The following is a 57,671-nucleotide window of genomic DNA, read 5'->3' on the forward strand; positions in this document are numbered from 1 at the left end:
CGTGCACAACTTCATAGCAGCATAGCAATAATGCAAAAGCAAATCTATTTTAAAACACAAAAAAGAGGATGTCTCAATTTTGGACACCCTCTTTTTTTTGACAAAAAAAGAGCAACTGCCTGACAGTTGCTCTTCCTCTTCAGAATTTTATTGATCTAATACTATCTCTCTGCCTTAAGTTTTTCAGCCATTGCAACTCCTAATTGCCAGCAGGCTTCGTACTTGTCTTCTTTTAATGCGTGCTTTTCTTCCACAGCCTCAGCTACTTCTTCCCACTTCAGGGTTTCGCCAATCTCGCGCAATTTCTTAACCGATGCGCCAGCCCACGTAAATGAACCTAAGACACCAAAATAGTGGTTAGTAACACCCATATGCTCCAGTTTCAGTGCCAGAGCTTCCATATTTGGATGCAATTCATTGCTATAAGTAGGACTTCCCAGGATTAAACCTTTGAACTTAAAGATGTCTGAAATAATGTATGAAGGATGTGTTTTGCTTACATCGTAAACACGCACGTTTTTAATGCCGCTTTCAGTAATAGCCCGGGCAGTTACTTCAGCCATTTCTTCGGTATTACCATACATGGATGCATAGGCCACAACAACACCTTCTTCGCCTTCATACTTGCTCCATTTATCGTACATGTCAATCATGCGGCCAATGTTTTCTCTGTAGATTGGACCGTGCGATGGTGCTACCATTTTAATATCAAGACCACCCAGTTTTTGCAAGGCTTTTTGAACAGGATTACCATATTTGCCTACGATATTTGAGTAGTAGCGACGCATCTCATCGATGTAATGCTCAAAGTCCAGCTCATCGTCAAAAATGCCGCCATCCAATGTGCCAAAGCTACCGAAGGCATCAGATGAGAAAAGAATCTTGTTGGTTTCTTCAAAACAAACCATCGACTCGGGCCAGTGTACCATTGGTACGGTATAAAAGGTTAGTTTACGTTTGCCAAGGTCAATTGTGTCGCCTTCTTTCACTAACTCAAAGTTACCTGTGATACCATAGTAGCCTTCAATCATTGGAACTGTTTTTTTGTTTCCAACAATTTTCATTTCAGGATATAGTTCCGTCAGAATTCGAATGGCTCCGGAGTGATCTGGTTCCATATGGTTAACCACAAGGTAATCCACTGGGCGCCCATTGAGTATCGCTCTTACTTTAGCAATCCACTTTTCAAAATGACCTGCTTCAACAGTGTCAACAATAGCCACTTTTTCGTCTGCTATAACATATGAGTTATAGGAAACACCACGATCGAGCGGCCACATATTTTCAAATAAGTTGGTGCGGCGATCGTTGACTCCCACATAAAAAATATCTTCCGAAAGATTTACCGGTCTGTACATTTCTTGTCTGGTTTATATTGTATGTAATTTATTTCGGTATTTGAATGCGCAAAAATAGGAAAAAGTTAGCGAGTAGAAAGAATAAAAATCATCTTATATCCTGACTAATAATTGATGAGTGCAAAAAAGCCGGAACTGGTGTACCGGCTTTTTTTGATGCTTTAGTTTAAATTATGAGCGACGAATCAATAACCACACATCGTCATATTTATCGTATTTGCTGCGTATGGCGCTGATGCGTTCGCGTGCAGGCATCTCGTCATTATACGCCGAAACTGATACTCTGTACAAGCCATTTTCATTCTCGAGCAATACGGGTAAGAATCCTTCTCCTGATAGCTGTTTTTTATAGTTTTGTGCATTTTCTAATACCCTGAATGAACCAATAATGACGTAGTATTTAAATACTTCAGTTTCCGGCTCATCAACCACTTTTACTTTTTCTTCTTTAACCACAATTTTGTCAGTCTTAGGAGCAGGCTCTTCTTTTACTACAGGAGTGGTTTCTTCCTGCACATAAGGGCTGTCGCTATCATCAAAGCTGGATGAACCATTATTAAGCGATGCGCATGATACAACTACAATTGAAAGTACGGTTAGTGTTAAGAATTTAAATTGCTGCATATGTTTATAGTTTATTGTTATTATCTGTTAGCAAAGCTAATGGCTTCATAAAACTGTTTTCTTTTACGAAAATAGTTCCAATTTTCTTCTGTAGCTACTTCCTGCAGATAATCTTCAAAAATGTTGCTAAAAATATTGGCAAATGTAAAGTGTTCAGACTTTAAATAATCCTGTGAATGTATAGCTTTTATGCGATCGATATATTTTCCGATGATTTTTGTCTTATTAAGGTCGTTCTTGTATTCGCCATTCAAGATCCCTTTTTCGAGATTATCACTTAAGCGTTTTTCAATGAAATCAATAATTTGGTTCTGATAAGAATGATATAATTCAGGATTCATTTTTGCAATGAATACATATTTAGCTGGCGATAGCTGACCAAAGCGTTCATATATTTCCTGGCCGCTGATAACCATGCTATCAATGGCACTTTCCGATTCATATTTTTCAAAATCGAGAACTTCTGATATTACAAGATTTTTAAAATCAAGAATTTGCTTAATCAGGCTGTCGGGTGTTGGTGCCCATCGTGTAATATCAGTAAGTTGATAACCCAATGCTTTACATATTTCTGCCAGGTTTATTTTATCGCTCTGATGCGAGTGTAAATAATCGCGTAGTTGAATAATAAGCAACCGTTGATCCTGTTTCATCGCGCAAGATTTTAACATATTTACAATGCACTATCAAATTAGGTATTTTTGCCAGAAAAAATCAAATTAAGCATCAGTGGTTTTCCTGCAAATCAACAGATTTGAACATTTAGGTTATCGGTAAATTCGCTGTGCATTAAGGGCCCGTTGAAACTTCGCCGCATTGATATTGTGTTGTTTCAGTGTTTTAGCAAAGTTATGATAGCCTGAGAAATCTTCTTTGGCGCACATATACAAGTATTGGTGCTGAGTGTAATTCAAAACGGCTTCAATACCTGACACAGAAGGGATACGTATTGGGCCGGGTGGTAAACCAGCATACAAATATGTGTTGTAGGGTGAATCTGTTTTTAAATCTTTTGTAAGCACACGCTGTATAGTGAAATCACCAATGGCATATTTAATGGTAGGATCAGCCTGGAGCCTGATATTTTTTTTCAATCGGTTAATGTATAGGCCAGCGACCTTTGGCTTTTCATCTTGTTTAATCGTTTCTTCATCAACAATTGCTGCCAGTGTGCTCACTTCCAGTGGTGTTAATCCTGCTGATTCCGCTTTACTTCGTCTGCTTGCCGTCCAGAACTTGTTATACTCATTATGCATTCTGTCAATGAACTTCTCGGGTGATGTGTTCCACCAGAATTCGTAGGTGTTGGGAATAAAAAGTGCCGGACTTGTTGCCTTGTTAAATCCCAGGTCATTAAAAACTTTTTCATCTGTCAGAGCCTGTAGGAATGTAGCGCTATCGGCTTCGAGATATTGGCTGATTCTACCGGCCAGTTCGGGCATGGTTCTGATGTTATTAAACGTAACTTTAACTGCAGACTGGTTGCCCGAGCGCAAGGTATTCACCAAATCATTATTCGACCAGTTATTCACCAACTTGTATCTGCCTGGCTTAATAATGGTGTAGTTCTTTTTTTGAGCCACCCATTTAAAGGCGTCAAGATCTTTTAGGTAGCCACCATCTTCCAGGGCAACTGTTACATCTTCAAAATCGGCACCGGTAGGAATGTAGAAAAATTCATGCCCGCCTTTAATGGTTACGTTGGGTTCAAAAATCTTATTGTAGAATGAGCGTCCAATAAACACAGCAGCAATGATGACAATAAGCAGCATGTAAAATAGACGCAATAATAACTTATTTGGACGAGCTTTTTTGCTTTGTTGTTTAATAGTCATAATGGTAGCTTAAAGTTTTATATATCAGCCATCAAATAATGTTGACTTCGGGCTCAATTGATATCCCGAATTTATTGTTAACATCTTGCATAATTGTATGGGCCAGTTCTAGCATATCTTTACCACTGGCACCTCCTTTATTAACGAGCACAAGGGCTTGTTTGTTATGAACAGCTGCTTTGCCTAAGGCTTTACCTTTCCAGCCTGCTTGTTCAATAAGCCAACCGGCAGGTATTTTAATGAGATCGTGCGTTACCGGGTACGATGGAACTGAACTGTGCTGTTCGTGCAAAGTGGCAAACTGTTCTTTACTAATTACCGGATTCTTAAAAAATGAACCGGCATTACCCAGTTCTTCCGGTTCGGGCAGTTTGCTTTTGCGAATATCAATAATGGCTGTTCGCACATTCGGCAATGTTATTTTTCCCATTTTTTCAACCTGTTCTTTTATGGGACCATAACTTAGATTGTAGCTTTCAGTTTTATTTAGTTTAAACACCACTGATGTTATAACTGTTTTATTTTTAAGTTCACCTTTGAAGATACTCTGTCTGTAGGCAAACTGGCAAGCTTCTGCACTTAGGGAAAAAGCCTGATTATTTTCGATGAAAATGCCGTTAACCTGTTCGATGCAGTCTTTCACTTCAGCACCATAGGCTCCAATATTTTGAACTGGAGAGGCGCCCACATTACCGGGAATGTAGGAAAGATTCTCAAGTCCAAACCAGTTATTGTTGACACAATGTTCCACTAGTTCGTCCCATACTACACCAGCTTGCACATCCAACCATATGTGTTCATCGTTTTCTTTGACGCTACATATTTCTTTCATAGCAGGATGAATGACGATGCCATTAAAGTTATTGCTAAACAAGATGTTGCTGCCACCACCTAAAATCAGATAAGGCTGAGGATATTGCTTGATGTAGGATAATGCACCTTGCAGTTGGTCGATTGTGTTGCAGGATATGAAGCCTTTGCAGGACACATCAAACCCAAAGGTGTTGTACGACTTGAGGTTAAAGTTTTTTTGTGTCTGAATCATATGTTTCCAGTTGAACTGGCAAAGATAAAAGAATATGCCATAAGGAATCGCCCGGGTATTTGAAATAACGAAAAAAGGGAAAGCGACTGCCTTCCCTTATTAACTTGGTCATTCTATGTCTACATACTTACATATTCATTTTCGTCCACCATCTCTTCAAACTCAACATAGGCTTGCTTTTTATTCGTGTCAGTCTTTTCGGATGGGGGCTGGTTGTTTTCAAAGGATTTGTATTCTGTCTGTCCGGTTTCTTTTACCTTAAAAAACTTCACCATACTATCCAGTTCAGCAGCCTGACTTGATAGTTCTTCGGAGCTTCCTGCCATTTCTTCAGCTGAAGTAGCATTCTGCTGTGTTACCATGCTGAATTGGTGTATGGCTGCATTCACCTGATTGACACCCTGCTCTTGTTCCAGACTGGCACTTGCAATTTCCTGCACCAGATTTGAGGTGTTGTTAATATCAGGTATTATTTCTTTCAAAAGGTTATTTGAGCTTTCCGAAATTTGAGCACCCGTTTTAGCCAGTTCAACAATCGCACTGGCAGCTTCTTTACTTTTTTCGGCCAGCTTCCTTATTTCGTTGGCTACAACTGTAAATCCTTTACCGCTTTCACCTGCTCTGGCGGCTTCCACTGCTGCATTAAGGGCTAAAATATTTGTTTGCTGGGCAATTTCAACAATCACTTTTATTTTAGAGTTGATATTCGCCGAGGCCTCCACGCTGTTAGCCGATGCGCTGGCCACATTATTAATAGAGTTGGCTGTTCGCTGCGATACTCGCATAGCTTCATGGGCATGCTCCGAATTTTGTTGGATATTGGCAGTCATCTCTTCCATTGATGAAGAAATTTCCTCGGCCGATGCGGCCTGTTCATTTACGCCGCTGGATATTTGCTGAGCTCCGGCCGTAAGTTGTTGACTGGCCACCGCCAAATTATCCGAGCCGGTTTTTATATTTGAGATGATATTATTTAGTTGAGTTGCCATGTTTAGCAGTGCGCTGGCCAATTGGCCGATTTCATCCTTTTGATTAATGTCAACATTAGCAGTTAGGTCACCATCGGCTACTTCATTGGCAAATTGAAGTGATTTTTTAATGGGTTTAACCAGATTATCGGTAATGAAGAAAGCCAATATTGTAGCCAATACAACCGCTATGATAATAAAAATAATAACAATGGTTTGTGTACCCTGAGCTTTGTCAAGCATCACTTTGTCGGTAAGAATATGCTTTTTTGATTCATCTATTGCCTTATTAAATAATTGTCCCATGGTTTCCAGATGTGTCATGGTCTCGTGCTGATAGATATAATTGGCTTTGTCCATTCCTTCCAGGTGTTGAGCGCTCCAATTACCTAGCTCCACCAGCTCTGCAAGTACATTTTCGGTATTCTTTTTAATGGTAGAATTAAAGTAAATACGAGCTGCTTCGTTATCACCCTTTCGTTGCATTGATTCAGCCACATAAACACTTGTGTGCAGTTTCTCGTGCTTTTCAACAATCTGATCGATGAATGTTTGTATGTCAGGGTTTTGTTCCACTAACTTTTGTAAATCTTCGGAGTTCAGCCATTTGCCAAAGTTGCATTGTGCCGGATCTTTATTGACATTAATTACTTTGCTGTTGAAGATAAAAATTGCATCCTTCACCTTGTTCATCCAATTTATGTGGTCTAGTTCGGCTTGCTTTAACTGCAATGACAAGTGCCAATCGATCTGTTTGAATTCTTCCTGTAATTTAATAGCGGAGGCATGCAGGTGTTTGTGAGGCTCTTCAAACTCATCAAATACAGGCGCTAATTCGGGTGCCAGTTCTTGTGCCTTTTCTCTGCCTTCACCATAATACCATTGACCAAAGGCACACAGATGATGATCTGTTTGTACACTTAATTCTGTTACCTCGTTGTCCGTTAGTAAACGGTTCACTTCTTTAGCCCAAATCAGATGGTCAACGTACTTACCTTCTAAATCGCTTCTTAGTTTGTTGCCATCGATTGTTTCCGATGCATTATCAACAATGCCATTAATGCCAAAAATAGCCCATAATCCGGTGGCTAGCAATAATGAAATAATAACACTGAAAGCAAGAAAAAACTTTCTACTCAGTTTTAAGTCAATCCATTTCATAGATGTAGTTTTTCGTTCTGCTTCCTGACTCTCACATTCCCGCAGCTATAATACGGAAATATACGTAGTATGGCCATTTTTTTTGACGAAAAGAAAATAATCTAATGCAAATACAGATATTAGAATAGATATCTTTTCAACAGGAGGAGTAAGTGGGGTATAAACAATAGAATTGTAATCTTTCACATCTTTTTTGTTTTGTTTAATAATTCTGGTATGCCTCTTGAAGAGATGCTAATAAACAGAATAGCATGTTGCCAGATGATGTGTGGGAATTAATCTCCAATTCCTACAAATATGAACGAAGAAGGTGTCGGAAGCAGTTTGAAGAAGTCTGCAGCAGATCATCTTACCGTATGATTGACTATCGCAATGCCGATGTTTTGAAAGGCTTTATTGGCTTTTGGGATTTTGGCAAATGGGTGGTAATTGAGCATTTAGCTGTAAGTAATAATCAGGTTTTTCATGAAACCATGTCGATGTTGCTTAAGCAACTAATTGAACAAGTGGATAAGAATGTGATTATTGTAGCTGAAGTTGATATTCTTTTGGCTCCAGAACATTACTTGTTGAAAAGTGAATATGTCAATGCCGGGTTTGTTGAGAATCCATATGTTTATATTCAACCGTCATATCATAGAGGTTGTGCTTCATACCCGCAGCGAATTATGAGTTTTCCACATAGTATTTCCTATGAGCAGTTTAAGGATTTAAGGAGTCTGTTGTATCGCTTTATTTATGGTAAAAACTGATTAATGTGGGCCTGCTAAAAGCTGTTTGAGCTAATATCCATCATATCTGATGCTTTTGTTTTATGGCATTTATTTACTTTTGCAGTAAATATGATTTTATGACAAAAGTACGTGCGTGGGTGAGTGCCTTTAGGTTACGCACATTGCCTCTGGCTCTCTCGACAATAATCATGGGCGGTTTTCTGGCCCAATTTTATGGTATGTTTAAGTGGTCTGTATTTTTATTGGCCATCATTACCACCTTGTTTCTTCAGGTACTCTCCAACTTAGCCAACGATTATGGCGACACAGTTAATGGTGCCGATCATAAAGGTCGACAAGGGCCTCAGCGCATGGTGCAATCTGGTTTAATTAGCCAGAAAAGTATGCGCAGAGCTATTGCGATTTGTGCATCGCTGGCATTGGTTTCGGGTATATTACTCATTTACTTCTCTTTTTCGCAGGCTGCAAGCATTAGTGGATTAGTGTTCTTTTTATTGGGAGTGGCTTCTATTGTTGCGGCTCTAAAATATACCATGGGTAAAAATCCTTATGGCTACCAAGGGCATGGTGACTTATTTGTGTTGCTATTTTTTGGCCTGGTGGGTGTTGGCGGTTCATTTTATTTACACGGACAAATGCTTCATTGGGATGTTTTGTATCCTGCACTTGCCGTTGGTTTTTTAAGTACAGGTGTTTTAAATCTCAATAATATGAGAGACAGGCAGAGTGATAAGGAGGCAGGTAAAAACACTTTGGTGGTTAAAAAGGGTATAGTATGGGCTAAACGCTATCATTATTTATTGGTTATTGGTGCATTGTTGCTGTCTACTGTATTTGTTGTTACTAATGGGTATCAAATGTCGATGTTTATGTTTCTGCTAAGCACACCACTTTTCATAAGACACCTTTGGGTGGTTAACAAAGCGGCGGAAGCTGATGATTTTGATCCTGAGCTTAAAAAGCTGGCTATTTCTTCATTAGTGTATGTGCTGTTGTTCGGCACCGGTTTAATTCTTACATAGTAGTATGCTAACAGCCACTTATAAAAAACAGGAATTAGTTTTTAAGGAAGCAGGCGGAACATCCCGCGGGGTATTAGAGACCAAGCCCAGTTGGTTTATAAAAATTGAGAATAATCAGGGGATATTCGGAATAGGAGAATGTTCGATTATTCCGGGTTTAAGTATGGATGACAGCTTAGAGCTTGATGTAATTATTGCAGATGTTTGTACAAACATAAACGATTATGTCCAGGATTATCATCAGCACCTAAAAGATGTGCCTGCATTACGTTTTGCTATTGAAACAGCATTGAAAGGATTGCAGGTGAAACACCCTTACGAATTGTATCCAAGTCAGTTTACGAGTGGTAATGAACCGATTGTTATTAACGGGCTTATATGGATGGGAGAGGCAGAGACGATGCTGAAGCGTATTGAGGAAAAGCTGAAGCAAGGCTTTTCTTGTCTGAAACTTAAGGTGGGTGCCATCGATTTTAACGAAGAACTTCGTCTGCTGAGGCATATAAGAAATCGTTACAGTGAAAAAGACCTGGAGCTTAGGCTGGATGCCAATGGTGCCTTTTCACCCGTTGAAGCTTTGTCCAAATTGGAGGCATTGTCGTCCTTTAAAATACATTCCATTGAGCAGCCAATTGAGGCTGGGCAGTATGAGGATATGTTTCAATTGTGCCGAAAAACCACTATTCCTATTGCACTTGATGAGGAGTTGATTGGTGTAAATGATATGTCGGCAAAGGCCGAGTTGTTAAGGTTAATAATGCCTCAATACATTATATTAAAGCCCAGCTTGTTGGGGGGTGTTATGGCTTCAGATGAATGGATTAGCATAGCCGATGAGCTTAATATTGGCTGGTGGGCCACCTCAGCTCTTGAAGCCAATATTGGTCTTAATGCCATAGCGCAATGGGTAGCCACGAAAAACAGCTCTCTTCGTCAGGGATTAGGAACTGGGCAGGTTTTTACCAATAACCTGCGGTCACCACTTTATCTTAAAGGACAGGAGTTGTATTATAATCCTCATGGAAACTGGGAAAATCCTTTTGAAGCTAATGATGGATAGTATGGATTCATACAAACAATACGATGCACTGTTAGTTGACGGTATACAATACTGTGGGATTGCATCTGTACTGACTTGGGTTCAAAAACTGGAAGCAACAAATGAATCTGAGAACCTTCTGATAGCGACATTTATTAGGGATTGGTTTGATGATAAGGATGATATAACATTGCAAACATCGGGGAGTACTGGTCAGCCAAAAACCATTAAGGTGCATAAACAAGCCATGGTAGCATCAGCTTGTCGTACTATAAGGTTTTTTAATCTTCAAAAGGGCGATAGAGCCTTATTGTGTTTATCAGCGAAATACATTGCTGGAAAAATGATGTTAGTAAGAGCTTTGGTTGGAGGTTTGGATATAGTGATAACTAATGTCAATTCTAATCCTTTGCAACAGATTAATCAGGTAATTGATTTTGCTGCTATGGTGCCAATGCAGCTACACAATGTCCTGTCCGATACTCCAGAAAAGTTAAAGAATATCAAACAACTAATTATTGGCGGAGGTAGTGTTAATCCATTGTTATTGGGTCAATTGGCGGGATTGACTACAGAAGTGTGGGAAACCTATGGCATGACTGAGACAGTATCACATATTGCCTTGCGTAGCTTGTCTAATGCTGATGAAATATTTAAGCTGTTACCCGGATTGGTAATTGATGTTGATAGTCGTGGTTGTTTGAAGGTTCTGTCATCTGATATCAATACTGAAACACTATTAACCAACGATATGGTTATGCTGGAGTCCTCTACTCAATTCCGCTTGCTGGGACGATGGGATAATGTGATTAATACTGGCGGTGTTAAAGTGATGCCCGAGCTGATTGAAGCCAAACTTAAATCAGTAATTAAGGAGGATTTTATAATCTCCTGGAAGCCTGATGATATTCTGGGGCAGAAGATTGTGCTGGTGCTGGAGGCCGATTCAGTAATTGATATGGAGGGTGTTGATATGTCAATGTTGTCTAAATATGAGCAGCCTAAGGAGGTTATGGCTGTAAGTTGTTTTCCCAAAACAGAAACGGGAAAGATACATCGGCTTAAATTACGCGAACTGTTGGGCTAAAAGTCGTTTGTCCATCCCCAAAATATTATATTTGCTTACTTATTATTATCGAACACATCAAAGGAATGAAAATATATATTGTTTTTGCTCTGGCGGGATTATTCTTGCTTACCTCTTGCTACAACCAGCGACCAGATATTAGTTATTCTACGTTTAGCGAGATTGATAATCCAGATCCAAAGAACCAGGAAGAGTGGCTGGCAACGGGGCGTGGCTTGCATTTGTCTTTTGGGTCAAAAGATGTTAAATATATGAAGGGGAAAGTGCCCATGCTGGCAGTTGTCAAGGACAAACAAATTCATGCATGGAAAGGTGAAACGGTATCTTTTCAAGCTGTTTTGTGGAGTTCCTATGACGTTAAACAGGTGGAGTGTGTTTGGGATGATTTTGTTTCAGAAGAGGGGATAACAATTAGCAAAGATATTATCCAAACCAGGTATATGAGGTATATGCTGGGTGACGTCTCTTTTGTTAATGATAAATCTCTGGCATTAAAACAGCGTGATTCAACGTTATTGCCCGATATGCTGGATAGTTTGCCTTGTATAGATATGGAAGCGCAAAGTGTCAGACCAATATGGTTTACCATTCAGGTGCCACGAGAAGCTAAAGCGGGTATTTATAAGACAGCGCTTAAGGTGTACTCCAAAGAAAATCCGCCACAAGAATTAAGGCTCAATCTTCAGGTAATAGAAAAAACATTGCCGCCAACAGATGATTGGCGTTTTCAAACCAATATGTGCATTAATCCTGTAGAAATTGCTCATTGGCACAACGCTCCATTATGGGGCGAGCAACATTTTAATGAGCTTCAACCATATGTTGAGCTGATGAAAAGAGCCGGGCAGAAGAGTATAACTGCTTATTTGTTCGATCACTACAACGATGTTGGCGCTCCACTTGTACAATGGGTGAAACAATCAAACGGTCAGGTAGTGGCTGATTTTACCAATTTTGATAAGTGGATTACTTTCCTGTTAGATAATGGTATAACTTCTCAAATTGATTGTTACGCCTTTGAACCAAACATTAGCAATAGCTTAACTATATTAGATGAAGCGACTGGTAAAAGGCAGTTAAAAGAACTGAAGGTGCAAGATGATGGCAGGTTGATTAAAGCATGCTATACTAATATCATCAATCATTTGCTTAAAAAGCAATGGTTTGATAAAACGGTTTTTGTGGTTAATGAAGGGCCAACTGAAGAGGTAACCAGGCTGAAGCAGCTGTTGCATGAAGTTAACAAGGATGTGAAGCTTGAGTTGCTGGCACATGAGTGGACATCTGGTTTGCTAAAAGATGTTTATGCAGCTAATGTACCTTCTCAATTCAGTAATCTGAAGGAATGGTTTCGCATCCGGCACCAAAAAGGTTTAGAAACTTCCTATCAGTTGGATGCCAATAGTCAGTTTCCTAATGTTTTTCTACACTCGCCATCTGCAGAGTCAGCTTGGTTTGGCTGGTATGCAGCTGCTCAGGGTATTGATGGCATACACATTGAAGCATTTAATAATTGGTTACCAAATCCTCTGACAAATGCACGGCAGGAGTTCCGCTCTTCGGGCAGTAACTATCTTATTTATCCTGATGCAAAAAGCTCAATCCGGTTTGAGCGATTGATTGAAGGGATTCAGGATTTTGAGAAGATATTGCTGATGCGCGATGAGTTGGAAGGTATGGATGATGAAACTAGTCGCCGGAAACTAGAATTATTAGATGAAGTGCTGAGTGATTTCGTTATTGAACGGATACCCCGGGAGAGTGCCAGTCAGATGGTGCGGGAGGGGCAAGAGCTGCTTAAGGAACTTCATCATCAATGATTGCCAAATTGAGATTGGGCGCACGAATTATTTTATTGAGCTGAATAATATCATTCATCTTTCTGTTCAACTTTATTTAATTTGTCAGCGTTGAAGTTAAATGCATTCCTTTATCAGGGTGTTATCGTTAAATCTATTGCAATAAATATTAGCTTATGAAATTATTATCAACAATGCTACTGGGTCTGATTTGTTTGGCTGTGGTTGCACAAGACCAAACAGAAGGGTATCAGTTTGAAACAATCTACGATTTAGAGGCAACATGTGTGAAAGATCAGCATCGTTCAGGAACATGCTGGAGCTTCTCGGCTTTAGGCTTCTTCGAATCGGAAATGATTCGAATCGGAAAAGAGCCAGCTAACCTTTCAGAGATGTTTGTGGTACGTCACTGCTATGCTGACAAAGCTGAGAAATATGTGCGCTTGCATGGTTCATTAAACTTTGGCCCTGGTGGTGCATTTCACGATGCTGTTTATGTAATGAAGAATTATGGTATGGTACCTGAGGAGGCATACGCGGGATTAGAATATGGTGAAGAATCGCACGTACATGGTGAAATGGATGCCGTTTTGAAGAATTATGTTGATGCTGTTATTTCAAATAAAAACAAGAAGCTGAGTACAGCCTGGAAAAAAGGATTTGACGGTACTTTAGATGCTTACCTAGGTGAGTTACCTCAATCTTTCGAAGTTGACGGTAAAAGCTATACCCCTCAAACCTATATGAAAGAGAGAGTAGGTCTTGATATGAATGACTACATTCAGGTATCTTCGTATACGCATCATCCAACCTACGAAACGTTTATTATTGAAGTGCCAGATAACTGGTTGTGGGGTGAAGTTTACAACGTAACATTAGACGACCTGATGACTATTTTTGAGCATTCACTTGAGAATGGTTATACAATTGGCTGGGCTGCCGATGTTAGTGAAAAAGGATTTTCACATACTAATGGCGTAGCAATTGTACCAGAAAGTGATGCAAAAGAGATGTCAGGTTCAGAGCGTTCGCGCTGGGAAAGCATGTCACGTGCCGACCGTAATAAGATGCTTTATAGCTTCGATAAACCTGTAAAAGAAAAGGTAATTACTGCTGAAATGCGTCAGGAAGCATACGATAACTATCAGACTACTGATGATCATGGAATGCAGATTACAGGTATGGTGAAAGACCAGAACGGTAACAAGTATTTTAAAGTGAAAAACTCATGGAATACCAACAATAAATATGATGGCTATTTCTATGCGTCAGAAGCTTTTGTAAAATACAAAACCATGTCAATCATGATTAATAAAAATGCATTGACCAAAGACCTCAAAAAGAAGCTTGGAATTAAGTAATCAGATATTGATTTGATAAACAAAAGGGTGGCGAAAGTCACCCTTTTTTATTTAATTAGGCTCACACTAACAATAGTATTATGAGAACAGTCATTATTCTTATAGCAATTATCTCAAGTTTCTCTTATTTAAATGCTCAGGAGCCTGATAAAACAGCACTTATTCTGATTGATATTCAGGATTTCTATTTCGAAGGAGGAGCTGTGGAATTGGTAAATGCTCAAGTAGCCGGTGAGCAAGCACAGATGCTTTTGCAGTTATTTCGAGATATGGGCCTGTTGGTTGTTCATGTGAAACACAAGGCATCAAAAGGGAGTGATATTAATAAAGTCGTTTGGCCTTTAGAAAATGAGAAAGTTATTGAAAAAACGGAGGTCAATGCGTTTATAGGTACTGACCTGAAAGAGTACCTCGATGCTCATCAGATAGAACATATAGTGATGGCTGGTATGCAAACGCATATGTGTTTAGAAGCAGGAGTGCGTGCTGCCGCTGATTTTGGGTATAAAGTTTCAGTAGTGGAGGATGCTTGTGCCACCAGAGATTTAAGCTACAATGGTGTAGTTATACCTGCGGAACAGGTTCACTTTTCCACCTTGTCCACACTCAGAAGTTACGCCCATATAATGAAGCAGGAAGTTTTTCGGGAAAAATTTTTGAATTAATGAAAAAAGCTTCATATTTGTATTTGTTAAAATGTGTGAACAAAAAGTTCTGGAAGCATTTTTAGAATTTAGAATTACAAAATCGCGTTAAAAAAGTTTAAAAGATTGCGTTTAGTGCAATAAATATGGAACTTTATTTATGCGAATTGAGTATAAAGATTTATGAAGCTTTCTTCATAAGTTAGGGTTAAGGTTAGGTTGAAGAAGGAATGTTTGAAAAGTCAAACATTCCTCTTTTTTTTATATATGCCGAAACTATTTAGCTTTAAGTGTGTTCTAATATTAATTTAAGATTTTTTCATAGATTTGGATTTTGAGTTAAGGTTAGAAGGAAAAAAGGAGTTGGCTATCAACTCCTTTTTTTTATTGCTCTTGATTACTACTAATTTTTCAATAACTACCTTGTGTTGAGAAACTTTATTTGAATATTAAACTGATTCTGATAGTTTATTGTATATTTGTCTTGGGGAATTATAAAATATCAGTATGAATCGGGGAGTTTGTTACATTTCAAGCATTTTTCTAAGTGTTTTGTTATGTTTTAGTATCTGTACGCATGATGCGAAAGCAGAAGGTTTATCCAAAAGAATAGTTAAATCAGCTGTCAACGTTTCAGGCAATGAACATGAGAATCTTTATGCAACATCAACTAATAGCTTATTTGAACTGAATTGTGTTTCAGATGGAGTTATTACACTTACCAATACTGACAAGGATATGAAAAGAGGTGTTGTTACGGTATTCTGCAAAGAGATGAAGGAAATACTCTTGCAGGCGACTCTTAATAGTAATGAATCGACCACGTTTTATTCGGTTAACAATTGCAAGTGTTTTATTAGTTGGGCTTTGAGGGGTGAAGGGGATACGCTAACATGGTCCGTAAAGCAGGATTTTCTTGAAGGTTTGTCGGAGCGGAGTGCAATACAGATAGAGCCAGGTATGCAGGAAGTAAGTCATTTGGATAACATGGATAAGTGGTTTGTGTTTACTGCAACTAAGAATGGACAGGTTAGAATCTCAACAGTCGGCTTAACAGGTGAAAATACTACTCTATTTGTCTATAAGGACAGTGCTGAGCAAATGATTAGTTCCAGTAATTATGCTGCTAATACATTGCAGTCGGAAGCTGTAGTTAGTGTTGAGGCAGGGTGTTCATATCTAATAAAGTGGAGTAGCGCCTTCACCAATAAAAGCTACAGTTGGAATCTAACTTATCTATAATGAAGTAAAAGTTAGTGATTGAAAAAATAGGATAAAAAAGGGCGAAACATAGAAGTTTCGCCCTTTTGATTTATTCTCTATGTTGAATGATTATTTTCGGATAATGGCCTCTAACTCCCGTTCGTAGGTGGTCATCAGTTTTTTCATAATCTTATCAATCTGCTTATCATTAAGCGTTTTCGACTCATCCTGAAGGATAAAGCTTACTGCATAAGATTTCTTTCCTGCTCCAAGTTTTTCTCCTTCAAATACATCAAATAATGAGATGCGTTTCAGTAGTTTTTTCTCGGTTTTCTGAGCGATGGCTTTAACTTGCTCAAATTTGATGTCTTTATTCAAAACAAGTGCTAAATCACGCTTCACTTCAGGGAATTTTGAAATTTCAGTATAGGTAACAGTTTTCTTAGCACTTTTCTTCAGAATAATGTCCCAATTAATTTCTGCAAAATAAACAGGTACATCAATGTCAAAAGCCTTTAATAGTTTACTGTTCACCATGCCGTAGTCCACCACTACCTTATCACCTTGTTTCAGGCAGATGCCTTCTGAAAATAAGTCTGATTCAGTTGAGTTTTCGTCGAAATCAATAAACGATAGCCCTAGTCTTAAGAGGATATTTTCCAATTGATTTTTCAGGTCAAAGAAGGTTACCTTCTGTTCTGGGGTGTTCCAGTTGGTTGCCGCTTTATTTCCAACCATAAAAATGGCCAGACGCTGCGTTTCGTTGTAGTTATTTAAATCGGTTTTATTTCCTGTATTGAAATGATAGGTGTTGCCGTATTCAAATAGTTTTAAGTCACTGTTACGGCGGTTGATGTTGTGGCTGATTGATTCCAGACCACCAAATAACAAGGTTTGGCGCATGCCATTTAAATCGTTGCTAAGTGGATTGGCTAACTCAACCACATGCTGACGTGGGTAAACATCTAACGTTTCATAGTATGATGCTTTTGTCAGTGAGTTACACATGATTTCACTAAAACCTTGAGCTGTTAACTGGTTGGCCACTGTGTTTTTCAGCTTATGGTCATCCGGTTTCTGAGAATAAACAATCGTGCTATTAACCGAAGATGGCATTTCAATGTTGTTGTAGCCATAAACTCTAAGAATTTCTTCAATAACATCAGCTTCGCGTTGCACATCAACACGGTAAGGAGGTACTGAAAGCTTCAGTCCTTCTTCTGTTTCATTAATAATAGCAATATCAAGAGCGCTTAAAATACTTTTTATAGTTTCTTGTGAAAGGTCTTTGCCAATTAAGCGTGTGATATTGCGGTAGGTAACATCAACTTCGAAATTTTCAATCTTAGTCGGGTAGATATCTGTAATTTCGCTTGAGATAGTCCCTCCAGCTACTTCCTTAATTAGTAAGGCTGCTCTTTTCAGGGCGTAAATGGTCATGTTAGGATCCACGCCACGCTCAAAACGGAAACTTGCATCGGTGCTTAATGTATGGCGCTTAGCCGTTTTTCGAACCCAAACTGGATTAAAGTAGGCACTTTCCAAAAATACCTTTGTTGTTTTTTCACTTACTCCACTTTTCAGCCCTCCAAATACGCCGGCAATACACATGCCTGCTTCTGCATTGCAAATCATCAGGTCGTTTTCCGAAAGTTCACGCTCTTCTTCATCCAGAGTCTGGAAAAGGGTACCGTCAGCCAGTGTTTTTACAATAACCTCGCTGCCTTTTATTTCATCCCCATCAAACGCGTGTAATGGCTGTCCAACTTCGTGTAGTACAAAGTTAGTAACGTCAACCACATTATTAATTGGGCTCAAACCAATGGCTTTAAGTTTGTTTTGTAACCATTCAGGTGACTCTTTTATGGTGATGTCGCTGATAGTTACTCCACAATATCGCGGACAAGCATCTGTATCTTCAACTGTTACTTTAACCTCATAGTTGTTGTTGTCAACCTTGAACTCATCAACAGAAGGCAGCTCTAATTTTACATCATCCTGATGTTGTTTTAGGTAAGCCGCTAAGTCGCGAGCGACACCGTAGTGTGAAGAGCCATCAACACGGTTGGGTGTTAAATCAACTTCAATGGCTGTGTCATTTTCAACCTTAAAATAGTCTTTGGCCAAGGTGCCAACCTGAACTTCGGCTGGAAGAACCATTATACCATCATGGCTGGCGCCTAATCCTATTTCATCTTCGGCACAAATCATACCCATTGATTGCTCACCTCTGATCTTAGATTTCTTAATGGTAAAGCTCTCGTCTCCGCTGTAAAGCACTGCACCAACAGTAGCTACAACTACCTTTTGACCAGCGGCCACATTAGGAGCACCACACACGATGGGTAATGGTTCGCCATTGCCAATATTAACAGTGGTAACGCTTAGTTTATCTGCGTTAGGGTGTTTTTCGCAAGTTAAAACTTCACCAATCACCAGGCCTTCCAAACCACCTTTAATAGATTGAACTTCTTCCATGCTTCCCACCTCTAATCCGAGGTCGGTAAGTATTTCAGATATTTTCTCTGGTGCTAAATCAACGTTGAGGTAGCTTTTAAGCCAGTTGTATGAAATATTCATTCGTCTAAAATCATTATGTGTTGAACATCAAATCGATACATACTATATCGAATAGCATCTTTCAAAAAGAGCAAACAAAAGTAATGATTTTGAGGGCTGTAAACTAATTATTTGATGGTGATTTTATACGTAAAACAAGAGATTGATAGTGTTAGAAATGTTATTGCTTAAATTATTCGAAGCTCGAAGTTTTCAAAGATGTCTGGTTCAATAAAAATGTACTTCAGTGTCTTTTTACTAAGATTGCACTTGGTGCGACGGATAACTATTAAAACGTTAGTGCCTTTTTCATAGAGATAAATGAAGTCCATTTCCTGACCTCTAAAGAAACCCTGATTACGGACAATGTGCTGCTTTATCTCCTGTCGGGTAAAGTTGCCTTTGGGAGGGATACCGTTGTCCATATCGGGCTCACCATTTTCATCGGTTGTGTATTTTTTGTAAAAATAGGCGATAGAATGCGACAAATAATCAGTTTCGTATGGTTTAATTAAATTGAAAAAACGATTAGGACCGCAATTGTTTTCGATGAAGTAGTTAATATCTTGCTTTAATGTGTAGTTAGAACAAAACATGCTGGCCGAATCAGCGTGTTTGCAGGCGGCCTCAAAGTTCCTGTTTTCATTAGCAATGTAGGCAGATAGTAACTGAGCCCAGGTGTTTCTGGGGTCGAGTTGTTGTAAAAGATGAATATCACTTATGGCTTCTTCATATTGATGCAGATTATAATGAATCCACGAGCGTTGTTGGATGTAATAGCTCTTGTTCGATAAATTGATAGCATTGGTAATGTGTTCCAATGCCTTTGTGGTGTCAGCCCTGAAAACGTATTGCTGACTCATTTGCGATTGAAGATAAGCATTGCTAGGTTCTTTGCCTAAAGCTTCACTTAACAGGTGAAAAGCTTCATCTGCTTTCCCTTCGTATGATACTTCTTTGGCTTGTTGGTATAGCTTTTGTGCTTCAGGATTGGTTATGGAAGCTTCCTGCTGAAGGTTAATTAAGCCAATTTTGATGCCTGTTAACGGGGGGCTTTGTTTAATTGTATTCACTATTTGATAGCCCAAACTCATATAGAATGGAATGAATAACAAGGTTAGTATCTGAGAAATATTTGAGATGTTAGACAATATTTGAAGTTCTTTATTCTGGTGTTTGTACCATTGGCGAAGGCCTGCAAGTGAAAATATTATCAAGGCAATGAAGCCAAGTGTGAATCCTTTAGTAATCAGGTTGAAATGGATGCTCAACAAAAGCAGGATACCCAAAAGTGTTAATGTGATGGGGATAAACCTGTGAGATTGGTGGCGGAAGATTCTTAATGCGTTAAAGAATATGGTGATAAGAAGTACTGCCTGTACATACTCAATGTCAATAAAATAATGCGCGCACAAGCTGCTAATGATTATTAAGACAAGGGAAAGAAAAGAAGTAATACTGTCCAGTAAATTTGCAGATTTCATCAAGGGTTCAATTTTAAATTTCGGGTAATAAAGGGTAAATGCTTATCAGATATTGTTCATTATATCTATCTTTGATAGGCTAAAATTAATCTTTATATGTCGAAAACAGAAAAGGAACGGCCGCTGATTTTGGTCACCAATGATGATGGTATCAAGGCCAAAGGGCTGGAGTCGTTAGTGAAGATGTTGAAGTTATTTGCCGATGTGGTTATTGTCGCTCCCAATGAGTCGTATTCGGGTATGTCACATGCTATTACGGTAAAAACACCACTTTATGCCAAATTGGTTAAAGAGAAGGACGGTTTGCAACTATATAAGGTTAACGGAACGCCGGTTGATTGTGTGAAACTGGCGATAAATGTATTGTTGCCACGTAAGCCTGATTTATTGGTGTCAGGTATTAATCATGGTACAAATTCAAGTATTAGTCTTCATTATTCAGGTACAGTTGGAGCAGCGCGCGAAGGAGCGCTTAATAAAATTCCGGCTGTGGGTTTTTCTCTCTTAAATTACAGGCATGAGGCTGATTTTACAGAAGCAGTGAAGGTGGCAGAGCATGTTGTTAAATCAATTTTAGGGGATAAATTGCCAAGTGGTACTTTCTTAAATGTAAATATTCCGGATGTGAGTCCGGTAAAAGGAGCCAAGGTAGCCCGACAGAGTAAAGGGCGATGGGTTGAGGAATTTGTTGAGCGACAGGATCCGCGAGGAAGAAACTACTATTGGCTGACCGGGCATTTCGAAAATCTGGAGCCTGAAGCAAAAGATACCGATGAGTATTTGCTGGGGAAAGGGTATGCCTCAATTGTGCCGTGTCACCTCGATGCGACAAATTTTAACCTTTTATCATACCTGAAAGAACAGAACTATGAATTGTAAATGTAACAAGCTTTATATAGGCATGTTAGTTGGTATATTATTGCCAGTAATTATGTCTTTTGCCTTGTACTATTTTTTGTATCGGGGCCATTTGAGCTATTGGCCGTTTCTTAATCAAATGGTAAGGATGGGGAGTATCGGAAAGTTATTGAGTATAAGTGTGCTTCCTAATCTTGTTGTCTTTTTAATTGCGGTTAATAAAGAGCGTCTTCTGGCCGCTCGTGGTATTGTTACATCTACCATTATATATGCAATTGTGGTTATTGCATTCAGATTTTTATTTTAGAAAACAACAGGTAATATGCGCTATTATATCATTGCCGGCGAGGCTTCCGGCGACCTGCATGCCTCTAACTTAATGAAAGCTTTTAAAGAGCAGGATGCTCAGGCTGACTTTCGTTACTGGGGTGGTGATTTAATGAAAGAACAAGGCGGAACGCTTGTGCGTCATTATAAAGACACAGCGGTAATGGGGCTTTGGGATGTATTAACCAATTTAAATTCCATTAAAAAGAACTTCAAGCTCTGTCAGGAAGATATCTTGGATTACCAGCCTGATGTGTTGATATTGGTTGATTATGCAGGGTTTAATTTGCGTATGGCTAAATTTGCCCATAGGCACAATGTTTTGGTATATTATTATATATCACCCAAGATATGGGCCTGGAACCAAAAGCGTGTTAAAAAAATTAAAGCCACAGTTGATCGCATGTTCACCATCCTTCCTTTCGAAACAAAGTTTTTTGAGGAGCATGGGGTAGAAGTACAGTATAGTGGAAATCCGGTGCTGGATGCCATTGCCAATCGCGACAACAAAGATGAATCTTTTGAAGATTTTGTGGCAAGAAACCAATTGGATAACCGACCAAAAGTGGCACTGCTGGCTGGTAGCCGTAAAGGCGAGATAAGCTATAATTTGCCTGATATGTTGGAGATGGTGGATAAATTTCCGGAATTTCAGTTTGTTATTGCTGGTGCACCATCATTTGCAGTTGAAGAGTATCAGCCATTTATTAAAGACAAAGATGTGGCGGTTGTATCTGGACAAACATACCAGCTATTGCAGCAGGCCCGGGCGGCATTGGTCACATCTGGAACTGCAACGCTTGAAACAGCATTGTTGAATTGCCCGCAGGTGGTTTGTTATAAAATGTGGGGCGGAGGCTTTACCGATTTTGTTGCCAAAAAGATATTGATTAAAGTACCTTATATATCGTTGGTTAATCTGATTTTAGACAAGGAAGCCGTTTTAGAATTGTTTCAGAAAGACTTTTCATTGAATAAATTGGAACGTGAACTTGATTTGTTGTTGCAGGATAGCCCTCGCAGAAATGAGATGCTGGCCGATTATGATGAGTTGCACCGCAGAATGGGTGGCCCTGGCTCCAGCGCACGTACGGCCAGTCTAATGCTTGAAGCCCTTAAAAAAGATCAAATGCACGCCTGATAAAAAGGAAGTTAGATGTTCGCACTGTTTAAAAAAGAGTTAGTCACATTTTTTAGTTCCATTACCGGAGCGCTGGTTTTGTCTGTTTTTTTATTGGTCACCGGTTTGTTTTTGTGGGTTATACCAAACGATTTAAATATTATCTATGGAGGGTACGCTACCCTGGAGTCGTTGTTTTATTTAGCACCATGGGTATACCTGTTTTTAGTTCCTGCGGTTTGTATGCGCCTGTTTGCCGATGAAAAAAAGATGGGAACATTAGATGTGTTGCTGACGAGACCAATTTCAGAGATGCAAATTGTGTTTGGTAAATTTCTAGCGGGTTTAGCGGTTGTTCTGATTAGTCTTTTACCAACATTGATTTATGTTTACAGCGTTCAGCAGTTAGGACATCCGGTTGGTAATATGGATTTGGGGGGCACGTGGGGATCATACATTGGTCTGGTGTTTCTGTCTGCTGTTTATGTGGCTATAGGTGTATTTGCGTCCTCATTAACCGATAATCAGATTGTGGCTTTTGTATTGTCCGTGTTGCTATCCTTTATGTTTTATTCTGGATTTGATTCATTGGCTGCTATACCTAGCCTTGTGGCGTATCGCGATACCATTAGCTATTTGGGAATTGATAGCCATTATCGCTCTCTCAGTCGTGGGGTTATTGACTCCAGAGATATTGTTCACCTGGTATCTTTAGTGTTCTTCTTTTTATATATTACTAAACTATCGTTAATGCGTTCAAAACGCTAGTTATCTATTATGAATAAGCGTATCCAACATTCAAATAAACTGGTTCAATTAGTCACTGTATTATTCGGATTAATGGCAGTGGCCTGGTTAAGTAAGCAGCTGTTTTTTCGTGTTGATTTGACTTCGGAGAAACGTTACACCTTAACAGAAACAACGCGGCAGTTTATGCAAGAGCTGGATTCTGATTTGTATGTAAAGGTATACCTGGAGGGGCAACTGAATAGTGGCTTCAGGCAGCTATCAAATGCTTCACGTGAGATGCTGGAAGAACTTAAAGCAGAAGCTGGCCATAATATGCAGTTTGTATTTATAAATCCTGATGACCATAATAGCAAGGAAAAGAAAGCGCTTATTGAGGAATTGGCTGAATATGGTTTTGAACCGCAAAATGTGTTTGAATCTGGTGAAGATGGTCGGCAAATTCAATCCTATGTTTTTCCGTATGCACTGGTTTACTATGAAGATCGCATTGTTGGAATCGACCTGCTGGAGAATCTGCCTTCACGCAGTGGAGCTGAAAACTTGAATATATCAATTGAGAGCCTGGAGTATAAGCTGACAGAGGCATTTAAGCGTCTGTCTAGCGAAGAGCGGCCTAAAATTGCTTTTTTGGAAGGGCACGGTGAGCTTGATGAACTTGATGTAATAGAGGCAACAGATGCTCTTTCGGCCTTTTATCAGGTTGATAGAGGAAAAATTGGGAATGATGCGTCAATCCTGGAAAGCTATGAGGTGGTGATAGTTGCAAAGCCCTCCACGCCATTTTCGGAGAAAGACAAATATGTGCTTGATCAGTATCTGATGAATGGGGGGCGACTATTGTTTTTTATTGATGCAGTAAATGTTACATTGGATAGCTTGCGCCGAACACCCCAAACAATAGGCTTGTATAATGATGTTAATCTTGATGATCAGTTGTTTAAATATGGTGTGAGAGTGAATCCGGTAGTGATTGAAGATGTGCAGGCCGGTCGGATACTTATGAATGCCAGACCGCAGGGACAGCCTCAATTAGTGCCAGTTCCCTGGTTGTATAGTCCGCTTCTGTCGTCCTCACAAAATCATCCGGTAACTCGCAATATAAATCTGGTAAGGGGCAGTTTTGCCGGGACGATCGATACAGTTGGTGGAAACTTGCAGCTTAGCAGGCAGGTGTTGCTTCGTTCGTCTCAATTTACAAAGGTCAGTCAGATACCGGTCTTTATATCTATGGCTGATGTTAATAGGCAGCCAAAGCAGGAGGAATTTCAGTCTCCTCACCAAACTGTTGCCCTTATTCAGGAAGGCATCTTTCCTTCAGTATTTGTTAATCGACAGGCACCGCAGGGCTTGGTTCAGTCAAAAAGCTTTGTTTCAGAAAGTAAATTCACCAGGTTGATGGTGGTAGCCGATGGGGATATTATTAGAAACGAAGTGAGGTTTAAAGACTCTAATCCGCAAATACTACCATTGGGTTTTGATGAAGGTTCCGGGCAGCAATATGGCAATAAGGACTTTATTGTTAATGCAGTTAATTATCTTTGTGATGATGATGGCTGGATGCAGTTGAGAGGACGCCATTTAACCCTTCGTTTGCTGGACAAGCAAAATCTATCGGAAGGCACTGCTTGGTGGAAGTGGCTGAATGTTGCACTCCCCGTGTTATTGGTCATACTTGGCAGTGCTTTGTTTACTTACTGGCGTTTTCGTCGGTTTGGCCGATAATTACCGATAATTTCCAAATGTCAGGTGCTCAAAATTGTTATTGTTTTTAGTTAAAACGGGGTGTTAATAACTCATGAAAAGTTAGTCTATTCATCCTTTTGAGCAGTAGTGTTTTTTAGTATCTTGCAACTTATGAATTCATTCATTTAAAAGAACAGGTGAAATCGTGTAATTATCTGTTTTTTTGATATATTTGATAAAAACTAATAACAGAATAATCATATGAAATTTGTTGTTTCCAGTACAGAATTACTATCGCATCTGCAAGCTATTAGTCGTGTGATTAGTAATAAGAGTACGTTACCAATCCTCGATAACTTTTTATTCGACCTGAAAGACAATAAGCTTGTTTTAACAGCATCTGACCTTGAAGTGACAATGGTGACTTCGTTGGAGTTAGATAATTCTGACGGGGAAGGTATTATTGCATTGCCATCTCGTATTTTATTGGAAACATTGAAGAAATTCCCTGAGCAGCCTTTAAATTTTGATATTAACATGGATACATTTGGTGTTAATATTATTACCGAAAAAGGTAAGTTTAGCATTGTTGGACAAGATGGGGCTGATTTTCCTGAGTTACCACAATTGGATGCTGATAAAAGTTCAAACTTACAGGTGGCCATCGATCTCTTGGAGTCAGGAATCAATAAAACATTGTTTGCAACGGCCGACGATGAATTACGTCCGGTGATGAATGGTATTTTGGTAGAGTTATCACCAGAGAATGTTACATTTGTTGCTTCAGATTCTCATAAATTAGTTCGTTATCGCCGCTTAGATGCGAAAACCGATTATTCAGCATCTTTTATTTTACCTAAGAAACCTGCGGGCTTATTAAAAAATGTATTGCCAAAGGAGAGTGGTGAGGTGGTTATTGAATTTGATGATAAAAATGCATTTTTCACCTTACCTAACTATAAGTTGGTTTGTCGTTTGGTGGAAGGTAACTATCCAAGCTACAATGCTGTGATTCCACAGGATAATCCGTATAAGGTGATAATTGATCGTAATGAGTTTCATAATACACTCGGTCGTGTGTCTATTTTCTCAAACCAAGCCAGTAACCTTGTTAAGTTGAAGTTAACTTCTGGTGAAATGGTCGTTTCAGCTCAGGATATTGATTTTAGTATCTCAGCACATGAGCGATTGACTTGCCAGTATGAGGGCGATGAAATGGAAATTGGTTTTAAATCTGGTTTCTTAGCCGATATTCTTGGAAATCTTAATTCAACTGATGTTATTCTCGAGTTATCCGATCCATCAAGGGCCGGTATTCTATTGCCATTTGAAAATGGTGAAAATGAGGACGAATTGATGTTGCTGATGCCAATGATGATCAACGTATAATATTTGTTTGTACTACATATAAGAGCCACTGTATGTTAGCATGCAGTGGCTTTTTGTATGCAACCAGCTGATGCTGGTAATGAGTTTGAAATTCATATTTCTCAATAGACAATAAAAAAATAGTATTTTTGTGCGCTAATTGGCAAGAAAGGAGAATAATAGATGCAGAAAAAGAAAGTTGTAATAGGCCTGTCGGGAGGTGTTGATTCAAGTGTTGCAGCATACGTGCTTAAAGAGCAGGGGTATGAAGTGATAGGCTTGTTTATGAAAAACTGGCACGATACAACTGGTGTGCTGAAAGCGGATTGTCCCTGGTTAGACGATCAGTTTGATGCTAAGGCGGTAGCTATGAAGTTAGGCATTCCGTTTCATACGGTTGACTTGAGTGACTTCTATCGTCAACGGGTAGTAGATTATATGTTTGCTGAATATGAAAAAGGGCGTACGCCTAATCCAGATGTGCTTTGTAATCGCGAAATTAAGTTTGATGTTTTTATGGATAAAGCATTGGAACTGGGGGCTGATTATGTGGCAACTGGGCACTATTGCCGAAAAGAAACTGTTGTGGTAAACGGGCGTGAAGTACATCGTTTGTTGGCCGGCAGCGATGATAATAAAGACCAGAGCTATTTTTTATGTCAGTTAAGTCAGGCTCAACTGGCTAAAGCCTTATTTCCTATAGGTGATATTGTTAAGCCCGAAGTAAGGCGTATTGCTAATGAACTTAATCTGATAACAGCACATAAGAAGGATTCTCAGGGTATTTGCTTCGTTGGTAAAGTGGATTTGCCTGTTTTTCTGCAACAGAAACTTGAGCCTAAAAAAGGCCGTGTATTTATAGTTGATAAAGACAGTGAGCTTTTTGTTAGGGACTGGAGTAAAGCTGAGATTAAAAATCCAGAGGATGAGGTATTGGAAGAGCTGTCAAAACCCTATGCTTTTCATCCGAAATATGGCAAAAAGATAGGCAATCATAATGGTGCACATTTCTACACTATTGGTCAACGCAAAGGCTTGAATATTGGCGGGTTTCCGGAACCGTTATTTATTATAGGAACAAATGTTGAGTATAATCAGGTGTATGCCGGAATGGGTAAAGAACACCCAGGTTTGTTTCGTAAGGTCTTGCGAATAATGCCAGATGAAATACATTGGGTGCGTGAGGATCTGGCTATGAATGTTGGGGATTCCCGACGCCTGAATCTGCGAATTCGTTATCGTCAACCTCTACAAAAAGGAATTTTACATTGCCGGGAGAACGGCATGTTTTTGGTGTTCGACGAAGCTCAAAGAGGCATAACAGCCGGCCAATTTGCTTCATGGTATGATAAAGATGAGTTGATTGGTTCAGGTGTAATTTCTTAATATTAGTGTTATGAAAAGTTATAATCCAGAGATGCATACAGCTGAGCATGTACTCAATCAAACGATGGTTCAGCTATTTGAGTGTAATCGATCTTTTTCTAACCATCTGGAGCGAAAGAAGTCAAAATGTGATTACCATTTTAACCGGGCCTTGACGAGTGAAGAGGAACAGGTGATTGCTGGAAAAGTTAACGAAATGTTGATGCGGCACCTAGATGTAACAGAGCAGATTGTGGGTAGGGAAGAGGCATCTGCTCAGTTTGATTTGGATAAGTTACCAGATACAACCGGAGAAGAGATACGAATTGTGCGGGTTGGTGATTATGATGCATGTCCGTGTATTGGTGAGCATGTGAAAAATACCAAAGAGGTTGGTGAGTTTGTGCTGGGAACAACTTCCTATGATAATGGGGTTCTCAGGATAAGGTTTAAGCTAAAAAGACCACAATAGCATACAATGCCGTTCAGTGATGAGCGGCATTTTTATTAAAAAAGTACCGTAGCTCTAGAATAATGTGCCCTGCATGGACTGTGGCGGTTGGTAAAACTGCATTTTTGTAGCCATAAGGTTTTCCTTGCATACCATTTTAAAGTGTTTATAAGCTTTGTTGGTTTGCTCTGTAAAGCAATTATACCTATCACCAAATTGCTTCATATACTGGTCTTTTAAACCAGGGAAATGTCTATCTAGCTGTTGGTAATAATACTCCCGATTCCCATCTCTTAATGTCAAGCCAAAGCCACCGATAATGTATTGAGCACCTGCCTGCCTGGCTTTGACTATCAATTGCTCTGTGTTTTCAAATGAGTCTGTTATAAAAGGCAATACGGGCATCAAGGTGATGCCGCAATAGATTCCGGCATCAGACAGTGTTTTGATAGTTTCGAAACGTTCAGAGGGCAGTGGGGCATTAGGTTCAATGGAGCTGGCAAGCGCATCGTTAGCTGTTGTGATTGTAATGGAAACGGCTGCATATACTTTTGCAATGGCCTTAAGCAGATCAATGTCCCGAAGAACTAAAGTGCCTTTCGTGATGATGTGAACAGGAAAACGATAATAAACGGCGAGATCAAGTGCCTGACGGGTTAAATTGAGTTGTTTTTCTATTGGCATATAGCAGTCGTTCATTGAGCCAAAGCCAATAGTGCCGCGTTTTTTCTTAGCTCGCAGTTCTTTATTAAGCAATTCGATGGCATTTTGTTTTACCTGGATGTTATCAAAATCATCGATCTGGTAGCATTTACTGCGCGAATCGCAATAGATGCATCCATGACTGCAGCCGCGATATAAGTTAATGGTATAGGATGTGCCAAACCAGGGATCTACTTTGGTAGCCGATCCGTTCAATATAGTTTTGACATTAATTAATCGGGTCACTTCAGCATCTTAGGACTTACAAACCAGTCGATTTTTCCTTCACGGGCATTAATATCTTCCCAGTTGTTAACGTTAAATGTAATAGCAATTGTGCCTGTAGTAGGAAAGTGAAGGTAGTCGCTGTCGGTGAGCGTTATGGCTGTCATGGCAATTTCCGGATTGTGCCCAACCAGCATAATTATGTTACAAGTATGGTTATACTGTCCAAGGTAAGTGATTAACTCGGAAGTAGTGTAGCCATCATACAAAAACTGCTCATGTACCATTAAGGATTTATCCAGGTTAAATGTATCTGCAAAAATAGCAGCTGTTTGTTCGGCTCTTTGCGCTTTGCTGGTTATGAGTAGGTCCGGAATGATGTTTCGCTGCAGAAGATCATCGGCAATAAGCTTGGAGTCGTTGTAACCGCGAGGTTTTAATTCTCTTTCAAAGTCAGACTTGGAGCTCATGTAACCCAGCTGCTCTGTTTTGGCATGTCTGGTAAGTATAAGTGTTTTCATTGCCTGGGTATTATTTTTGCTTTTTATAATCTTCGCGCACAATCGTATCGAGCTGGAGCAGGTATTGATAGAAGGCCTGTTGAGCCTTTAACGGTTTAGAGTTGCTTTCTATCCGCACATTGTTGAGGTACTCGTCAATGTTTCTGGCTTTCACGTTATCTGCCAGCTGCATCTCCAGCATAGTCAGAATTTCAGCTTTTAGTTCCGGTTGTTCAATCGGAAAGGCTGTTTCAATCCGGCGGTTGATGTTTCGGTTTAGCCAGTCAGCCGATGATAGAAACATTTCTGTATTGTTATTATTGCCAAATACCCATATACGGGCGTGCTCCAGGTAACTATCCACTAATCGCAATACTCTTATGTTTTCACTGTATGGCTGATTGGGCACCAGGCAACATATGCCTCTTACTATCAGGTCTATTTTTACACCTGCCTGGCTGGCTTCATAAAGTTTACTGATTAGGTTTTTATTCTGAATGCCATTCATCTTAAGGAGTATATATCCCTGTTTGCCATTTTTAGATAGCTCAATTTCCCTGTTGATGCGCTTCATAATTTGCTTGCGTAAATTAATCTGTGTAATCAGCAGTTTATTTAGCTTAGGTTTGGTGCTTTGGTCCTCAAGGTACTTGAAAAGAGCTTCCATATCATCCAGGTAAGCATCATTACACGTAAAGAAACCATGATCGGCATATAAGCGTGCCGTTTTTTCATTGAAGTTGCCAGTACTGAGGTAGGCAAATGAGCGCTTTCGTTCGCCATTGGCTCTTCTGATGGCCAGTGCCATCTTTGCATGCACTTTCAGTCCAGGTATGCTGTAGATGATTTTGATACCAGCCTTCTCCATTTGGCGGGCAAAATACAGGTTATTTTCTTCGTCGAAGCGCGCTTTAACTTCAACAAATACAGTTACTTTCTTTTTGTTGTGTGCTGCAAATATCAACGCGCCAACTACCTCTGAGTTACTAGCCACACGGTATTGGGTAACCTTTATTTCATCTACTTTATCATCAGTGGCGGCTTCTCGTAAAAATTGGATAACATAGTCGAAAGAGTGATAGGGGTAATGTAGTACCCGCTCTTTTCGCTTAATAGCTTCAAACATTGAGCCGGCTTCTTCCAACTCAAATGGTTTTATTGGTTTTGGAGCCTGCCATTCCAGCTTTGGTGAAAATGGATTTGGAAACGAAAAGAAATCATGCAGATTTTGGTAGCTGCCTGTCTCAACCAGCTCAATGGGTTTAATGTCAAACGAGTCCATCAGGAAGTTAAGCACATCGGAAGGTATAGCTCTGTCGTGATATAAGCCGGCTGGTGTGCCGGTTTTTCTAAGTGCCAGATTTTTTCTGATTTTCTCCACCAGGTCGCCCCAAAATTCATCTTCAATACCTAAATCGGCATTGCGGGTTATTTTTACGCCCCAGCTGCCTACTACATCGTAGCCCGGAAATAGTTCGGGTAACCCGTAGCGAAGCGCATCATCCAGAAACATGTAATGGTGTTGCTTATCTACTTGTGGCAGCTTAATAAAGCGTGGGTGATCGTTAGTTGGAACTTTGATTAATGCATAACGAGCTCTTCTCTTTTTATTCTTCTTATCCTTGTTTTTGTGTTTACGGTAAAGCTTTACTGCCAGGTATAATCGGTTGTCACGCATAAAACTTCTGGTGCCTTTATTAAGCAAAACAGGCTGACAATATGGGATGAGCTCCGTATTAAAGAAGTTATCTATAAACTGCATATGCTCGGTTTTGTTTGAGTAACCGTCCAGGTGCAGTGTGATGCCATTTTCTTCCATTAACGGAAGGATTTGTCCTTTGAATATTTTGCTGTATTCAATCCAGTGCTGACCAACAATGGTATTGATTTTTTCAAGTGTCACTTTTGCATGAGGGATGTCCGGATAACTCTCTGGATGTAAAGTGGCGTTGCGATATTCGGCTACTCTTACCTTATAAAATTCGTCAAGATTATTGGAATAGATGGCCAGAAATTTTAACCTTTCGAATAGAGGCAGACTGATATCTTTTGCTTCTTCCAGTACTCGGTGATTAAAAGAAAGCCAGCTGATATCGCGGTTGAAAAATTGTTGTTCGATTAGCATAGTATAGCATCTTATAAGCTTAAAAATATTAAAAATAGGGTAGATTTGGCAATGAATTATAATATTTCGAAGGGGTATGACCAGGATAGGCTTATTATCGGATACACATTCGTATCTGGATGAACGATTTAAGGTGTTATTTAAAGATGTTGATGAGATTTGGCATGCCGGTGATATCGGCGATATTCGTGTACTTGATCAATTACGGCAGTTGAAGCCTGTACGTGCTGTTTATGGCAATATCGACGGAACAGATTTACGGCAGGAGTTAAAAGCTCACGAACGGTTCATGTGTGAGGGGGTTGATGTTTGGATGACTCATATTGGGGGCTATCCGGGCAAATACGATAACCTGGTTAAAGGTCAGATTTATAAGCATCCACCAAAACTATTTATTTCAGGACATTCACATATACTGAAGGTGATTTACGATAAAAAGCTTGAACTGCTGCATTTAAATCCGGGTGCATGTGGCATCTCTGGATTTCATAGCGTCAGAACAGCATTGCGGTTTGCCATTGATGGATCAGAAATAAAAGATATGGAAGTGATTGAGTTAGGGCCTAAAGCTGTTGAATAACATGTAAGAAAGAAATACTATAATGAACATATGCTTGAAATAAACCTTACTTTTGCGCCTGCTAACAATTAAACTTTTATATCATGGCTATATCAACCCTGAAAGTGGGAGCAAAAATGCAAGAAGGCTTTCGCACTGAAATCGAGTGTTCACACAATTTTATTATTGATCAACCTAAACCTGCCGGCACGGATGAAGGACCCAATCCGATGGAAATATACCTGTCTTCCATTCCGGCGTGTATTTGTGCGATAGGGCGCATTATTGCCAATCAAAAGCGATTGCCTGTTCGTAGTATATCTGTTAAGCTGGAGGGCGATATTGATAAAGATTTTTTACTGGGAAAAACCCGAGAAGGGCGAGCCGGATTTGTTGAAATACGGACCATGGTAGAAATTGATGCAGATATGACTAAAGCAGAGAAAGAGCTTTATTTGCATGATATTGAGAAGCGATGCCCAATTGCGGATAATACGATTTATAGGACCAGTTTAAAAACGGAACTGGTTGGTTAAGAAATTTTGCCCTGCTGGTATTGGCAGGGCAAAGTTTTTATTGTCTCAGCAGTTTATGGCTTAAAACAGAAGCGTCAGACAAGTGCCTGGGTAATAGGTGCTCATGGCTAACGCGTATTGGGCAGATGTCAATACCACCCCGCCGAGTGTAAATGCAGCTGACAGCCAGTTCATCGGGTTTAAAAATGTCCCACAGACGCTTGTAAAGCATCTCACAGATTTCTTCGTGGAAATGATTCTCATTCCTAATTGAAACAATATACTGTAAGAGACTTATGCCAGTGGGTAGCTCTTGACCCTTAATATGAATATACGCAGTGCCCCAATCGGGTTGATTGGTTATTTTACAATTACTTCGTAACAGGTGAGAGGCAAAGTTTAGTTCTCCGGCAATACCCGATGTTTTTAACAAGTCTGGATTTTCGTTGTAATGCTCAAATTTGATTGTATCGGCGTTAACCATATTTTCCAGCACCTGATAATCCGCGAAATCATATGCAGTCTTTGTGCAATCCTGTCGAAAAAAGTGAAGCGAAATATCAGTATCCAAAAGATGGCTTAAGTCTTTTTTAATTAATGCTAATACTTCTTCCAATCCTTCCTGCATCGTATTGCCAAAGCAGTGCATATTAAAGGAGTTGAGGTAAAGTTTAAAGGATTTACTTTCGACGATGTTTTTACTTGTGGCAGAATAAATCACCTTAAGCAGGCCCGTTACGGGTAGTCCGTTATTTGTCAGGAAGCTTAGTTCGTAGGCGTGCCATACATCAACACCAATAAATGGTAAATTATCCTCATGTAAATTATATTGTGTGCGATTGAAATGTCGTGGTACAGCTACCAGCATCTCGGGTGCATAGTTTTGTGGATAATCTACCTGTTTGCCAAGAAATTTTCCTTCACTACTAATCATTGCTTGTTAATTGTATAGTTAAACTCCGGACTTGCTGCCAAATAGCTCAATATGAACACGGGGGCAAAAGCGCCAACCGTTTCTGATGGCCATCTCAAGAACCAAGGGTGATGACTTCGCTATTTCTTCGCGAGTTGCACCCAAAGGCATTAGCATGATATCGTCTGCTTTCCAGTTTAATAGGTGGCTTAGGAAATCATCTTTTATCTCATTATAATCATCGCTTTTACCTGCAACAAATTTCAGCTGTAGTTCCTTATTGCTACTGTTGGTCAGGTCGATGTATGCCTGCAGTGCTTCAATGTTCCGTCTTTTCTGGTTATGAAACTTGTATGGACCAGCTTCATTGAGTTGGTAAGCTGCCAGTTTTTCGGGGGTAGGCACTGAGTTGCTTAGTTTGGGCGAAATACTAAACAGGTCAATCCATTGTGCTACATTGGCATCGAATAGTGAACCGTTAGATTCAATGGTTATATGTACGTTTAATTCCTCTTTAAGTTTTTGGCATAAAGGGGCTAATGCTCTTTTTTGCAGGAGCGGCTCACCACCGGTAATTACCACATGGTGTATTCCATCCAGGTTATACTTTACCCAATTAAAAACATCGTCAGTGCTTAATTCGATAATTTCATTCGGATGAAATGAGGCGTAAGTGGTGTCGCAACGACAAAAGCTGTTGTCCTCCATTTGCCATATACAGCGCAGATTACAACCCGACAGGCGTATAAATAGTGACGGTACACCGGCTAATTTTCCTTCTCCCTGGATAGTGCCAGGAAACTGTAAGCCTGTTTTTGGCGCGTCACTAATGCGTTCACCAATATGATTGTAAACTACCGGAAAAACGCCCTCTTTGGCCAATACCAACTTCTCCATTTTTTATTCTTCTCTTATTGTTTATAGTGCCGTATCTGTTATGCCGGCCTCGGCAAATGCCTTAGCTCTTAGAAGGCAACTGTCACATGTGCCACATGGTTTTTCTCCTCCTCGATAGCAGCTCCATGTTAGACCAAAATCGACACCAAGTTCAGCGCCTAATTGTATTTCTTCTGCTTTGGTTTTGTTTACGAAAGGGGCATGAATTTTTATTGGCCTGTTTTGTTCAGCACCCATTACAGTACCCAGGTTAATGGTTTTTTCCATGCTCTCGATAAATTCCTGGCGGCAATCAACATAGCCCGAATAATCGACCTGGCTGACGCCGATGAAAATATCTTGTGCTTCAATTGCTTCGGCTAGTGAAGCGGCTACAGAGAGAAAAACCATATTACGGGCCGGTACATAAGTCACCGGAATGTCCGCTCTGTCAACGTCGCCATCTTCCACTTCCATTGCGCTATCTGTAAGGGATGAGCCTCCCCATTTATCAAGCTTCAGGCTAACTACTTGATGTTCTTTTGCTCCGGCTTTTTCGGCAATTGCTTTCGCCGCTTCCAACTCGCGGTTATGGCGCTGACCGTAATCAAATGATAGGGCATACAGCTCAAAGCCTTGCTGTTTGGCAAGGTATAAAGCAACAGCAGAATCTAATCCGCCAGATAGTAATACGACTGCTTTTTTCATTTTAATTAACTTAAAAACAGCAGCAAACAAAATTGTTATAAAACAGAGAAGACCATGACTGTGAATACAATCACTCTTGAAAAGCATTGTTCAAATCTCCTAGTTTTATTTTACAACAGGATGGTTGCGAACTGTTGGTATCATAATTAATACGGTGCAAAGATATAATACTTTGCTGTATTTTTATGCTTATGAGTTCATTAAATGAATATCGTTTGTGTTCTGACAGGAGGTCAATAGTAATGGTAATAAACTAAAAGTCATTAAATAGGAGAGGCTATAGCCTGATGCCAATTACCAGTACATCATCTATCTGGTCGTTAATGCCTTTCCACATATCAAAGAAGTTGTTGTAGATGTCGCCTTGCTCTTTCATTGAATATTGATGATTTTCAAGGAGCAGGTTTCTAAACCCTTTTTGCATGAGCTTCTTGTCATTGGGGCCGCCAAACTGTGATGGGTAGCCATCTGTATAAAGGTAGATGCAATCGCCTGCTTCATAATTGATGGTGTAATTGGTATATGGCTGATTTATTTCGCCAATAGACACAGGCATATGGTCTGCTTCATAAATTTGCATGTCTTTGTTGCGCAATAGCAGCATATCGTTAAAGGCACCGGCAAATTCAATTACCTGTTGCTTTTTATCGATGCTAACTATGCTGATGTCCATGCCATCTTTCACTTCGCTGCCTTCATCCTGTTTAAGCGATTCGATAACAATTCGTCGCAGTTCGTTGATGATTTCGGCAGGTTGTGTAATTTCATTTTTACCAACCACTTCGTGAAGGTAGGCTAAGCCAAACATGCTCATGAAAGCACCGGGGACACCATGTCCGGTACAGTCGGCTGATACAATAATAAGCTTGTCACCGCTTTCTTCGGCCCAATAGAAATCGCCGCTTACAATATCGCGCGGCTTAAAAAGTATGAAATGCTCAGGTAATACCTTATTCAGAAAGTCATCTGAAGGTAAACTGGCATTCTGGATTTTTTGAGCATACTCAATACTGTCGGTCAACTTTTTGTTAACGGTGCGTATTTTGTTCATTAGCCGTTGATTTTGGTCGCGGGCCATTTTTATCGATAGCTGTGTTTTGACTCTTGCTTTGAGCTCCAGTATATTGAATGGCTTGGTGATGTAGTCAACGGCACCTGCCTCGAAGCCTTTTAGAACACTTTCAGAATCGTTTTGTCCGGTAATGAAAATGATAGGAATATCTTTAGATTGCTCGTTACTCTTGAGTATTTTACACACTTCATAACCATCAATACCTGGCATGATAACGTCTAGCAGTATAAGGTCGGGTTTATTCCTGGAGAAGGCAATTTCCATGGCATCATCACCATTGGAAGCTGATACAGTATTGTACCTGCTGAGTGCCTCTGAAAGGATTTCGAGGTTAACCGCAGAATCATCCACTAATAATATGGTCGGGTCGAGTTGAGTCATAGATTTATCCAACACAAAAGTAACGGTTTATTTACGTTAAAAACGCGCTAAGGTTCCTTTTTGTTACGCTAATACTAAAAGATATTTTTAATAAAATCCTTTTTTGTGTTTGGTTCGAATGATGGGAGTTAAAACATTATAGAGAATTTAAGGTTGAGTCTTCTGGAAGTTAGGTAATTGGGCACTGCGTACTGACGATTGTAAATGTCACTCACCCAATAATACGAAATGGTGTTACTGATATCAAACAGGTTAAAAACTTCGAGACTTACCCAACAATCTTTTACTATATTGTTATTTTTGTTGAACCATTTTGTTAAATCCTTCGAAAAGCCAATATCAACGCGTCGGTAGGCAGGCATGCGGTTGACTGCCATGTAGCGTGGCGATTGTGGTGGACCAAAAGGAAGTCCGCTGGTATATAGTAAGTTAAGGTTGACTCTGAAGTCAGGATTGTTTGGCAAATAGTCCTGGAAAAACAGCGAAAAGGAAAAGCGTTGATCTGACGGCCTGGGAATATATCCCGGGTAAATTATTGTTTCATTACCATCAATATCGGTTTCGGTGTAATAGTCATCTAGTATATCCTCTTCAGTTTTCATTAGCGAAAGGTTGGCCCATGATTCAACACCAGGGACAAACTCGCCATGCAGCTTAAAATCGATACCAGTTGCATATCCCTTTGCGTTATTAGTGCCTGAATAGCGTATGCGAACATTGTCTACCTGATAGGGATTAAGGTTAGTCAGATGTTTGTAATAGGCCTCAGTTGTGAATTTAAATTCGCGCTGCATGGCCTCAAATATGCGGTCAAAGCCGCCAACTATTTGAACAGACTTTTGGGCCTTTATTTGCTCATTGATGGTGCCATCAGGTCGTCGCATTTCTCGGTAAAGAGGCGATTGATAATAAATACCTCCAGCCAGTCTGTAGCGGGTGTTAACTGTTGAGTTTGGATAATAAAGCAGGTTAATGCGTGGACTTATCAGAAATTCATTGCTGAAATCCCAGTAGTTGGTTCTGATGCCGGCGTTAACTAAGAGAAAACCATCATTAGTATATAGCTTAAAGGCATCTTGCACATAGCTGGTAACACGATTGCTGCTAGTTTCATGATCGGCTTTGTACGAGTATACAAGCTTTACTTCTTTATCAGAGTGTGGTAAGGAGTAATCGGCAGAATCGCGCATTTCCCACTCATTAATATAATCTTTAAAATACTCGTGCTGGTACTTCACTTCCCAGGAAAACAGATGTTTGCCAATGTTTTGTTTACCCTGTAAGGCAATGTTTTGTATAATGCCTAACAGGTCGTTGCGAGCATGTTCGAGATTGGTGCCAACACCAATGTTCTGTATGCCGTCTTCCTGTGGGTTGGGTGTTGAGCCATCCTGGTTTTCTATGTTTTGTAACCAATATTGCCCCAGTATGTCATAGGTTACCTCTTCATAGGTTCTGTAACCCATCGTGGTTATTTTATATTGGTTGTCGCCGTTAGGGTTGAATTTGAGGGCTACAGCGCCTAAACCTGTTTGGAATACGTCTTTCTCCTGGCCTTCGAAGTATATTTTGAGTTTTTTAGCCTCATTGATGGTCCCAAACGACGTTTCTCTGTCAACAGGCTCAAATTCGTAGTTGTTTTGCGAGTAGTAGCCAAGAGCTTCTAATTGCCAACGGTCAGAAAGTTGGTAAGTGAGAAAGGTTTGAACATCGAAGAAGCTGGGATTGTAATCGCCACTAACATCGAGTGTGCCCAACAGATACTGATTTGTTTTATAGCGTATGCCGGTGATGGCCGTAAAACGCTGGTCTTTTGATGTTCCTTCAATATGTCCGGATGCTCCTAGCAGGCTGGCATTCATGCTTCCGCTTAAGGACTGGGGCTTCTTGTATCGTACATCAAGTACCGATGCCATTTTATCGCCGTATTGTGCCTCAAATCCTCCGGGGGAGAATTTTAATGAGGAAATCAGGTTGGGATTGACGAAGCTTAGACCTTCCTGCTGGCCCGAGCGGATTAAAAACGGGCGATATATCTCTATGTCGTTGACATATATAAGGTTTTCATCGTAATTGCCACCTCGTACCCGGTATTGAGAGCTCAGCTCGTTATTCGACGAAACGCCCATCTGGCTTTTAATTAATCCTTCAATGTTACCACCTCCTGCATCTGGTAGCCTGTTAGCAAGCTTGGGGTCAATCTTCGAAAAAGACTGGTCAGCTATTTGTCCCTCAATATTTACTGCATTGAGGTTTTCCTGTTTTACACGTAGTGTAATTCTTATATTTTGTGCTTCAACCGAGTCTTTTACCTCTATTGTTGACGTATGAAAGCCAATTGAGGAAGCCTGCAGTTGAAAGGGCAGGTTATTGGTGGTTGAAAAAGAAAAATGGCCATTAGCATCACTTACACCACCATTTTTGCTATCAAGAATAATAATGTTGGCAAATGCTATGGCATTGCTGAGAGTGTCAGTTATACTGCCTCTTATTTGGGTTTGCGCATGAGTAATAGTGGGTAGTAGAGTGTATAAAATTACAATTACTAATGGTATAAAATGATTCTTTTTCACAGGTTTAGATATTTCGTCAATGCCAACTTAATTGAGCTAAAGATAATGCCATACCTCTTATTAAGTGGCGTAAAAATATAAAGGAAATAGTGATATGAAAAATTAAAGATTATCTACTAAATCCCTTTGCTAAATACTAACGAAAACAATCGGTTTTTCGTATCTTTACTATATGGAGACAAAAATTATCGACAGCAATCCTTCCCTTAAAAATACAGAAGAGCGTTTTCAAAAAATGCTTCATTCGCTTGTCGCATCGTTTCAGATTGAAGGAATTCATTTTTCAGAAGAAGAGCTTCAGAGTATGGTAATACACGTTGAAGAAGACCTTAAAAAATAGCATTAATAATATCGGTCATCGGCTGGTAGTTTTGTTCGGCTGCCGACTGAACGGCGATGATGTAATCTTTGAACTGTCGCTGTGTGATTTTATAAAATCCTAAAAAATCATAGCCCTGTTTAATAGCCATCATATTGGCCAATATTCGTGCGACTCTTCCATTAGCCTCTCTAAAAGGGTGTATAAACAATAGCTCGGCATGCACCTTGGCTATGTCTACTATTAATTGCTGTTTGCTTTGGTAGTAATCAGGCAGGGTATCTAATATTTGCTGGTCAAACTCATGGCAGATTTTTGGTAAGAACTTGGCTGTGGGGAATAAAAATCCCCCTTTAGTCATGTTGACCTGACGCAGTTGGCCGGCAAAGGTATATACTTTGTGCAGTGATAATTGGTGAATGCGCTGTATGTAATTGAAATCAAATTTAGTATGAGTAGTCAGTTCCTCTAATAATTGGTACTGAGCCCTTAAAAAACCCTCAAACTCAACTTTGTGAATGGCGTCAAGTTTATTTATTCCCAATAGGTTGGGCAGGACTTCATGTTGTCCATTATCGCCGGGGATTTCATATTTAGAATGTAAATAGGGCATAAACTTTTGCGTTGGACTGATCAAATTAGTCTTAAAATCGAAAATTGGCAAGCAAAATGTCATATTGTCTTTCGTTCGTATGGTTTATCTTTACACATAGTAATGAAAATGTTAAAATTCAATGCGTAATATGATGAAGAAAGTACTAATCATGCTGGCGGTTCCCCGTCAGGAGTTTGAGGAGATTCTTCCGGATTGGGAGATTGTTTATCCGGCCAATGAGGACTTTACCCATGATGAATTAGTGACGAAGGTGGCAGATGTAGATGCGATTGTTACCGTATATGGCAATAAACTCACTAATGAGGTGATTGATGCTGCTCCGAAGCTCAAGATGATTGCCAATTTTGGTGCCGGTTACGATAATATTGATATGGCACATGCTAATGCCAAAGGAATTGTTGTGACCAATAGTCCGGACCCGGTAACAGAACCAACAGCTGAATTGGCTATGGGCTTAATGATTGCTGTAGCTCGTCGTTTAGGGGAAATGAATAATATTCTAAAGAATAAACAGGACCTTAAATGGGGTGTGATGCGCAACTTAAGTACTACCCTTGTGGGTAAGCAGTTGGGGATTGTTGGTATGGGGGCAATAGGCAAGGCTTTGGCCCGAAGGGCTGTTGCTTCCGGGATGTCAGTAGTCTATCATAATCGCAAAAGGATTGATGAATCCATTGAAAAGGAGTTTAATGCTACCTATTTACCATTTGAAGAACTGCTAAAAACATCAGATGTTGTATCGTTGAATATGCCATTGACAGCCGAAACGAAGAAAATGATTGGGGCAAAAGAATTGGCACTGATGAAATCAAGTGCTTATCTGATTAATACAGCGCGCGGGCCTGTGGTTGATGAAGATGCTTTGATTGAAGCATTAAAGACCGATAAAATTGCAGGAGCTGGTTTGGATGTATTCGAAAATGAACCGTTGATACCAGATGCCTTTAGGGACTTGCCTAATGTGGTACTGATGCCACACTTGGGTACCGCAACGCATGAAACGCGCGGTGAGATGTCAAAATTAGTAGCTCTTAATATACATACTTACTTTAGTGGAGGTGTTCCGCCTAATAGGGTAAATTAATGATGATATACGATTTGTGTTATAATTCCATGCTAATGTGATATGAAATAGTAATGTTGTCTAAAGTGTTGAAGCAGTGATAAAACAAATAGAAATAGATTTAGATAAGCGTCGTCGAGGTTTTCATTTGATAACAAATGAATTGATAGCAGCTTTGCCCGAACTGCCAAAAGTAGGGATGCTTAATGTTTTTCTGCAGCATTCATCAGCTGGATTAACAATTAATGAGAATGCTGATCCTACTGTCAGGGATGATTTTGAAACAGTTTTTAACAAGATGGTGCCTGAATATGATGCTGATTATAAGCATGTATTAGAGGGTGAGGATGATATGCCTGCTCATATTAAATCATCGTTGGTTGGTACTTCGTTAACTATTCCCATTACAAATGGGAGATTAAACCTTGGTATTTGGCAAGGGATATATTTATGCGAATTCAGGAATAATGGAGGGCGAAGAAGGCTGGTGCTAACGATTTATTATTAAGAACGGTTTCAAATTGTAAGCTGTGATAAATGTCATTAATAAAGGGTTTAGATATTTGTTATTTAGCGAACAGAAGCAAATAAGTAATAATATAAAACCAAATAAGCACAATGCAAAAGTTACTATTGTTAGGAGATGAAGCTATTGCCCAGGGAGCTATTGATGCCGGTTTATCAGGTGTATATGCTTATCCGGGAACGCCTTCTACTGAGATTACTGAATATATTCAGGATTCGAAAATTGCAAAAGAGCGTAATATTCATAGTAAGTGGTCAAGCAATGAAAAAACGGCTATGGAGTCTGCTTTAGGTATGGCCTATGCTGGTAAGCGTGCCATGACTTGTATGAAACATGTGGGATTGAACGTGGCAGCTGATGCTTTTATTAACGCAGCAATTACCGGTGTAAATGGCGGATTTGTTGTGGTGGCAGCTGATGATCCTTCGATGCACTCAAGCCAAAATGAGCAAGATAGTCGCGTGTATGGTAAGTTTGCAATGATTCCAATTTTAGAGCCGGTTAATCAGCAGGAAGCTTACGACATGACATATGCAGCTTTTGAAATGTCAGAGAAGTTCAACGTGCCGGTCATGATTCGTATTACGACTCGTTTGGCACATTCGCGTGCCGGTGTTGTTCGTAAGCCTTTGTTGGATGAGAAAACAGTATGCCTGCCAAAGGACCCAACGCAATTTGTTTTACTGCCTTCAATAGCCCGTCGTAATTATAAGAAACTGATTGAGACTCGCCCTGATTTGGAGAAGATCTCAATGGAATCGCCATATAACACTTATACCGATGCTTCGGATCGTTCATTGGGAATTATCGCATGCGGTATAGCGCACAACTATCTGATGGAAAACTTCCAGGATAAAGCATTGAATCACCCTGTGTTGAAATTGTCGCAATACCCAATGCCTCGTAAGGATATTGAGCGTATGGTGAATGAGTGTGATAAGATTTTAGTGCTGGAAGATGGGTATCCTGTAATTGAAGAGTTGCTTAAAGGTTATCAGGAAGCCGGAACACCTGTGATTGGCCGATTGGATGGAACTTTACCACGTGACGGTGAATTAAATCCTAATATTGTGGCTGCAGCTTTAGGATTGCCAATTGAAGAAGGGGATGTAGTGCCTGATTTACTGGTTGGCCGACCTCCTGCAATGTGCAAAGGATGTGGACACATTGATGCGTATAAAGCCCTTAATATAGCTTTGGAATCGTATGGTCCGGGACGTGTTTTTGCCGATATTGGTTGTTACACACTTGGCGCTTTACCTCCTTATAATGCAGTGAACTCATGCGTTGACATGGGCGCTTCCATTACGATGGCCAAAGGAGCTGCTGATGCTGGTCTAGTGCCTGCTGTAGCAGTTATTGGAGACTCTACATTTACACACTCTGGCATGACAGGCCTGCTGGATGCTGTTAACGAAGGTACGCCAATTACCGTTATTGTTTCGGATAACTATACTACGGGTATGACAGGAGGTCAGGATTCACAGGCGCTGGGTCACCTGGAGCAAATCATTGAAGGTATTGGCGTTGATCCTGAACATATCAGAGTGTTTAAGCCAACAGCAGCCAACCTCGATGAGATGGTGAATATTATTAAAGAAGAGTTCGATTACCAGGGCGTGTCAGTGATTATTCCTCGTCGTCAATGTATTCAAACACTTCGAAATAAGAGCCTCGTGTTGAAAGTTAAAGAGTTAGGATTGTAAAAAGTAGTGCTCAGCGACTAGTGCGCAATGCACTATGCAGCGAGTATAGTTAAAAATAAAAGAAATGAAATCAGATATAGTTTTAGCAGGTGTTGGCGGTCAAGGTATACTGTCCATTGCTGCAACCATAGGAATGGCTGCTGTAGATAAAGATTTGCACTTAAAGCAGGCTGAGGTTCACGGTATGAGTCAGCGAGGTGGCGATGTGCAATCGCATTTGCGCGTAAGTAGCAACCCTATTGCTTCAGATCTTATTCCTAAAGGAAAAGCAGATATCATCTTATCTGTAGAGCCAATGGAGTCTCTGCGTTATCTGCCGTACTTGTCAAAAAGCGGATGGTTAGTAACCAATACCACACCATTTGTCAATATCCCTAATTACCCTGAAATGGAAGTGGTGATGGCAAAGATTGCTGAACAGCCTAATCACATTGCCATTGATGCCGATAAAATTGCTTCAGAAGTGGCTACAAAGCGCTCATCAAATATTGTGATGCTTGGGGCTGCTTCACCTTTTATTGATATTGAATTCAGTGCTCTGGAAGAAGGGTTGAGAAAGATTTTTGGTCGCAAAGGAGATGCTGTAGTAGAGTCTAATATTAGTGCATTACGCGCTGGCAGGGCTGCTACTGAAGAAATTCTGGCAAGCCGCAATTAAGCTCACACAATAACCGACATAAATGAACACAGGCCAGTTACCTTATGGGTAGCTGGCTTTTTTTGTGTAAACATTTTCTCACCCTTGATGTTTACGTCTGGGCTTTCATTCGTCAGGTTTAAAAAGGGGTTCATCAGGTAGGAGATAACGTTTGCCATATATAGGTATTTATACTAAACCTCACGGAATGTTATGCGTAATAGTGGTTTGGAAATAAAAGGAACAATAATAAAATAGTATCTATTGATGAATTGTGTATTGAAGTGGACAGTTCTTGTGGCACTTTTAAGTTCGTTTAGCTACTTGCGGGCGCAAGAAATATGTAATAATGGTATTGATGATGATGGAGATGGTTTAGTTGATCATTTCGATCCGGATTGTGATGGTGCCAGCGGAGGGGAATATTTTTATTTCGGACAGCCCATACCTGGCTGTCGTGAAAAGCCACCCGTACTGGAACGTTACACCTTAGTAGAAAAGTATAATACTAAAGTTGCCAATTCACCGGACCCCAATAATCCAACACATGTTTATCCGACTGACCAGCGTTGTGGAATGTTCATTGGCGATATGGATAATGACGGGATACCTGATATTGTTTCAAAAGATCCGCAGGCTAAAAAAATACTGATTTTCAACGGGCTTAATGGTGTATTTAAGGCTGAGGTGACGGGTGTGACGTCAACAACATACTCGCAATTAGCCATAGGTGATGTGGATGCCAACGACACTAAAAAAGATGTATTTAATGTTAGCAATGCCAAGGAGCTTGGTCGCTATAGTTATGATTACACTACCAAAAGTTTTGTTCAGGAATGGTTAAATACCACAGAGCTCACAGAGGTAAATCATCAAACACCTCAACTGGCAGATTTTAATGGGGATGGCAGGCCTGAAGTGTATGTGGGTAACCAGGTTTTTGATGCGCAAACGGGGAAATGCCTCATAAATAAAAATAACACCTTAAACTTTGGTTCAATTCCCGGAAATAGTGCTAAAGACTCTTACACGTTTGCATATGATATTTTTAAACCAGGTGATGTTGTTCCAAATGGTGGTGGTGCAGTATTTGACTCTAAAGCGGCTGGTCTTGAGTTAATAGCTGGTAACGCAGTTTATTTGGTGGACTTTGATCCCAATGGAGCTGCTAACAATGGGGCACTTTCGGTTGGCGTTGAAGTGCCCATCGCAGGTTTAACAAATGGTGATGGTTTCACTAGTATTGGTGATTTAGATAATGATAATCGCATCGATGTAGTGGTTAGTAGTAATGATGGAGCCGGCGCAGTTATTTATGCCTATAATCCCTATACTGCTTCACAAATAGGTTCTAACTTCAGTATTGGCAATAGTTCTGTGCGTACTGGTCGTTGTAATTTAGCTGATTTTGACGGTGATAAGCAAATTGAGATAGGTGTTGCCGGCAAAAGCACTTATGTAGTTATCGAATATGATAGAGATTTAAGCGTCTTATCAGAAAAGTGGCGTAAGAATGTTGATGACCCGTCGCAAATGACCGGTAGTACGGTTTTTGACTTTGAGGGCGATGGAAAGGCTGAAGTGGTTTATTCCGATGAGCAAACACTTTATGTATGGCGAGGCGAAGATGGATACGAGATTGCATCGGTGCCATCTCCGTCAGGTACACGAACTGATTATCCTTTGGTAGCTGATGTAGATGATGACGGACAGGCAGAAATTATAATATCAGCACAGGATCAAATGGATCCTGGCAATAGTCCGGGAAAAAGCTTTATTTCCGTATATCGTTCTAAAGACGCACCATGGGTGGCTGCACGCGAAACCTGGAATCAGCATGGTTATATTGTTACTAATGTAGGTCCTGAGTTAGCCATTCCTGCCAACCAGCAAGAAATTGTGAATTATAACTTCTTTCAGGAATTTAACGAAGCATTTAATGGATTCCTGGTTCAAACAACTTTCTTAACCGATTGGGCCGAACCAACATTTGCTGTGGGCGATCTTACTACTGAAAATGTGATTATTAACCTGGATCAATGTGTAGCTCAGAAAGATGTGACATTTACAGTGACACTCCAAAATAATGGTGATTGGAAGACACCAAGAAATACCCCAATTGCCGTTTTTGACGGTGACCCTTATGAAACAACAGCCCGTTACCTGGGTACATTCTATACACCCGAAAATGTTGAGGTAGGCGGTACGTTAGATGTTGAACATACTGTTACAGACTGGGATGGTGATGGTTGGATGAACTTATATGTTCTGGCTAATCATTATGAAGAAACCTTAAACCCTGGCGATTTATTACCAGCTAAACTTAAAAAAAATAATTCGCCAACGCTTGAGTGTAATTACGTCAACAATGTAGGTTTTATTGTGAAAATTGAGAATTGTAACGTTTCCAACGCTCCCCAAATCGATTTAGATAGAGATAATAGTTCCGGCACTTCGGGCAATGATTATACAACTGCTTTTGCCATTCAGGATGATGTAGCTAATATTGTTCCGGTTCTTATTAGTGAGCCAGATGTACTTGTGGCCGATGATAATGATGATCACATGCAAGGGGCCAATATCAAAATAACTAATCTGCTCGACACGGGTTATGAATTCTTAGATCACCCTTCTCTTGGGTCCTCAGTTGGTAGCATTTCAATTACTGCTGTTAGTGATGGTGAAATTAGGTTGAGCGGAAATGGAACTCTTGAAGAGTACGAAAACATCATCAAATCGATCACGTATGAAAACCGAAAAACGTCCGGAATTAACCAAGCCGATAGAATTATTGATGTTAAAGTTAATGATGGTATTTATGATAGTAATGTTGCTAAGTCAACTATTCTTTTAAAAGTTGAACCCAACCTGGATCTAGATTCTGATGACTCATCTGTGGCTGGAAGAGATTTCGAAACAACTTTTACAGAAGGAGGCGCACTAATACCAGTTGTTGATACGGATGTTATTATTAACACAGATGGTGATATTAACCTTCAAAGCGTATCGGTAAAGCTAACTAATATTTTAAACGGAGTTGATGAGAGCTTATCAGTTGTGGGTACTTTACCTGCAGGAATTAGTGTTACAACAGCGTATGAAAATGGTATTGGCGTTATAGAATTATCAGGCGATGCTTCCGCTGTTGATTATCAAACTGCGCTAAAACAAATTCACTACAATAATACATCACATAATCCCAATACAACATCACGCGTATTGGAGCTAAAGGTTAATGATGGCTACCTGGAGAGTTTAGTGGCCAATACAACCATTACGATTATTGCCGTTAATGATGCCCCGTTTATCAGTGGGCCAACCACTAGTGCTGTATATGATCGTCAGGCGGCAACACCGGTGCTACTTGCTCCAACCATCAGCATAACTGATAAAGATGATTCAGATATTCACTCCCTCATTATTGAAATAACCGCAGGTTGGGATCCTTTAGATGCTTTAACTGATTCATATAGTGGTTCAACCTTATCAGTTGTTAATGATGGAAATGGTAAAATAACAGTTACCGGTCCGGCAGCAATTAATGAGTTCGAGGCTTATATTGCCGGGATTAAATTTAGCAGTACTACAGCTCTCTCAGGAGTTCGGACAGCAAGCATCTATGTGGTTAAAGATCGCAATACAGCCGAAGGTTTAAGTAGTAATGTTTATACCAGAATCATTAGTATCGATACACCGGGTAATGATGCCCCAATTGCAGGTGATGACCAATATCAAGCCAATGAAGATGTTGTTTTGAATATTGCAGATGTATCCGGTTTATTAAGAAATGATTCAGATCCTGATGTAGCAGATAATCCAATAGTTACATTGGTTGGTGGAGCGGGCGCTAATCCGTACAATGGAGCTTATGGTACTTTGGATTGGAGTTCTTCAGGTGCATTCATCTATACACAAAAAGCAGGTAATACTGAATTAGGAGTTGGGCAAACTATGGTTGAAACAGTTACTTACACAATTAGTGATGGTAATGGGGGAACAGATCAGGGAACGATTAGCATCACCATAAATGGAGTTAATGATGACCCGGTTGCCAATGATGATAACCATAGTGTTGATGAAAATGGTTCCATTACAGTGAATGGAGCAAGTGGTCTTATTTCCAATGATACGGATGTGAATACACCCAACGATGTCCTGTTAGTGCAATCAATCGAAGGTACATCAACGGGTAGTAATGTAGGAACCTATGGAACGTTAGTATGGAGTTCATTGGGTGATTTTACTTATACGCCGGATAACTCAAATCCATTAGTAAGTCAGATGGTTGCAGGCGAAAGTATTGTTGAAATATTTTCATATATCATGCACGATGGTCATGGAGGAACAGCAAGTGCTGATTTAATTATTACCATCGATGGTGAAGATGATGCACCCGTTATATCTGCTAATAATGTAAGCCTGGCTGAAGGTGTTACAACAGTCCAGACTGTAACGGCAACAGATGAAGATTCCAATGAGACAAAATTATTCTCAGTATCGGGTACTGATGCTGATGATTTTAATATTGATCCAGCAACAGGAGAATTGAGCTTTAAAAATCCAACGGACTATGAAAATCCAACGGATAATGGATCCAACAATATATATAACATCACAGTTACTGTAGAAGATAAAGGGGGCTTAACAGATTCAAAAGATATAATCATTTCTGTAACTAACATAATTGATGCGCTGTCACTTCAATTTTCTGCAGCTTACTATGCAGATGTCGAGAATTCAGGAGGTAATATTCCTGTAGTTGTAGCAAGCGGAGAGCTTATACCTACGGATGTTACTGTTAATGCCAGTGTTACTGGTGGTAATGCGACAATAACTGATGATTATACACATACAGCATTGGTTACAATTCCGGCTGGAGATTATACCACGCCTCAAAATATAGCTTTGAGTTTGGCTATTGTTGATGAAAGTTTGGCTGAAGAGGATGAAACAGTCACTTTCGAGTTATCAGGACAAACAGCAGGCGTGCGTCTTGGATCGCAAAAGACCACAACTTACACCATTCAAAATGATGATGTTCCATCCATATCTTTAAGTCTGGTGGGTTCTCCAATATTAGAAAATGGCGGAATCGCCACAATTACAGCAAGCTCTGATATTTTAAGTGCAAACGACATTGTTGTTAATTTATCTAACACCGGAACAGCAACAAATATCGTTGATTATGCAATGGCTGGTTCAATTACGATTCCGGCTGGTCAATCAAGTGCTTCTGTTTCTTTAACCGCCGTTCAAGATGTATTGGATGAAGCTAACGAGACGGTTATCACTGACATTGCAACAGTAACTAATGGAGTGGAGAATGGAACACAGCAGGTAACCACTACAATCACCGATGATGATGATGCACCAACAGTTAGCCTATCCGTTGATAATGCCACAATAGCAGAAAATGGGGGCGTGGCAACTGTCACAGCAAGCATTGATGCTGTATCAGCCTTGCCTGTAACAATAATATTAGCCTACTCAGGTACAGCCACATTAGGTGGAACCGATGTTACTGCTACAGTTGGTACCAATGCCAATTCTGTCACTGAAATAGTTATTCCCGCTGGCTCAACAATTGGAACAGTAACTATTACTGCAGCGCAGGACGTGCTGGATGAAGCCGATGAAACAGTCATTGTTGATATCGATAATGTGGTGAATGCCATTGAAGCAAGTGCTCAGCAAGTGACTACAACCATTACTGATGATGATAACACACCGGTAATTACTTTTGTAGCTGCCTCATCTGCTGGTGATGAGTCGGTAAACAGCACCGATCTTCAGGTAGATTTATCAGCCGCCAGCGGTTTGGTTGTGAGCGTAGATTATTCTGTAAGCGGAACTGCCTCGGGTACTGGTGTTGATTATACTTTGGCCAACGGAACATTAACATTGCCGGCCGGAACAACAACCGATCATATTACAATTGCCGGTATTGTCGATGATCTACTGGATGAAGACAATGAAACGGTGGTTGTTACTTTATCCAATCCAGTTAATGCGACTTTAGGATCGAATGCTGTTCATACTTATACGATTACTGATAACGATAACACACCGATAATTAATTTTGCAGCTGCCTCATCTGCTGGTGATGAGTCGGTAAACAGTGCCGCTCTTCAGGTGGATTTATCTGCAGCGAGCGCTTTGGTTGTGAGTGTTGATTATTCTGTAACCGGAACTGCCACGGGCACTGGTGTTGATTATACTTTGGCCAACGGCACATTAACATTGCCGGCCGGAAAAACAACTGATAATATTACGATTGCCGGTATTGTCGATGATCTGCTGGATGAAGACAATGAAACGGTGGTTGTAACTTTATCCAATCCAGTTAATGCGACTCTAGGAGCGAATGCAGTTCATACCTATACGATTACTGATAACGATAATATGCCAAACGTGACGTTATCTGTTGATAAGGTAGTAATTGCAGAAGATGGTGGCGTGGCAACAATTACAGCTAGCATTGATGCAGTGTCAGGCTTGCCGGTGACCATTACTTTAGCCTACTCAGGTACAGCCACTTTAGACGGAACTGATGCCACAACGGCTGCTGGCACCAATGCCAATTCAGCTAACGAGATTGTTATCCCGCCCGGCTCAACAAGCGGAACAGTGACTATTACATCTGCTGCTGATGCCATTTATGAAGGAAATGAAACCGTTATTATTGATGTCGATAATGTAGTAAACGCTGCAGAAACAACAACTCAGCAAAAGATGGTTGAAATTACAGATGGCCAGTCACAACCAACCGTAACGTTAGAGTTAACTGGTTCGCCTTTCTCAGAGAACGGAGGTACAGCTAATGTTAAGGCTGTTTTAAGCCATGTGAGTGTTGAAGATGTTCAGGTTGAAGTGACATTATCAGGAACAGCAGCTGTAACCGACTATAACGCAACACCGCTTAACCTGATAATTCCGGCTTTAGTCACTGAAGCAACAATCACATTAACCGGGGTTAATGATATTGAAGCAGAAGGTGATGAAACAGTTATTGCGGACATTACAAACGTCGTAAATGGCTCTGAAGATGGCGTTCAACAGGTAACAGCTATTATATCAGATGATGATGTCGCTGGTTTAACTGTTGTAGTAAGCGGCGGAAGTAATGAAACAAGCGAAGACAAAACAACAGATAGCTTTGAGGTGGTGTTAAATACTCAACCTGCAAATGATGTGGTCATTAATATTACCGGATTAGATGCTACGGAAGGAGAACTAAGTGCAACATCACTCACATTCACCAATGCCGATTGGGATCAAGCTCAAATGGTTACTATTACTGGTAAAGATGATAATCTCATTGATGGCACAATTGATTACGTGCTAACATTGGTGGTTGATAATATAAGTTCAGACGATGCCTACGATGATTTATCAACCACAACAACTGTTCGTAATCTGGATAATGATGTTGCTGATTTTACATTAAGTAAAAACACTTTATCGACCAATGAAAATGGAGCGACTGATGACTTTACAATTGTGTTAACAGCTGAACCGGTAAATAATGTTGTGCTGTTGCTTTCAGAGTCGGATGATGAAGGAACAGTGGTTAGTCCGGTAACTTTTACGCCAGCTAATTGGAACAAGCCACAGACAGTTGTTGTGACACCTGAGGATGACTTAATAGTTGATGGTGACCAAACCTATGACATTACAATAAGTGTTGATGCAGCCAACAGTGATGATGGTTTTGATTTGGTGACCTCTAAAATAATATCAGTAACCAATATTGATAATGATACTGCAGGACTGAGCGTTACACAAAGTGATGGTTCAACCGGGACCTCGGAAAGTGGCGCAAGCGATAGTTTCGATGTGGTACTATATACACAACCAATCAGCAATGTGGTGATAATTATTAGTGGTATTGATGCAACAGAAGGAAGCCTGGATGTAACCAGCTTAACATTCACGCCGGCCAACTGGAACATTGCTCAAACGGTAACGGTAACAGGTCAGAATGATTCGGAGATAGATGGCGATATTAATTATACATTAAAGCTATCCGTTGATAATGCCAACTCGGATGATGCATATGATGGTTTAAGCGAAGTGGTTGAAGTTACCAATATTGATGATGATTCAGCAAATTCGGCTCCGTTTGCCAATGATGACATAGCAAGTATTCAGGAAGGTGATGTTTTAAATGGTACATCTGTACTTAATAATGATAGCGATCCTGATAATCATAACCTGGTGGTTAACACCACGCCTGTTGTTAATGTTACTCATGGAACACTGGTCTTAAATGTCGATGGATCATTTGTTTATACACCCAACCATCGTTTCTTTGGAACCGACTCATTTACCTATGAGGTATGTGATGATGCCTCTGAATCAAAGTGTGCAACAGCTACAGTTACTATTACTGTCACTGAAAATACGGATAGAGATAACGATGGTATTGATAATGATCGTGAGGGTGATGATGATTTGGATGGCGATGGAATCCCCAATGATGAGGATGAAGATGCTGATGGGGATGGTATACTGGATAGCGAAGAAGGAGATGTGGATACTGATGGCGACGGAACGCCAGACTACAAAGATTTAGATTCTGATGACGATGGTATCCTGGATGAAGATGAAGGGAATGGCGATACAGATGGTGATGGTTTGGAGGATTACCGTGATGATGATTCTGATGACGATGGTATTCAGGATAGTGAAGAAGGTGATGTGGATAGCGATGGTGACGGAACACCAGACTATAAGGATTTAGATTCTGATGATGATGGTATCCTGGATGAAGACGAAGGGAATGGCGATACTGATGGTGATGGTTTGGAGGATTTCCGTGATGAAGATTCAGATGACGATGGCATTCTGGATAGCGAAGAAGGTGATGTGGATACCGATGGCGACGGAACACCAGATTACAAGGATTTGGATTCAGATGACGATGGTGTACTTGATGCCGATGAATCGAAAGGTGACTGCGACAGAGATGGTATTCCGGATCGCATAGATGAGGATAATTGCTACGATGAATTGGAGGTATTGGAAGGCTTCTCGCCAAACGGAGATGGGGTTAACGATAACTTTATAATCGCGTGGCTGGACCAGTACAATAAAGTCAGTTTCGAAGTATTTAACCGTTGGGGGAACATTGTCTACCGCAAAGATAAGTACCAGAATGATTGGAATGGTATCTCAAATATTGGCTTTTCTATTGGAGATGAATTACCGGTTGGTACTTACTACTACATCATTGTGGTAGAAGATACCGGAGAAAAGTTGCAAGGCTATATTTACCTGAATCGATAATCAACAGTACAGAATTGTAAAGAAGAAAAAAATGAAACGATTATATAAAAATACATTGGTTGTGTTAGCCACCATGCTTTTGCTGTTATGTTCAGGTAAGGTCAGTGCGCAGCAAGAACCTTTGTACACGCAGTACATGTTTAACACAGTTTCGGTTAACCCGGCTTATGCCGGTACCCGCAATGCCATGAACCTTTTGTTGTTATCACGCATGCAGTGGACTGGTATGGCTGGCGCACCACGCACCTACGATTTTACAATGCATACACCATTGAATAATTATAAAATGGGACTTGGACTATCGGTTGTTTCTGATAGTCACGGGCCGGTTAATAATTACTATGTGAATGTTAACTATGCCTACCGAGTTAGTTTAAGCGAGTCGCTTACCCTGTCAATGGGTATTAAAGGGGGTATTTACAACTACTATGTCAACCTATCTGATATAAACGTTGGAGATAGCGATGTGGCGTTTATGGATAATGTGGAGCAACGTTTTCAGCCCAATGCTGGTCTGGGTTTATACATGTATTCCGACAAGTTTTATGTGGGTGCATCCGTGCCTAAACTGATTCAGACAGAGCTAAGTGGCGATCAGTCGTCTTATGGCTCCACCAGCGACCTGAAACAGCACTTCTTCCTGATGGGTGGATATGTATTCGACCTAAACAAGGATTTGAAATTTAAACCATCGTTAATAACCAAGGTGGTGAATGGAGCACCTCCATCAACAGATCTGACGGGGCAATTCTTAATTAAGGATACCTATTGGCTCGGAGCCACCTACCGTATTGGTGATGCAGTTGCGTTTATTGGCAATATCAGGCTTAATAAGCAGCTGATGGTTGGTTATTCGTATGATTTCACGGTATCTGCACTGAATAACTATAATAATGGTAGTCATGAAATTATCGTCAGCTACGATTTTGATGGTTTTCTTAAAAACAAGGTAAAGTCGCCAAGGTATTTCTAATCACCCCCAACAATTGAGAAAGATGAAACTAACATCTCTACTAATAATCAACTTATTGGCTCTGTCAATAAGTGCACAGTCTCAGACATACAAAAACAAGCTGGATAGCCTTATTAACTCGTTCAGGGTTGAACAGGCATCAAAGGCCTACGATAACCTGGCTTATGCCAAAGCTATCAGGCGTTACGAGCCAATGTATCAGAAAGGTTACCTGGCTGATTCGCTAAAAGGGCAACTGGCCCAGGCCTACCTAAAAGTTAACGAAACGCTTAAGGCCGAAACCATTTATGCAGCAATTGATAAAGCTGATCTTAAAGGTGATGATTTATTTTTTTATGCACAGGCTTTAAAATATAATGGCAAATATGCCGAAGCAGACCGTTGCATGGCCAGATACCTGGACAGTCACCAAGATGATTCGCGGGCAGTTCGCCAAAACAATGCCTTGCCAACCATCCAAAAAATTCTGTCAGAAGAACGCTACCTGATAGAGGAGGTTGATTTCAACTCAGCTCAATCGGATTTTGGTGCTGTTGTTGTGGGCGATAAGGTCGCTTTTACTTCGGCGCGTGAAGTGGATGTGGTGATTCGCCGTGAGTATGCCTGGAAAGAAACGCCATACCTAAATGTGTTTTCTGCACCCATTAAAGAGCACAGTTATGGTTCACCCAAACTGTTTTCTACTGATTTAAAATCGATGTATCACGATGGTCCTGTAAGTATTAGTGCCGATGGTTCGGTGTTGTATATCACCAGAAATACTTTTAATAATTTGATTGGCAAAAAGGGGGGCGATGGCACTAATCACCTGACCCTGATGACTGCTCAAAGACAGTCTGACGGAACATGGTCAAAACCAGAAAGCCTGCCATTCAATAATGCAAACTATTCAACGGGGCATGGCTTTATCACCAAAGACAATCAGCGATTGTACTTTGCAAGCGACCGTGAAGGAGGCCAGGGAGGTTCAGATATCTGGTATGTAAAACGAACCACAGATGGCTGGACAGAACCCATTAACCTCGGTGCTGAAGTGAATACCGAAGGTGATGAGATGTTCCCTTTTATTGATGACGAAAACAAGCTGTATTTTGCTTCCAACGGCCATTTGGGTCTGGGCGGTTTAGACCTCTTTGTGGCGTCTGAAAAGAACGGCACTTATCAGGTTCATAATATGGGTTACCCCATTAACTCGGAGAAGGATGATTTCAGTTTGTTTTTAAGTGAAGATGGTATCAACGGTTATTTCGCATCCAACCGCGATGGCGGTAAGGGTGATGACGATATTTATCGCTTTAAAATTTTAAATGCTGTTAGTTTTAGAAAACACTTAAAAAGTAGATTGCTGGATAAAAACACGCGACAGATCATTGCCCATACACCTGTTCAGCTAAAGGATATTGATGGCCATATTATCAAAGAATTGGTGTCGGATGCTGAAGGTATGATAGAAACTGAATTGCCATTGGAAATGACGGATGTTACTCTGGCGGTTGATGCAGTGGATTATTATCCTTATGCAGATGAGGTGGATGTGTCACAAGATGTGGATGAGCACGAGATGGAGTTGATTCCTTTACCCGTGTATGGTATTTATGGTAATGTTTTCTTATTGCCCGATTTGACTCCGATACCCGAAGTATCCCTGATTGCGGAAGCTCAAAGTAGCGATAGAAAATCGTTGGTAAGTAACAGTGACGGGACTTTTAAAATGAAATTGGAACCAGACACTGATTATGATTTGGTCTTCACCAAAAAGGAGTATTTTACCAGGCGTGTGCAATATTCAACCGTTGGGCGTGATACCGGTTATGTGAATGTAAATGAGTTTCTGGAACTGGAAATGCAGAAGGCTGAAGTAGGAAAAAGTATTGAGATTGAAATTCTGTATGACTTGGGAAAATGGAATATACGCGAAGATGCTGCCACCGAATTGGATGATATGATTCAGTTTCTGCACGACAACCCGACTATTAAGATAGAGTTGGGGTCCCATACCGATGCGCGTGGTTCAAGAACTTCAAACCAAATTCTTTCGCAGCGCCGAGCCGAATCAGCTGTAAAGTATATGGTAGAAAGAGGTATAGCAGCCAATCGGATTCAGGCAAAAGGTTACGGTGAAACGCGTCTTAAGAATCGATGTGCCGATGGTGTAACTTGTTCAGAGGAAGAGCACCAGGCTAACCGTCGTTCTGAAGTAACTATAATTGAGATGTAAAATAAGAGATATTAGTTGAGATAGAAACTAAAGGCCGGTTATGCAACTTCATAACCGGCCTTTTCAGTATTAAATGCTATTGAACATCATCTTCGCATACCAACATATGTTTTTGTCATGTCGGTAGGTACACAAATAATATAATCGGCTTTTCCCAGGTATTCATCACTCAGTTTATCAATATCTTCCTGCGATACAGTGGTAATGGTTTTCACCTTCATTCCCGGTTGGTATATTTGCAGGTATTTACGAATGCCTCCATCATCATCGGAATGGAAGCTGCCATTATAATGGATAAACAGGTGTCCGGCAGTGAAATTTTTGGTGATAAAAAAGCCCATTGTTGCATCTTTAATGGCTTGTGCTTTGGCTATTGGTAATGGACTTTTGCCCATCATACCACCCATTTTAGCAATAAGTACCGAGTCGGGGTCAAATTCGATGGGCAATGGGGCAATAAATCGCTTGGCTTCATCACTCAGCTTATCGAGTGTATCAATGCCTTTTTTGTGCACAATGGATGCATAACGCCTTGGTATGTTGGTGGCCACAAAGTGTACAGCTGAATCTTTAGCGAAGCGGATGAGTGGCTCATAATCGGTATCGTAATTGCTCCACAAACGGCATTCGGCTTCAAATTTATCTCTCGAGATAAAGTCATTCATATATTCATCAATAATGAGCTGATTGTCAGCCTCAAACATTTCGGCACCCATTATGAGTTTACCATTCATGGAATCATAAAGCGATTTGGTTACTTCCAGTTCCAGCCAATGGGCTATGGGGTTGTTGTGGTACTCGCCGAATAGCACGATTTCGGCATTACCAAGTTCCTTAATCATTTTCTTATATTTGATTTCCTTGCCTTGTGAATCAAATAGTTTGTATGCGGGCATATCAGGCTTAAAGGAGCTAAGTGACAGAAAGCACATGGTCAAAAGTAGGAATGTGTAGTTTTTCATGGCGGGTTTGTTTTCCTGTGTTATCTATAGGTAAATAAACAATAACTCGCTGAAAAGTTTAGTTGACATCGGTTTAGTTAATAGATATTTGCAGGATTACATGATGAGCCGCTTTACTTTATTCGTTACTGAATCAGGTTTTTGAATCAACGGGTTTTCAATCAGTACCAGCTCATCCCACTGCCCATCGTTAAGTTGTTCAAAAGGGAAGGTGGTGATTTGATTATTGTTTAAATAGATATTTGTCAGCTTGGCAGCTTTGATAAGGTGGTGGCAGTCGGTGTTGATGCTATTATCGGTGAAATCAATAAGCTTAAGTTGTTCCAGATGGGCAATTGGCGCAGGAATATTATGGTATTGGTTTTGGCC

45 protein-coding genes (1 of these 45 running past the window's edge) are annotated in these 57,671 nt (G+C 40.2%); 25 read left to right on the forward strand and 20 right to left on the reverse strand.

Annotated elements, in window-relative coordinates; translation table 11 throughout:
• Window positions 1-161 precede the first annotated feature (161 nt).
• From KDU71_RS06640 to KDU71_RS06665, 6 genes are all read right to left on the reverse strand, one after another.
• Window positions 162-1,358: an FprA family A-type flavoprotein gene (locus KDU71_RS06640; RefSeq protein ID WP_212189138.1), complete on the reverse strand. Its 1,197-nt coding sequence runs from the start codon at window positions 1,356-1,358 to the stop codon at window positions 162-164.
• Window positions 1,359-1,529: 171 nt separating this feature from the next.
• Window positions 1,530-1,982 carry an SPOR domain-containing protein gene (locus KDU71_RS06645; protein ID WP_212189139.1) on the reverse strand — a complete coding sequence of 151 codons (453 nt, stop codon included), beginning with the start codon at window positions 1,980-1,982 and terminating at the stop codon, window positions 1,530-1,532.
• A gap of 20 nt (window positions 1,983-2,002) precedes the next feature.
• On the reverse strand, window positions 2,003-2,635 hold the full coding sequence (locus KDU71_RS06650) for a hypothetical protein (protein WP_212189140.1): 633 nt from the start codon (window positions 2,633-2,635) through the stop codon (window positions 2,003-2,005).
• 114 nt (window positions 2,636-2,749) lie between these two features.
• Window positions 2,750-3,817, reverse strand: coding sequence for an endolytic transglycosylase MltG (gene mltG / locus KDU71_RS06655; protein WP_212189141.1), 1,068 nt, complete (start codon window positions 3,815-3,817; stop codon window positions 2,750-2,752).
• Window positions 3,818-3,848: 31 nt separating this feature from the next.
• The gene (murB, locus tag KDU71_RS06660; RefSeq protein WP_244828250.1) at window positions 3,849-4,862 is read right to left on the reverse strand and encodes a UDP-N-acetylmuramate dehydrogenase; all 1,014 of its coding nucleotides are present in this window, start codon (window positions 4,860-4,862) and stop codon (window positions 3,849-3,851) included.
• 119 nt (window positions 4,863-4,981) lie between these two features.
• Window positions 4,982-6,991 carry a methyl-accepting chemotaxis protein gene (locus KDU71_RS06665; RefSeq protein ID WP_212189142.1) on the reverse strand — a complete coding sequence of 670 codons (2,010 nt, stop codon included), beginning with the start codon at window positions 6,989-6,991 and terminating at the stop codon, window positions 4,982-4,984.
• A gap of 251 nt (window positions 6,992-7,242) precedes the next feature.
• Here KDU71_RS06665 and KDU71_RS06670 point away from each other — a divergent pair, with 251 nt between their 5' ends.
• The 8 genes from KDU71_RS06670 to KDU71_RS06705 all read left to right on the forward strand — a co-directional run bounded on the left by KDU71_RS06670 (window position 7,243) and on the right by KDU71_RS06705 (window position 15,919).
• Entirely contained in the window at window positions 7,243-7,743 is a 501-nt protein-coding gene (locus KDU71_RS06670) for a hypothetical protein (RefSeq protein ID WP_212189143.1), read from the forward strand.
• A gap of 98 nt (window positions 7,744-7,841) precedes the next feature.
• Window positions 7,842-8,747, forward strand: coding sequence for a 1,4-dihydroxy-2-naphthoate polyprenyltransferase (locus KDU71_RS06675; RefSeq protein WP_212189144.1), 906 nt, complete (start codon window positions 7,842-7,844; stop codon window positions 8,745-8,747).
• 4 nt (window positions 8,748-8,751) lie between these two features.
• Complete coding sequence (locus KDU71_RS06680) at window positions 8,752-9,807, forward strand: o-succinylbenzoate synthase (protein ID WP_212189145.1); 1,056 nt, start codon at window positions 8,752-8,754, stop codon at window positions 9,805-9,807.
• A gap of 1 nt (window position 9,808) precedes the next feature.
• Window positions 9,809-10,873 carry an AMP-binding protein gene (locus KDU71_RS06685; RefSeq protein ID WP_212189146.1) on the forward strand — a complete coding sequence of 355 codons (1,065 nt, stop codon included), beginning with the start codon at window positions 9,809-9,811 and terminating at the stop codon, window positions 10,871-10,873.
• A 65-nt stretch (window positions 10,874-10,938) separates the two neighbouring features.
• On the forward strand, window positions 10,939-12,693 hold the full coding sequence (locus KDU71_RS06690; protein ID WP_212189147.1) for a DUF4091 domain-containing protein: 1,755 nt from the start codon (window positions 10,939-10,941) through the stop codon (window positions 12,691-12,693).
• Between the two features lie 155 nt (window positions 12,694-12,848).
• Window positions 12,849-14,033 (forward strand): C1 family peptidase, encoded by a 1,185-nt coding sequence (locus KDU71_RS06695; protein WP_212189148.1) that lies wholly within the window; start codon window positions 12,849-12,851, stop codon window positions 14,031-14,033.
• Window positions 14,034-14,113: 80 nt separating this feature from the next.
• Window positions 14,114-14,698 (forward strand): cysteine hydrolase family protein, encoded by a 585-nt coding sequence (locus KDU71_RS06700; protein WP_212189149.1) that lies wholly within the window; start codon window positions 14,114-14,116, stop codon window positions 14,696-14,698.
• A gap of 486 nt (window positions 14,699-15,184) precedes the next feature.
• Window positions 15,185-15,919: a hypothetical protein gene (locus KDU71_RS06705; RefSeq protein ID WP_212189150.1), complete on the forward strand. Its 735-nt coding sequence runs from the start codon at window positions 15,185-15,187 to the stop codon at window positions 15,917-15,919.
• A gap of 90 nt (window positions 15,920-16,009) precedes the next feature.
• Here KDU71_RS06705 and pheT read toward each other — a convergent pair whose 3' ends face one another.
• Together pheT and KDU71_RS06715 are read right to left on the reverse strand one after the other, a co-directional pair.
• Window positions 16,010-18,460: a phenylalanine--tRNA ligase subunit beta gene (gene pheT, locus KDU71_RS06710; protein ID WP_212189151.1), complete on the reverse strand. Its 2,451-nt coding sequence runs from the start codon at window positions 18,458-18,460 to the stop codon at window positions 16,010-16,012.
• A gap of 167 nt (window positions 18,461-18,627) precedes the next feature.
• The gene (locus KDU71_RS06715; protein ID WP_212189152.1) at window positions 18,628-19,923 is read right to left on the reverse strand and encodes a tetratricopeptide repeat protein; all 1,296 of its coding nucleotides are present in this window, start codon (window positions 19,921-19,923) and stop codon (window positions 18,628-18,630) included.
• 96 nt (window positions 19,924-20,019) lie between these two features.
• Here KDU71_RS06715 and surE point away from each other — a divergent pair, with 96 nt between their 5' ends.
• From surE to KDU71_RS06745, 7 genes are all read left to right on the forward strand, one after another.
• The gene (surE, locus tag KDU71_RS06720; RefSeq protein WP_212189153.1) at window positions 20,020-20,802 is read left to right on the forward strand and encodes a 5'/3'-nucleotidase SurE; all 783 of its coding nucleotides are present in this window, start codon (window positions 20,020-20,022) and stop codon (window positions 20,800-20,802) included.
• Window positions 20,803-21,103: 301 nt separating this feature from the next.
• A complete protein-coding gene (gene lpxB / locus KDU71_RS06725; protein ID WP_212189154.1) occupies window positions 21,104-22,249 on the forward strand; it encodes a lipid-A-disaccharide synthase in 1,146 nt (381 codons plus the stop codon).
• Window positions 22,250-22,264: 15 nt separating this feature from the next.
• Window positions 22,265-22,996, forward strand: coding sequence for a gliding motility-associated ABC transporter permease subunit GldF (gldF, locus tag KDU71_RS22990; RefSeq protein ID WP_244828252.1), 732 nt, complete (start codon window positions 22,265-22,267; stop codon window positions 22,994-22,996).
• 9 nt (window positions 22,997-23,005) lie between these two features.
• The gene (gene gldG / locus KDU71_RS06730; protein WP_244828254.1) at window positions 23,006-24,700 is read left to right on the forward strand and encodes a gliding motility-associated ABC transporter substrate-binding protein GldG; all 1,695 of its coding nucleotides are present in this window, start codon (window positions 23,006-23,008) and stop codon (window positions 24,698-24,700) included.
• A gap of 222 nt (window positions 24,701-24,922) precedes the next feature.
• The gene (gene dnaN / locus KDU71_RS06735; protein WP_212189155.1) at window positions 24,923-26,050 is read left to right on the forward strand and encodes a DNA polymerase III subunit beta; all 1,128 of its coding nucleotides are present in this window, start codon (window positions 24,923-24,925) and stop codon (window positions 26,048-26,050) included.
• Window positions 26,051-26,212: 162 nt separating this feature from the next.
• Entirely contained in the window at window positions 26,213-27,415 is a 1,203-nt protein-coding gene (gene mnmA, locus KDU71_RS06740; RefSeq protein ID WP_212189156.1) for a tRNA 2-thiouridine(34) synthase MnmA, read from the forward strand.
• Between the two features lie 10 nt (window positions 27,416-27,425).
• The gene (locus KDU71_RS06745) at window positions 27,426-27,866 is read left to right on the forward strand and encodes an alanyl-tRNA editing protein (protein WP_244828256.1); all 441 of its coding nucleotides are present in this window, start codon (window positions 27,426-27,428) and stop codon (window positions 27,864-27,866) included.
• A gap of 54 nt (window positions 27,867-27,920) precedes the next feature.
• Here the strand turns inward: KDU71_RS06745 and KDU71_RS06750 are convergent, their stop codons facing one another.
• Genes KDU71_RS06750 through ppk1 form a run of 3 tightly spaced genes read right to left on the reverse strand, consistent with a single transcriptional unit; the run spans window position 27,921 to window position 31,397 of the window.
• The gene (locus KDU71_RS06750; protein ID WP_212189157.1) at window positions 27,921-28,793 is read right to left on the reverse strand and encodes an SPL family radical SAM protein; all 873 of its coding nucleotides are present in this window, start codon (window positions 28,791-28,793) and stop codon (window positions 27,921-27,923) included.
• Entirely contained in the window at window positions 28,790-29,293 is a 504-nt protein-coding gene (locus KDU71_RS06755; protein ID WP_212189158.1) for a SixA phosphatase family protein, read from the reverse strand. The genes KDU71_RS06750 and KDU71_RS06755 overlap by 4 nt, the downstream gene beginning before the upstream one ends.
• Window positions 29,294-29,303: 10 nt before the next feature.
• A complete protein-coding gene (gene ppk1 / locus KDU71_RS06760; protein ID WP_212189159.1) occupies window positions 29,304-31,397 on the reverse strand; it encodes a polyphosphate kinase 1 in 2,094 nt (697 codons plus the stop codon).
• 76 nt (window positions 31,398-31,473) lie between these two features.
• On the opposite strand from ppk1, the gene KDU71_RS06765 reads away from it, so the two are divergent.
• Entirely contained in the window at window positions 31,474-31,977 is a 504-nt protein-coding gene (locus KDU71_RS06765; RefSeq protein WP_212189160.1) for a metallophosphoesterase family protein, read from the forward strand.
• An 83-nt stretch (window positions 31,978-32,060) separates the two neighbouring features.
• On the forward strand, window positions 32,061-32,492 hold the full coding sequence (locus tag KDU71_RS06770) for an OsmC family protein (protein ID WP_212189161.1): 432 nt from the start codon (window positions 32,061-32,063) through the stop codon (window positions 32,490-32,492).
• A gap of 37 nt (window positions 32,493-32,529) precedes the next feature.
• Here KDU71_RS06770 and KDU71_RS06775 read toward each other — a convergent pair whose 3' ends face one another.
• The 5 genes from KDU71_RS06775 to KDU71_RS06795 all read right to left on the reverse strand — a co-directional run bounded on the left by KDU71_RS06775 (window position 32,530) and on the right by KDU71_RS06795 (window position 38,994).
• Entirely contained in the window at window positions 32,530-33,405 is an 876-nt protein-coding gene (locus tag KDU71_RS06775) for an NADPH-dependent 7-cyano-7-deazaguanine reductase QueF (protein WP_212189162.1), read from the reverse strand.
• 18 nt (window positions 33,406-33,423) lie between these two features.
• Window positions 33,424-34,281 (reverse strand): 7-carboxy-7-deazaguanine synthase QueE, encoded by an 858-nt coding sequence (locus tag KDU71_RS06780; RefSeq protein WP_212189163.1) that lies wholly within the window; start codon window positions 34,279-34,281, stop codon window positions 33,424-33,426.
• Window positions 34,282-34,302: 21 nt separating this feature from the next.
• Window positions 34,303-34,968 (reverse strand): 7-cyano-7-deazaguanine synthase QueC, encoded by a 666-nt coding sequence (gene queC, locus KDU71_RS06785; RefSeq protein ID WP_212189164.1) that lies wholly within the window; start codon window positions 34,966-34,968, stop codon window positions 34,303-34,305.
• A gap of 277 nt (window positions 34,969-35,245) precedes the next feature.
• Complete coding sequence (locus KDU71_RS06790; RefSeq protein WP_212189165.1) at window positions 35,246-36,421, reverse strand: PP2C family protein-serine/threonine phosphatase; 1,176 nt, start codon at window positions 36,419-36,421, stop codon at window positions 35,246-35,248.
• A 128-nt stretch (window positions 36,422-36,549) separates the two neighbouring features.
• Entirely contained in the window at window positions 36,550-38,994 is a 2,445-nt protein-coding gene (locus tag KDU71_RS06795) for a TonB-dependent receptor (RefSeq protein WP_212189166.1), read from the reverse strand.
• A 172-nt stretch (window positions 38,995-39,166) separates the two neighbouring features.
• Here KDU71_RS06795 and KDU71_RS06800 point away from each other — a divergent pair, with 172 nt between their 5' ends.
• Window positions 39,167-39,334, forward strand: a complete 168-nt coding sequence (locus tag KDU71_RS06800) for a hypothetical protein (RefSeq protein WP_212189167.1) — start codon at window positions 39,167-39,169, stop codon at window positions 39,332-39,334.
• Here the strand turns inward: KDU71_RS06800 and KDU71_RS06805 are convergent.
• Window positions 39,324-39,926 carry a Fic/DOC family protein gene (locus KDU71_RS06805; RefSeq protein ID WP_212189168.1) on the reverse strand — a complete coding sequence of 201 codons (603 nt, stop codon included), beginning with the start codon at window positions 39,924-39,926 and terminating at the stop codon, window positions 39,324-39,326. The two genes, KDU71_RS06800 and KDU71_RS06805, sit on opposite strands and share 11 nt — an antisense overlap.
• 130 nt (window positions 39,927-40,056) lie before the next feature.
• Here KDU71_RS06805 and KDU71_RS06810 point away from each other — a divergent pair, with 130 nt between their 5' ends.
• The 4 genes from KDU71_RS06810 (at window position 40,057) to KDU71_RS06825 (ending at window position 43,882) form a co-directional block, all read left to right on the forward strand.
• Window positions 40,057-41,013 carry an NAD(P)-dependent oxidoreductase gene (locus tag KDU71_RS06810; RefSeq protein ID WP_212189169.1) on the forward strand — a complete coding sequence of 319 codons (957 nt, stop codon included), beginning with the start codon at window positions 40,057-40,059 and terminating at the stop codon, window positions 41,011-41,013.
• A 76-nt stretch (window positions 41,014-41,089) separates the two neighbouring features.
• Complete coding sequence (locus KDU71_RS06815; protein WP_212189170.1) at window positions 41,090-41,500, forward strand: secondary thiamine-phosphate synthase enzyme YjbQ; 411 nt, start codon at window positions 41,090-41,092, stop codon at window positions 41,498-41,500.
• A gap of 110 nt (window positions 41,501-41,610) precedes the next feature.
• On the forward strand, window positions 41,611-43,224 hold the full coding sequence (locus KDU71_RS06820) for a thiamine pyrophosphate-dependent enzyme (RefSeq protein WP_212189171.1): 1,614 nt from the start codon (window positions 41,611-41,613) through the stop codon (window positions 43,222-43,224).
• 64 nt (window positions 43,225-43,288) lie between these two features.
• Entirely contained in the window at window positions 43,289-43,882 is a 594-nt protein-coding gene (locus KDU71_RS06825; RefSeq protein WP_212189172.1) for an indolepyruvate oxidoreductase subunit beta, read from the forward strand.
• Between the two features lie 2 nt (window positions 43,883-43,884).
• On the opposite strand, the gene KDU71_RS06830 is transcribed toward KDU71_RS06825, so the two are convergent.
• Window positions 43,885-44,040 (reverse strand): hypothetical protein, encoded by a 156-nt coding sequence (locus KDU71_RS06830; RefSeq protein WP_212189173.1) that lies wholly within the window; start codon window positions 44,038-44,040, stop codon window positions 43,885-43,887.
• Window positions 44,041-44,128: 88 nt separating this feature from the next.
• Between KDU71_RS06830 and KDU71_RS06835 the strand changes: the two genes are divergently transcribed.
• From KDU71_RS06835 to KDU71_RS06845, 3 genes are read left to right on the forward strand one after another with little or no spacing between them, the layout of a single operon-like run.
• A complete protein-coding gene (locus KDU71_RS06835; protein ID WP_212189174.1) occupies window positions 44,129-53,149 on the forward strand; it encodes an Ig-like domain-containing protein in 9,021 nt (3,006 codons plus the stop codon).
• 31 nt (window positions 53,150-53,180) lie between these two features.
• Window positions 53,181-54,122, forward strand: coding sequence for a PorP/SprF family type IX secretion system membrane protein (locus KDU71_RS06840; protein WP_244828258.1), 942 nt, complete (start codon window positions 53,181-53,183; stop codon window positions 54,120-54,122).
• Window positions 54,123-54,144: 22 nt separating this feature from the next.
• Complete coding sequence (locus KDU71_RS06845) at window positions 54,145-56,340, forward strand: OmpA family protein (protein WP_212189175.1); 2,196 nt, start codon at window positions 54,145-54,147, stop codon at window positions 56,338-56,340.
• A gap of 86 nt (window positions 56,341-56,426) precedes the next feature.
• Here the strand turns inward: KDU71_RS06845 and KDU71_RS06850 are convergent, their stop codons facing one another.
• Both KDU71_RS06850 and KDU71_RS06855 read right to left on the reverse strand, forming a co-directional pair.
• Complete coding sequence (locus KDU71_RS06850; RefSeq protein WP_212189176.1) at window positions 56,427-57,302, reverse strand: ChaN family lipoprotein; 876 nt, start codon at window positions 57,300-57,302, stop codon at window positions 56,427-56,429.
• Window positions 57,303-57,398: 96 nt separating this feature from the next.
• Window positions 57,399-57,671 carry the end of a leucine-rich repeat domain-containing protein gene (locus tag KDU71_RS06855; protein ID WP_212189177.1) on the reverse strand. It continues 342 nt past the right edge of the window, so the window shows 273 of its 615 coding nt (coding positions 343-615); its start codon lies beyond the right edge, outside the window; it ends in the stop codon at window positions 57,399-57,401.

Origin of the sequence: Carboxylicivirga sediminis (genome assembly GCF_018156225.1) — a bacterium.
GTDB lineage: Bacteria > Bacteroidota > Bacteroidia > Bacteroidales > Marinilabiliaceae > Carboxylicivirga > Carboxylicivirga sediminis.

Coding starts and splice junctions, on each gene's coding strand:
- KDU71_RS06830 (WP_212189173.1), bottom strand. CDS start 44,040: ATGGCAAACGTTATCTCCTACCTGATGAACCCCTTTTTAAACCTGACG.
- gldF (WP_244828252.1), top strand. CDS start 22,265: ATGTTCGCACTGTTTAAAAAAGAGTTAGTCACATTTTTTAGTTCCATT.
- KDU71_RS06675 (WP_212189144.1), top strand. CDS start 7,842: ATGACAAAAGTACGTGCGTGGGTGAGTGCCTTTAGGTTACGCACATTG.
- KDU71_RS06810 (WP_212189169.1), top strand. CDS start 40,057: ATGATGAAGAAAGTACTAATCATGCTGGCGGTTCCCCGTCAGGAGTTT.
- surE (WP_212189153.1), top strand. CDS start 20,020: ATGTCGAAAACAGAAAAGGAACGGCCGCTGATTTTGGTCACCAATGAT.
- KDU71_RS06705 (WP_212189150.1), top strand. CDS start 15,185: ATGAATCGGGGAGTTTGTTACATTTCAAGCATTTTTCTAAGTGTTTTG.
- KDU71_RS06715 (WP_212189152.1), bottom strand. CDS start 19,923: ATGAAATCTGCAAATTTACTGGACAGTATTACTTCTTTTCTTTCCCTT.
- KDU71_RS06765 (WP_212189160.1), top strand. CDS start 31,474: ATGACCAGGATAGGCTTATTATCGGATACACATTCGTATCTGGATGAA.
- KDU71_RS06680 (WP_212189145.1), top strand. CDS start 8,752: ATGCTAACAGCCACTTATAAAAAACAGGAATTAGTTTTTAAGGAAGCA.
- KDU71_RS06685 (WP_212189146.1), top strand. CDS start 9,809: ATGGATTCATACAAACAATACGATGCACTGTTAGTTGACGGTATACAA.
- KDU71_RS06755 (WP_212189158.1), bottom strand. CDS start 29,293: ATGAAAACACTTATACTTACCAGACATGCCAAAACAGAGCAGCTGGGT.
- KDU71_RS06820 (WP_212189171.1), top strand. CDS start 41,611: ATGCAAAAGTTACTATTGTTAGGAGATGAAGCTATTGCCCAGGGAGCT.
- dnaN (WP_212189155.1), top strand. CDS start 24,923: ATGAAATTTGTTGTTTCCAGTACAGAATTACTATCGCATCTGCAAGCT.
- KDU71_RS06845 (WP_212189175.1), top strand. CDS start 54,145: ATGAAACTAACATCTCTACTAATAATCAACTTATTGGCTCTGTCAATA.
- KDU71_RS06805 (WP_212189168.1), bottom strand. CDS start 39,926: ATGCCCTATTTACATTCTAAATATGAAATCCCCGGCGATAATGGACAA.
- KDU71_RS06665 (WP_212189142.1), bottom strand. CDS start 6,991: ATGAAATGGATTGACTTAAAACTGAGTAGAAAGTTTTTTCTTGCTTTC.
- pheT (WP_212189151.1), bottom strand. CDS start 18,460: ATGAATATTTCATACAACTGGCTTAAAAGCTACCTCAACGTTGATTTA.
- KDU71_RS06770 (WP_212189161.1), top strand. CDS start 32,061: ATGGCTATATCAACCCTGAAAGTGGGAGCAAAAATGCAAGAAGGCTTT.
- KDU71_RS06840 (WP_244828258.1), top strand. CDS start 53,181: ATGAAACGATTATATAAAAATACATTGGTTGTGTTAGCCACCATGCTT.
- mltG (WP_212189141.1), bottom strand. CDS start 3,817: ATGACTATTAAACAACAAAGCAAAAAAGCTCGTCCAAATAAGTTATTA.
- KDU71_RS06835 (WP_212189174.1), top strand. CDS start 44,129: ATGAATTGTGTATTGAAGTGGACAGTTCTTGTGGCACTTTTAAGTTCG.
- gldG (WP_244828254.1), top strand. CDS start 23,006: ATGAATAAGCGTATCCAACATTCAAATAAACTGGTTCAATTAGTCACT.
- ppk1 (WP_212189159.1), bottom strand. CDS start 31,397: ATGCTAATCGAACAACAATTTTTCAACCGCGATATCAGCTGGCTTTCT.
- KDU71_RS06800 (WP_212189167.1), top strand. CDS start 39,167: ATGGAGACAAAAATTATCGACAGCAATCCTTCCCTTAAAAATACAGAA.
- KDU71_RS06645 (WP_212189139.1), bottom strand. CDS start 1,982: ATGCAGCAATTTAAATTCTTAACACTAACCGTACTTTCAATTGTAGTT.
- KDU71_RS06780 (WP_212189163.1), bottom strand. CDS start 34,281: ATGGAGAAGTTGGTATTGGCCAAAGAGGGCGTTTTTCCGGTAGTTTAC.
- mnmA (WP_212189156.1), top strand. CDS start 26,213: ATGCAGAAAAAGAAAGTTGTAATAGGCCTGTCGGGAGGTGTTGATTCA.
- KDU71_RS06825 (WP_212189172.1), top strand. CDS start 43,289: ATGAAATCAGATATAGTTTTAGCAGGTGTTGGCGGTCAAGGTATACTG.
- KDU71_RS06775 (WP_212189162.1), bottom strand. CDS start 33,405: ATGATTAGTAGTGAAGGAAAATTTCTTGGCAAACAGGTAGATTATCCA.
- KDU71_RS06745 (WP_244828256.1), top strand. CDS start 27,426: ATGAAAAGTTATAATCCAGAGATGCATACAGCTGAGCATGTACTCAAT.
- KDU71_RS06640 (WP_212189138.1), bottom strand. CDS start 1,358: ATGTACAGACCGGTAAATCTTTCGGAAGATATTTTTTATGTGGGAGTC.
- KDU71_RS06790 (WP_212189165.1), bottom strand. CDS start 36,421: ATGACTCAACTCGACCCGACCATATTATTAGTGGATGATTCTGCGGTT.
- KDU71_RS06700 (WP_212189149.1), top strand. CDS start 14,114: ATGAGAACAGTCATTATTCTTATAGCAATTATCTCAAGTTTCTCTTAT.
- KDU71_RS06695 (WP_212189148.1), top strand. CDS start 12,849: ATGAAATTATTATCAACAATGCTACTGGGTCTGATTTGTTTGGCTGTG.
- murB (WP_244828250.1), bottom strand. CDS start 4,862: ATGATTCAGACACAAAAAAACTTTAACCTCAAGTCGTACAACACCTTT.
- lpxB (WP_212189154.1), top strand. CDS start 21,104: ATGCGCTATTATATCATTGCCGGCGAGGCTTCCGGCGACCTGCATGCC.
- KDU71_RS06670 (WP_212189143.1), top strand. CDS start 7,243: ATGTTGCCAGATGATGTGTGGGAATTAATCTCCAATTCCTACAAATAT.
- KDU71_RS06650 (WP_212189140.1), bottom strand. CDS start 2,635: ATGAAACAGGATCAACGGTTGCTTATTATTCAACTACGCGATTATTTA.
- queC (WP_212189164.1), bottom strand. CDS start 34,968: ATGAAAAAAGCAGTCGTATTACTATCTGGCGGATTAGATTCTGCTGTT.
- KDU71_RS06690 (WP_212189147.1), top strand. CDS start 10,939: ATGAAAATATATATTGTTTTTGCTCTGGCGGGATTATTCTTGCTTACC.
- KDU71_RS06850 (WP_212189176.1), bottom strand. CDS start 57,302: ATGAAAAACTACACATTCCTACTTTTGACCATGTGCTTTCTGTCACTT.